Origin of the sequence: Caldalkalibacillus uzonensis (assembly GCF_030814135.1) — a bacterium.
GTDB lineage: Bacteria > Bacillota > Bacilli > Caldalkalibacillales > Caldalkalibacillaceae > Caldalkalibacillus > Caldalkalibacillus uzonensis.
Genome location: NZ_JAUSUQ010000010.1, coordinates 1 through 57,671 on the forward strand (window position 1 = coordinate 1; position 57,671 = coordinate 57,671).

Annotated in this window: 57 protein-coding genes and 1 riboswitch (1 of these 58 running past the window's edge); of the genes, 51 read left to right on the plus strand and 6 right to left on the minus strand. The window is 46.9% G+C overall.

The annotated features are described in order from the left end of the window. Positions 1 to 94: 94 nt before the first annotated feature. The gene (locus J2S00_RS13110; RefSeq protein WP_307340538.1) at positions 95 to 1,174 is read right to left on the minus strand and encodes a glycosyltransferase family 4 protein; all 1,080 of its coding nucleotides are present in this window, start codon (positions 1,172 to 1,174) and stop codon (positions 95 to 97) included. Positions 1,175 to 1,330: 156 nt separating this feature from the next. On the opposite strand from J2S00_RS13110, the gene J2S00_RS13115 reads away from it, so the two are divergent. The 8 genes from J2S00_RS13115 to J2S00_RS13150 all read left to right on the plus strand — a co-directional run bounded on the left by J2S00_RS13115 (position 1,331) and on the right by J2S00_RS13150 (position 12,217). Continuing rightward, a complete protein-coding gene (locus J2S00_RS13115) occupies positions 1,331 to 2,152 on the plus strand; it encodes a hypothetical protein (protein WP_307340541.1) in 822 nt (273 codons plus the stop codon). Between the two features lie 293 nt (positions 2,153 to 2,445). Continuing rightward, complete coding sequence (locus J2S00_RS13120; protein WP_307340543.1) at positions 2,446 to 3,678, plus strand: N-acetylmuramoyl-L-alanine amidase; 1,233 nt, start codon at positions 2,446 to 2,448, stop codon at positions 3,676 to 3,678. Positions 3,679 to 3,703: 25 nt separating this feature from the next. Next, on the plus strand, positions 3,704 to 5,479 hold the full coding sequence (locus tag J2S00_RS13125; RefSeq protein WP_307340545.1) for a S8 family peptidase: 1,776 nt from the start codon (positions 3,704 to 3,706) through the stop codon (positions 5,477 to 5,479). Between the two features lie 73 nt (positions 5,480 to 5,552). Continuing rightward, complete coding sequence (locus tag J2S00_RS13130) at positions 5,553 to 7,694, plus strand: SpoIID/LytB domain-containing protein (protein ID WP_307340547.1); 2,142 nt, start codon at positions 5,553 to 5,555, stop codon at positions 7,692 to 7,694. A 36-nt stretch (positions 7,695 to 7,730) separates the two neighbouring features. Continuing rightward, positions 7,731 to 8,711, plus strand: a complete 981-nt coding sequence (locus J2S00_RS13135; RefSeq protein ID WP_307340549.1) for an S-layer homology domain-containing protein — start codon at positions 7,731 to 7,733, stop codon at positions 8,709 to 8,711. Positions 8,712 to 8,833: 122 nt separating this feature from the next. Then, positions 8,834 to 9,844, plus strand: a complete 1,011-nt coding sequence (locus J2S00_RS13140) for an LCP family protein (protein WP_307340553.1) — start codon at positions 8,834 to 8,836, stop codon at positions 9,842 to 9,844. A gap of 236 nt (positions 9,845 to 10,080) precedes the next feature. Then, entirely contained in the window at positions 10,081 to 11,076 is a 996-nt protein-coding gene (locus J2S00_RS13145) for an LCP family protein (protein WP_307340556.1), read from the plus strand. Positions 11,077 to 11,197: 121 nt separating this feature from the next. Further along, complete coding sequence (locus J2S00_RS13150; RefSeq protein ID WP_307340559.1) at positions 11,198 to 12,217, plus strand: peptidoglycan recognition protein family protein; 1,020 nt, start codon at positions 11,198 to 11,200, stop codon at positions 12,215 to 12,217. On the opposite strand, the gene J2S00_RS13155 is transcribed toward J2S00_RS13150, so the two are convergent. Continuing rightward, positions 12,214 to 12,855: a YigZ family protein gene (locus J2S00_RS13155; protein WP_307340562.1), complete on the minus strand. Its 642-nt coding sequence runs from the start codon at positions 12,853 to 12,855 to the stop codon at positions 12,214 to 12,216. The two genes, J2S00_RS13150 and J2S00_RS13155, sit on opposite strands and share 4 nt — an antisense overlap. 138 nt (positions 12,856 to 12,993) lie before the next feature. Here J2S00_RS13155 and J2S00_RS13160 point away from each other — a divergent pair, with 138 nt between their 5' ends. Then, positions 12,994 to 15,051, plus strand: coding sequence for a S8 family peptidase (locus J2S00_RS13160; protein ID WP_307340564.1), 2,058 nt, complete (start codon positions 12,994 to 12,996; stop codon positions 15,049 to 15,051). 73 nt (positions 15,052 to 15,124) lie between these two features. Here the strand turns inward: J2S00_RS13160 and J2S00_RS13165 are convergent, their stop codons facing one another. Further along, a complete protein-coding gene (locus J2S00_RS13165) occupies positions 15,125 to 15,325 on the minus strand; it encodes an aspartyl-phosphate phosphatase Spo0E family protein (protein WP_307340927.1) in 201 nt (66 codons plus the stop codon). A 223-nt stretch (positions 15,326 to 15,548) separates the two neighbouring features. On the opposite strand from J2S00_RS13165, the gene J2S00_RS13170 reads away from it, so the two are divergent. The 18 genes from J2S00_RS13170 to csrA all read left to right on the plus strand — a co-directional run bounded on the left by J2S00_RS13170 (position 15,549) and on the right by csrA (position 30,194). Continuing rightward, a complete protein-coding gene (locus J2S00_RS13170; protein WP_307340568.1) occupies positions 15,549 to 15,992 on the plus strand; it encodes a hypothetical protein in 444 nt (147 codons plus the stop codon). Positions 15,993 to 16,195: 203 nt separating this feature from the next. Continuing rightward, positions 16,196 to 17,404: a methionine adenosyltransferase gene (gene metK / locus J2S00_RS13175; RefSeq protein ID WP_307340930.1), complete on the plus strand. Its 1,209-nt coding sequence runs from the start codon at positions 16,196 to 16,198 to the stop codon at positions 17,402 to 17,404. Between the two features lie 243 nt (positions 17,405 to 17,647). Next, positions 17,648 to 18,805, plus strand: a complete 1,158-nt coding sequence (locus J2S00_RS13180) for a sensor histidine kinase (protein WP_307340570.1) — start codon at positions 17,648 to 17,650, stop codon at positions 18,803 to 18,805. Between the two features lie 26 nt (positions 18,806 to 18,831). Beyond that, entirely contained in the window at positions 18,832 to 19,560 is a 729-nt protein-coding gene (locus J2S00_RS13185; protein WP_307340573.1) for a response regulator, read from the plus strand. An 80-nt stretch (positions 19,561 to 19,640) separates the two neighbouring features. Beyond that, the gene (locus tag J2S00_RS13190; protein WP_307340576.1) at positions 19,641 to 20,063 is read left to right on the plus strand and encodes a glycosyltransferase family A protein; all 423 of its coding nucleotides are present in this window, start codon (positions 19,641 to 19,643) and stop codon (positions 20,061 to 20,063) included. Then, positions 20,042 to 20,476 (plus strand): YaaR family protein, encoded by a 435-nt coding sequence (locus J2S00_RS13195; protein ID WP_307340579.1) that lies wholly within the window; start codon positions 20,042 to 20,044, stop codon positions 20,474 to 20,476. The genes J2S00_RS13190 and J2S00_RS13195 overlap by 22 nt, the downstream gene beginning before the upstream one ends. Positions 20,477 to 20,616: 140 nt before the next feature. After that, on the plus strand, positions 20,617 to 21,474 hold the full coding sequence (locus J2S00_RS13200; RefSeq protein ID WP_307340581.1) for a DegV family protein: 858 nt from the start codon (positions 20,617 to 20,619) through the stop codon (positions 21,472 to 21,474). Between the two features lie 89 nt (positions 21,475 to 21,563). Further along, positions 21,564 to 23,603: an ATP-dependent helicase ComFA gene (locus J2S00_RS13205; protein ID WP_307340584.1), complete on the plus strand. Its 2,040-nt coding sequence runs from the start codon at positions 21,564 to 21,566 to the stop codon at positions 23,601 to 23,603. 59 nt (positions 23,604 to 23,662) lie between these two features. After that, complete coding sequence (locus J2S00_RS13210; RefSeq protein ID WP_307340587.1) at positions 23,663 to 24,424, plus strand: ComF family protein; 762 nt, start codon at positions 23,663 to 23,665, stop codon at positions 24,422 to 24,424. Positions 24,425 to 24,453: 29 nt separating this feature from the next. Then, a complete protein-coding gene (locus J2S00_RS13215; RefSeq protein WP_307340591.1) occupies positions 24,454 to 24,897 on the plus strand; it encodes a TIGR03826 family flagellar region protein in 444 nt (147 codons plus the stop codon). 5 nt (positions 24,898 to 24,902) lie between these two features. After that, complete coding sequence (gene flgM, locus J2S00_RS13220; RefSeq protein ID WP_307340594.1) at positions 24,903 to 25,181, plus strand: flagellar biosynthesis anti-sigma factor FlgM; 279 nt, start codon at positions 24,903 to 24,905, stop codon at positions 25,179 to 25,181. 15 nt (positions 25,182 to 25,196) lie between these two features. Beyond that, the gene (locus J2S00_RS13225) at positions 25,197 to 25,700 is read left to right on the plus strand and encodes a flagellar protein FlgN (RefSeq protein ID WP_307340596.1); all 504 of its coding nucleotides are present in this window, start codon (positions 25,197 to 25,199) and stop codon (positions 25,698 to 25,700) included. Between the two features lie 70 nt (positions 25,701 to 25,770). Next, the gene (gene flgK / locus J2S00_RS13230; RefSeq protein WP_307340599.1) at positions 25,771 to 27,171 is read left to right on the plus strand and encodes a flagellar hook-associated protein FlgK; all 1,401 of its coding nucleotides are present in this window, start codon (positions 25,771 to 25,773) and stop codon (positions 27,169 to 27,171) included. Positions 27,172 to 27,199: 28 nt separating this feature from the next. Continuing rightward, positions 27,200 to 28,090, plus strand: a complete 891-nt coding sequence (flgL, locus tag J2S00_RS13235) for a flagellar hook-associated protein FlgL (RefSeq protein ID WP_307340602.1) — start codon at positions 27,200 to 27,202, stop codon at positions 28,088 to 28,090. 31 nt (positions 28,091 to 28,121) lie between these two features. Then, entirely contained in the window at positions 28,122 to 28,730 is a 609-nt protein-coding gene (locus tag J2S00_RS13240) for a DUF6470 family protein (protein ID WP_307340605.1), read from the plus strand. A gap of 41 nt (positions 28,731 to 28,771) precedes the next feature. Beyond that, entirely contained in the window at positions 28,772 to 29,302 is a 531-nt protein-coding gene (locus J2S00_RS13245) for a hypothetical protein (RefSeq protein ID WP_307340608.1), read from the plus strand. A 181-nt stretch (positions 29,303 to 29,483) separates the two neighbouring features. Continuing rightward, positions 29,484 to 29,951 (plus strand): flagellar assembly protein FliW, encoded by a 468-nt coding sequence (fliW, locus tag J2S00_RS13250; RefSeq protein WP_307340611.1) that lies wholly within the window; start codon positions 29,484 to 29,486, stop codon positions 29,949 to 29,951. Positions 29,952 to 29,957: 6 nt separating this feature from the next. Continuing rightward, complete coding sequence (gene csrA, locus J2S00_RS13255) at positions 29,958 to 30,194, plus strand: carbon storage regulator CsrA (RefSeq protein WP_307340613.1); 237 nt, start codon at positions 29,958 to 29,960, stop codon at positions 30,192 to 30,194. Positions 30,195 to 30,562: 368 nt separating this feature from the next. Here csrA and J2S00_RS13260 read toward each other — a convergent pair whose 3' ends face one another. Further along, positions 30,563 to 30,898, minus strand: coding sequence for a Uma2 family endonuclease (locus J2S00_RS13260; RefSeq protein ID WP_307340615.1), 336 nt, complete (start codon positions 30,896 to 30,898; stop codon positions 30,563 to 30,565). Between the two features lie 371 nt (positions 30,899 to 31,269). Between J2S00_RS13260 and J2S00_RS13265 the strand changes: the two genes are divergently transcribed. From J2S00_RS13265 to J2S00_RS13290, 6 genes are all read left to right on the plus strand, one after another. After that, on the plus strand, positions 31,270 to 31,746 hold the full coding sequence (locus J2S00_RS13265; RefSeq protein ID WP_307340617.1) for a hypothetical protein: 477 nt from the start codon (positions 31,270 to 31,272) through the stop codon (positions 31,744 to 31,746). A gap of 53 nt (positions 31,747 to 31,799) precedes the next feature. Continuing rightward, positions 31,800 to 32,705 carry a DUF5667 domain-containing protein gene (locus J2S00_RS13270; protein ID WP_307340620.1) on the plus strand — a complete coding sequence of 302 codons (906 nt, stop codon included), beginning with the start codon at positions 31,800 to 31,802 and terminating at the stop codon, positions 32,703 to 32,705. A 74-nt stretch (positions 32,706 to 32,779) separates the two neighbouring features. Then, on the plus strand, positions 32,780 to 33,556 hold the full coding sequence (sigI, locus tag J2S00_RS13275) for an RNA polymerase sigma-I factor (protein ID WP_307340623.1): 777 nt from the start codon (positions 32,780 to 32,782) through the stop codon (positions 33,554 to 33,556). Further along, the gene (locus J2S00_RS13280; RefSeq protein ID WP_307340626.1) at positions 33,553 to 34,776 is read left to right on the plus strand and encodes an anti-sigma-I factor RsgI family protein; all 1,224 of its coding nucleotides are present in this window, start codon (positions 33,553 to 33,555) and stop codon (positions 34,774 to 34,776) included. The genes sigI and J2S00_RS13280 overlap by 4 nt, the downstream gene beginning before the upstream one ends. A gap of 198 nt (positions 34,777 to 34,974) precedes the next feature. Beyond that, positions 34,975 to 35,805: a flagellin Hag gene (gene hag / locus J2S00_RS13285; RefSeq protein ID WP_307340629.1), complete on the plus strand. Its 831-nt coding sequence runs from the start codon at positions 34,975 to 34,977 to the stop codon at positions 35,803 to 35,805. 197 nt (positions 35,806 to 36,002) lie between these two features. Continuing rightward, complete coding sequence (locus tag J2S00_RS13290) at positions 36,003 to 36,731, plus strand: hypothetical protein (protein WP_307340631.1); 729 nt, start codon at positions 36,003 to 36,005, stop codon at positions 36,729 to 36,731. A 193-nt stretch (positions 36,732 to 36,924) separates the two neighbouring features. Here the strand turns inward: J2S00_RS13290 and J2S00_RS13295 are convergent, their stop codons facing one another. Then, positions 36,925 to 37,140, minus strand: coding sequence for a hypothetical protein (locus J2S00_RS13295; RefSeq protein WP_307340634.1), 216 nt, complete (start codon positions 37,138 to 37,140; stop codon positions 36,925 to 36,927). A 46-nt stretch (positions 37,141 to 37,186) separates the two neighbouring features. On the opposite strand from J2S00_RS13295, the gene J2S00_RS13300 reads away from it, so the two are divergent. The 8 genes from J2S00_RS13300 (at position 37,187) to hpf (ending at position 43,313) form a co-directional block, all read left to right on the plus strand. Continuing rightward, positions 37,187 to 37,576 carry a hypothetical protein gene (locus J2S00_RS13300; RefSeq protein ID WP_307340637.1) on the plus strand — a complete coding sequence of 130 codons (390 nt, stop codon included), beginning with the start codon at positions 37,187 to 37,189 and terminating at the stop codon, positions 37,574 to 37,576. 1,014 nt (positions 37,577 to 38,590) lie between these two features. Beyond that, positions 38,591 to 38,818, plus strand: coding sequence for a hypothetical protein (locus J2S00_RS13305; RefSeq protein WP_307340640.1), 228 nt, complete (start codon positions 38,591 to 38,593; stop codon positions 38,816 to 38,818). 138 nt (positions 38,819 to 38,956) lie between these two features. Then, the gene (flaG, locus tag J2S00_RS13310; protein ID WP_307340643.1) at positions 38,957 to 39,319 is read left to right on the plus strand and encodes a flagellar protein FlaG; all 363 of its coding nucleotides are present in this window, start codon (positions 38,957 to 38,959) and stop codon (positions 39,317 to 39,319) included. A 90-nt stretch (positions 39,320 to 39,409) separates the two neighbouring features. Next, entirely contained in the window at positions 39,410 to 40,993 is a 1,584-nt protein-coding gene (locus J2S00_RS13315) for a flagellar hook-associated protein 2 (protein WP_307340647.1), read from the plus strand. 13 nt (positions 40,994 to 41,006) lie between these two features. Then, positions 41,007 to 41,396, plus strand: a complete 390-nt coding sequence (locus tag J2S00_RS13320) for a hypothetical protein (RefSeq protein ID WP_307340651.1) — start codon at positions 41,007 to 41,009, stop codon at positions 41,394 to 41,396. Between the two features lie 24 nt (positions 41,397 to 41,420). Continuing rightward, positions 41,421 to 41,834: a flagellar export chaperone FliS gene (gene fliS / locus J2S00_RS13325; protein ID WP_307340653.1), complete on the plus strand. Its 414-nt coding sequence runs from the start codon at positions 41,421 to 41,423 to the stop codon at positions 41,832 to 41,834. Then, entirely contained in the window at positions 41,818 to 42,378 is a 561-nt protein-coding gene (locus tag J2S00_RS13330; RefSeq protein ID WP_307340656.1) for a chemotaxis protein CheW, read from the plus strand. The genes fliS and J2S00_RS13330 overlap by 17 nt, the downstream gene beginning before the upstream one ends. Positions 42,379 to 42,761: 383 nt before the next feature. Next, on the plus strand, positions 42,762 to 43,313 hold the full coding sequence (hpf, locus tag J2S00_RS13335; RefSeq protein ID WP_307340657.1) for a ribosome hibernation-promoting factor, HPF/YfiA family: 552 nt from the start codon (positions 42,762 to 42,764) through the stop codon (positions 43,311 to 43,313). Between the two features lie 97 nt (positions 43,314 to 43,410). On the opposite strand, the gene J2S00_RS13340 is transcribed toward hpf, so the two are convergent. Continuing rightward, the gene (locus J2S00_RS13340) at positions 43,411 to 44,676 is read right to left on the minus strand and encodes a sensor domain-containing protein (RefSeq protein WP_307340659.1); all 1,266 of its coding nucleotides are present in this window, start codon (positions 44,674 to 44,676) and stop codon (positions 43,411 to 43,413) included. A 79-nt stretch (positions 44,677 to 44,755) separates the two neighbouring features. Next, positions 44,756 to 44,842, minus strand: a riboswitch (cyclic di-GMP riboswitch). 331 nt (positions 44,843 to 45,173) lie between these two features. On the opposite strand from J2S00_RS13340, the gene secA reads away from it, so the two are divergent. From secA to J2S00_RS13390, 10 genes are all read left to right on the plus strand, one after another. Then, a complete protein-coding gene (gene secA, locus J2S00_RS13345; protein WP_307340661.1) occupies positions 45,174 to 47,723 on the plus strand; it encodes a preprotein translocase subunit SecA in 2,550 nt (849 codons plus the stop codon). A gap of 103 nt (positions 47,724 to 47,826) precedes the next feature. After that, positions 47,827 to 48,940 (plus strand): peptide chain release factor 2 gene (prfB, locus tag J2S00_RS13350; protein ID WP_307340664.1). Its coding sequence is split into 2 segments (ribosomal slippage): positions 47,827 to 47,898 and positions 47,900 to 48,940, totalling 1,113 coding nucleotides; the frame shifts between segments, so codons are not numbered across the junction. 123 nt (positions 48,941 to 49,063) lie between these two features. Continuing rightward, positions 49,064 to 49,933 (plus strand): YitT family protein, encoded by an 870-nt coding sequence (locus J2S00_RS13355; protein WP_307340932.1) that lies wholly within the window; start codon positions 49,064 to 49,066, stop codon positions 49,931 to 49,933. Positions 49,934 to 50,087: 154 nt separating this feature from the next. Further along, positions 50,088 to 50,855 carry an ABC transporter ATP-binding protein gene (locus J2S00_RS13360; protein ID WP_307340667.1) on the plus strand — a complete coding sequence of 256 codons (768 nt, stop codon included), beginning with the start codon at positions 50,088 to 50,090 and terminating at the stop codon, positions 50,853 to 50,855. 68 nt (positions 50,856 to 50,923) lie between these two features. Beyond that, positions 50,924 to 52,837, plus strand: a complete 1,914-nt coding sequence (locus tag J2S00_RS13365) for an AMP-binding protein (RefSeq protein ID WP_307340935.1) — start codon at positions 50,924 to 50,926, stop codon at positions 52,835 to 52,837. Further along, the gene (locus tag J2S00_RS13370) at positions 52,837 to 53,721 is read left to right on the plus strand and encodes a branched-chain amino acid ABC transporter permease (protein WP_307340671.1); all 885 of its coding nucleotides are present in this window, start codon (positions 52,837 to 52,839) and stop codon (positions 53,719 to 53,721) included. Before J2S00_RS13365 ends, J2S00_RS13370 begins: the two co-directional genes overlap by 1 nt. Positions 53,722 to 53,724: 3 nt before the next feature. After that, a complete protein-coding gene (locus J2S00_RS13375; RefSeq protein WP_307340674.1) occupies positions 53,725 to 54,795 on the plus strand; it encodes a branched-chain amino acid ABC transporter permease in 1,071 nt (356 codons plus the stop codon). 92 nt (positions 54,796 to 54,887) lie between these two features. After that, the gene (locus J2S00_RS13380) at positions 54,888 to 56,135 is read left to right on the plus strand and encodes an ABC transporter substrate-binding protein (protein WP_307340677.1); all 1,248 of its coding nucleotides are present in this window, start codon (positions 54,888 to 54,890) and stop codon (positions 56,133 to 56,135) included. A 4-nt stretch (positions 56,136 to 56,139) separates the two neighbouring features. Continuing rightward, on the plus strand, positions 56,140 to 56,931 hold the full coding sequence (locus tag J2S00_RS13385; protein WP_307340680.1) for an ABC transporter ATP-binding protein: 792 nt from the start codon (positions 56,140 to 56,142) through the stop codon (positions 56,929 to 56,931). Then, positions 56,931 to 57,671 carry the 5' portion of a phenylacetate--CoA ligase family protein gene (locus J2S00_RS13390; RefSeq protein ID WP_307340681.1) on the plus strand. The gene runs 420 nt beyond the window's last position, so 741 of the gene's 1,161 nt are visible here — the first part of the coding sequence; it begins with the start codon at positions 56,931 to 56,933; the stop codon falls past the right edge of the window. Before J2S00_RS13385 ends, J2S00_RS13390 begins: the two co-directional genes overlap by 1 nt.

Here is a 57,671-nt window from a genome sequence, read left to right on the forward strand (position 1 = left end):
TGGGCTTAGTTTCCTATTGCCTTTTTTCGCTACACCTCCGTTAAAGCAGCGATTTTGTTCAAATTAGTCTCTTGACATCATACCGCTGCTCTTTTCAACGGTGCTCCTTAAATTTAGCGGGAATTCGAAAGAGATAATGACTGAGAAAGTTTAAAAATGGCTTTTTTGTGCTGCCCATAACACCTGTCCATTCTGCTCCAATCATTACAAATACAACCAATGAAATGATCAAAAGATTTCCAATCCACATTGTCGTTTGAGTTAGAAATATGGCTGCTAAGCTAAATATTGAGCTAATCCCATAAATAATTAGCACTGCAGTGCGATGGGAATAGCCCATATTTATAAGACAGTGGTGCAAGTGTTTTTTATCTGGTGATGTAATAGGTTGTCTGGATCTAAAACGCCGAATAATAGCGAATATCGTATCAAAGATTGGCACACCTAAAATAAGAATGGGAATAATGAATGAAGTGACTGTTACATTTTTAAAACCTAGGACAGATAAAGCTCCTAAATAAAAGCCTAAATAAAGAGAACCAGAGTCCCCCATAAAAATTTTAGCCGGATAAAAATTATGGAAGAGGAAACCAAGTGTTGCTCCTAGCAATATAAGGGTAAATGTAAAAACTAACAGGTTACCCATCATAAGGGCCATAATACATATTGTTCCTAATGTAATGGAAGAGACTCCAGCAGCTAATCCATCAAGGCCATCTATAAAATTTAATGCATTCGTAACACCTACAATCCAAACAATGGTTATGATCCACGACCAGTTTCCAAAATAAACCGGATCCTCGATAAGCGGCAAATTGATAAATTCTATTCGTATACCTCCGTGGACGACAAGCATGGCAGCTAGTATCTGAGTTATTAGTTTGGTTTTAACTGAGAGGTCATATATGTCATCCAGAATACCCACCACACCAATAAAAAGACTGCCCATGATAATCCATTTTACCGGTTCTTGAGATAGGTCCGTAAAGAATAAGGTAGATAAAGTGACAGCGACAATAATTCCCAAGCCCCCTAACCTTGGCATGGTTTTACTATGGACCTTTCTCTCATTCGGGCGGTCTGTTGCACCAATAAAGATGGCTAATTTTTTGATTAAGGGAGTTATACATAAAGTGATCAAAAAAGGTAATATAAAGTAAAATAACCAATTCATTTTGCATCTTTCCCTTATTCATAGTAGTATATGATTAGCAAAATGTGTTTTTTAAAACAACTTTCGACATACAAACTATGTTTATTATAGCAGATTGTAAAGGTCAGGCAAATAAAGTTCTCAAATCGGGAAAAAATGTGCGAAAGGAATTAAACAATGAAAGTTCGAACATGGATTGCTATCTTTTTTGCAGTTATACTATCCGTTTATGTCGGAATGACTATTCAAAAAAAACATCCGATGGATCAACTGTTGACTGACACAATTCAACACATTAATCAAACTCGTGTTATTTCTTTTAAATCAGGTTTTTCAATTAACTATTACGATAAAGACTTTGACTTAATCGATCAGTGGCAGTTTAAACGCAGGGGTGTGTATGATGCTTGGAGCAAGTACATACATTATGAAAATTTAACTCGGTTTGAAGAGATCGTTTCTACTGTTGATGATGATGAAGATAAAGAAACTTCACTGACTCCGCAATTTGAAGGAAATACCGTTCTTTTGCCTATAAAGGAGGCATATTACAAAAACCGCATGTATTTTACAAAAAGCAGGGTAACAAATGAGTGGAATTATCAAGAAAAACAGTCCTTTGATTTACTGGAACTACTTCCTTTTAACTCGGAGCTTATCAACCGCTATGCACACCATTACCGCTCTGAAAACCGAGGTCCCTTTGTTGTTTTGTTCTTTTCGGTTGACCCTAACTATTTAACACGTACATTTCCTGATATTTTGATAGCGGACAACCATCACTTTCCACTGGAGTTTCTTCAAGGAACAATAAAACTATTGGTTTACCCTGACTCTCCTATCCCCAAAAGGGCATATTGTACTTACATGATTAAAAATATAGACACTGGCGATATATTTGAGTACAACATTGATGTATATTACAGTATAAATTCTAATTATACTGTTGATGAGGAACCTGCGATTCCGGAATATATTAAACAAATATCCAAGAAATAAATGGAGATATAATCTGCTTTGTTAACCCTAACTTGGCAGTGACAAAACTACTGAGATACATGCCACCTTTCAGGTGGCATTAACACTATATCAGACTGTTTGGATATTGGTATTATTTGTTCCCTGGCAGATGGAAAAATACGCATTTAGCAAAAAAAGGACAAAAGTACCAAAAAAAATCTTTTTCGTGGAAGGAAATTGAAAAGATATGTCGAAAAAGGGTACGTACTTTGATAATATCTGTCTAAGAAACTTGTCTCAAATTGCATTAAGTTTATAAGGAGTTGCAGGGGATGAGAATCAAAAAAAGTCACAATAGGTATCTGGTCATTATCCTGTTATTACTATTTTTATCGTCTTTATTTTGCGGACAAGCACAAGCTTATTATCCTGATATTGGAAACTCGACTGCAAAATATGCGATTATTGCTTTAAGCGATGTAGGGATTATAAAAGGGCATAAGGACGGTACATTCAAACCAAATAATCCAATAACACGAGCGGAATTTGCTGTGATACTGGCGGGTATTCTTAACCTTCCCGATCAGCCCGAAAAAGCAAAACATTTTAGAGATGTCCATAGTTGGGCCCGAGGTGCTGTTGGGGCTTTGGTCAATGCTAATATTGTCGCTGGCAAAGAAGCAACCTTCTTTGGAGCGGATGATTATCTCACCCGGGAAGATATGGCTGTCTTCTTTGTTCGTGCACTAGGTTATCAACAGCAAGCTGAGTCGTTAAATTTAAACTTACCATTAAAAGATGTTCGATACATATCTAATTATGCTGTACGTCACGTTGCTTTTGCGTATAATATTGGTCTTATTAATGGGTATACAAATGGACATTTTGGCCCGAGAGATCTCAGTAAACGGGAGCAAGTGGCCCATTTAGCCTATCAGGTTTATAAAAAAAGGGCGGATTATACTAATGCTGCCAACAACCTGATTAAAAATCATCAACCCGTTAAGATCTTTATTGATCCTGGTCATGGTGGCAGTGACGCAGGTGCTGTTAGTCCTATCAATAAAATCAAAGAAAAAGATATTGCTCTGGAGATCTCCCTAATTGCGGCAGAAATTTTGGAGAGAGAATATGCCGGGGTTGTTGTCAGACTGAGCAGAACTACAGATGTATATCCCACATTATCCGAAAGAGTGGCTATGGCAAATAATTGGTCTGCAGATTATTTTGTCAGCATTCATCATAATGCTGGTGGGGGAACAGGGTTTGAAAGTTATAGATATGGAAATAATCAACAAACTGTAGATTTGCAACGTCAAATACACACTCATATCGCCACTCATTTGCAAAATTCATACGGACTTAGAGACCGAGGTATGAAGACGGCAAACTTTTATGTTTTAAGATATACATCAATGCCAGCCATTTTACTAGAGCTGCTATTTTTGGATCATGCTTATGATGCGTCACTCTTACAGCAAAAAAGTTTTAGGCAGTATTTAGCACATTTAGTTGCAGAGGCCATTGCTAAGGCACACGGGTTGGAGAAAAAGCAATACTATTAAAAGACAAACTTGGATGTGATATATTATGATTAAGTTAAATAGGTTAACTATACTTTTATTATCGGTCATTTTTTTTGCCATATTTGTTGTCTTTAGTATTGATGTCCGTGCTAATGATGACCACGCTAAAGAACACCAAGAATATATTATTAAATTGGCTGATGAAAAATGTAATGAAGAATTAACCTCTATTCCCGGAGTTGGTAAGGTCAATGCTGAAAATCCTTATCGAAATGTGGTTACGGTACATGTGGAAGAAAATGAGTTTCAACTACAGCGTGCTTATCGACATCGATGTGTAGAAAAAATAGAAAAGAATCATAAGGTAGAATTACTATCCTCAAGTAAATATGTTCAATACCATATTGATCAGCTCAATGTCCCGGCGGCTTGGGAGTTTGAAGGGGAATATTCTCCTATTGTCGCTGTGGTAGACTCAGGGGTCAATCCGCATTTCCTATTTGCGGATAGGCTTCTAGAGGGTTTTAATGTAACAAATTGGACGACTGATACATTTGATAGAGAAGGTCATGGAACAGCAGTAGCAGGTCTTATTGCAGCAAATAGAGATAATGATGTAGGCATTGCAGGTATGAGCCGTAGTTACATTTTGCCGGTGAAGGTTGAAGATGATTGGGGCAACATATTTATATTTGATGTGGTTAATGCGATAGACTGGGCTGTTGCAAACGGAGCGGATATTATTAATTTAAGCTTAGGTACTGTGCTGCCCGATGATCCTTACAAGTCCACACTTTATGAAGCAGTGCGGGATGCTTATCAACAAGGAGTGATTATAGTTGCTGCTGCAGGAAATTACGGTAATCATCCCGAGATAGGTGGTAACGCTGAGGTATACCCGGCGGCATACCCTGAGACCATCTCAGTGGCTGCAGTAGACCAGAACAATCAGAAGGCTTCATTTTCTAGTTATGGCCCTACAGTAGATTTAAGTGCCCCTGGAGTAGATATTATTTCCACATCCCATGATGATCATTTTATTATTGTGGATGGAACGAGTTTTTCTGCACCTATTGTCACAGGCATTGTCTCCCAAATCCTTAGTTTCGACCGAAATTTCACTCCAGATCAAATTAAGACCATACTAAAGAACGGTACTCTTCCCATTCCAGATAAACGGGTAGGTGCAGGTGTGGCTGATGCTTATTATGCCAATCACATTGCTTTTCACAGGAAAAGCGATCTTACACCTGTATTGGCAGATATACACAAATCTTATGCCCGATTTGAGATTCTGTACTTATATGATCACGGCATCATTTCTGGCAAGACCCAAAGCTTATTTGCTCCAGATGAAGAGATAGACAGGGGACAAATGGCTAAGTTAATATCAGAGGCACTTGGATTGCAAGTCGATGCTAACGTCAAAGGTTGTGATTTTCCAGATGTTCCCGCTAACAGATGGGATGCCCCTTACATTACCGCTGTTTGCCAGGCAGGAATAATGTATGGAAAAGGTGATGGCAAATTTTACGCCCGGGCTAAAACCACTCGGGAAGAAATGGCAGTAATTTTTATGCGTGCACTTGGATTGGCCAATAAAGCAGATGAACTGTCTTTAAACTCAAACTTTACAGATGCCCATTTGTTTAATAATTGGTCGAAAAACGAGATCGCATTGGCTGCTGAAATCGGTTTGATTAGAGGTATACAAAACCAAGATGGCAGTTACCGGTTCGATCCCAAAGGCACTACCCAGCGTCAGGCAGCTGCTCGACTCACATATGAGTTGTACACAAGGGGAGATTATTACCGCCAAAAGGCTGAAGAACTTAATTAACCATAAACAATCGGATGTTATTAAAATTCTAATTTGGTGTGAAAAATCAACAAGCAGGAGGAGATTATTAATTATGAAGAGAGTCATCCACCCCTATCATTATTTTTCTATTGTTATCTTAGTCTGCCTCATAGGGTTAGGTGGACTAGGATATACTGTCAAGGCTGAACAACAGGATGAAACACCGGAATATGATTTTGTGGGAGAGGGCTTTACGATTATTGAACATGACTTCATTCTCCCTGAAGACAATGGAAAGTGGCAAGTGACAGGACGACAGGGCTACCTTATTATTCAGTTGGACAGTGGTAAAGATGCAGTGGAAATAGAAGTATTAACAAATGGACCAGCTGTATATACACAGGAAGGAAATAATCATCATCTTATTCACGGTAATGACAACAGGTTAAAACATCTCATCCAGCCGAAGTCTACTGAGCAAGAAATCCCCATCTACTTTTTTATTCCTGCTGAAGAAAATATCTCTAATCTCATAGAATCAATCAAAGGCGTCAGTAAGTCCAGTAAAATTGAAAAAATGTCAGCTAACAATTTACTTAATGTCTGGGGCGGGGGCAATGGACACCGCATTGGCATGTCCCAATGGGGAGCACAGGGTCTTACCATAAAAGGTGTCGGTTTTAGGAATATTTTAAATCACTATTATCCGGGGACAAAATATGAAAAAAAATATGATGACCAAAATCAAATGGTAACGGTGACGCTAGATTACGATTCTGAAATCGGTGATGGGAGTTCCAGAACGTCCTGGACTATTAATGTTCCTAATGGCGGGGTGCTTGTTGATCATAACAATAACCCAGTAAAGACGATCCCGGCCAATCAAGATTATCAAGTTACTACGAGTGACTTTCCGCAAGGGGTCAGTCAATTGACGTTGCAACCTAATAACAAAGGATATTCTATTGTTAAGAATCTGCTACATAGGGACGGCAAAACACCCCGCCAATATGAAGGAACTTTGATATTTATCCGGTCAGGGAATGGTATCAAACTCCAAAACAAGGTATCGTTACATGACTATTTGATTGGTGTGGTGCCTTATGAAGCAATGGCCTCTTGGGAAGTGGAGGCACTTAAAGCACAGGCCGTGGCGGCGAGATCATATGCAGCTTACAGATCTTTTAATATGGTTGATTCCATAGTACACCAGGCTTACTACGGAAGATATACTGATTCGACCTATGGTCCAAAGATCCAAAATGTGGTAAAAGAAACGGCAGGTTATGTGCTTACTTACAGTGGAAAAGTAGCTGATACGGTTTATAGTGCCGGTAATGGCGGCTGGATTGAACAGGCTTGGAGCCCGGCTGGTCATCCTTATTTAACAGCCAGGAAAGATGAATTTAAGTTGCCTTCTGGAAGTGTCATTATTCCCGAACAGCACTCCAATAATAATGGTGATGGCCCACATAGCTTATCATATTATCGCTGGGCACCTATTACTGTGGATCCAGGTGTCGGAAGTATTCAAGACATTACAGTTGAACGCACCCCGGGAATGGGAGCCAGAACAGTTACAGTGCAGGGTTCAAACGGAACAAGGAAAATCGATGATCCCAGAAATTACTTTAACCGTACATCCAACTTTATATATTTCTACCCTTTTTATGATATTGAGAACTCCTATGCCAAAGAAGAAATTGCCCGACTTTATGAGGGAGGTGTTATTACCGGTCATCAACCTGAAGCGGCTTTCAAGCCCAACGATAACATTACACGGGCCGAGTTTGCCAAACTACTTGCCGGTGCTTTCAGATTAGCAGAACAACCTAGTGCCAATTATAAATTTACTGATGTCCATGATTGGGCCAAAGGGGCAGTAGGAGCCCTTTATGTCAACAACATTACGAAAGGATATAATGAAACAACATTTGGTTCTAATGACAATTTAACAAGGAAGGATATGGCCACATTTTTTGTTCGGGCTTTAGGATACGAAGAAGAAGCACAGCATCTGAATCTAAACACATCTTTTAAAGACCTTTCTTATTTGGGTGCAAATGAGGAACAGGCAAAACGAAATATTATATTTGCCACAGAGATCGGCTTGATTAACGGCTATAATGCTGAGCGTTACGCCCCAAATGACTTGGCAAAAAGAGAACAAGTAGCTCGTCTTGCTTATGAAGTATATTTTAATGGTGATCAATATAGACAAAAGGCCGAAGAATTACTAAGGAAGCACAACTAAGTGCTTCCTTCAAAAGTTTGTAGGAGTGAAAGACTGATGTTCAAAAGAAACATTGTGGTGGCCTTACTATTTTTAATGATAATAATTCCACTCGTTATCACATTTTACAGTGGTAAAAAAAATCAAGAGACGCTGTTTAAGGATGTTTCCCCCAATGATGAAAATTATGATTTTATTCAGCAAGCAGTAAAACAAAAACTTTTAACAGGTTATGCTGACGGAACGTTTAAACCAGATAAGCCGGTAACAGAGGCCGAATTTCTGGCTATGCTTTATCGAGCCTATTATCCTGAACAAGAGGATAATGACAGGCTAGGTATTAAAAAATACTACAATTGGGCGGAATCACAAAGATGGAAAATCTTCGGAAAGGATTCGAGACAGAGAGAATTAACTTTGGTTGATGTGTCTGTTCTTTTGGCCAATGCACTAGGTTACCATTTGTCTGAAGATGGTTCAGTTCAGTTGCTATTAGATAAGGGCCTCTTAAATGAGGTTGCAGGACCTGACTTTGAAACATTTTATAATACAAAATTAACCAGGATACAAGCATTAAAACTTATTACTAATCTCAGAGAAAAAGTAGATCACTTACAAAAGCGCCCTTTACATCCATCCGAAGAGCCAGCCATCAAATCGGAGTTTGTTGACATATTTACTCCGGTAGAAAAATGGCTAATTGATCAGAATTATGATTACAGATTAACTGTATGGGCCCGTGAACTAGGTGTCATAGATAACGAAAAAGAAATTATTTATGCTAATTATTTTCATGAACATTCACCTTATAATTTTTTTGTTTTATATGAGGCTCAGCCAGAATATGTTAATTTAGCTCATAAAATATTTGAAAAAATGAATATTAAAATGGATGTTGGCAAGTTCTCAAAAGCGGTAAAAACGGTGATTGAAGAAAGAAAAAGCTCTTTCATTGAGGTCGATGATTGGACTGTAACTTTTTCAGCTGGCAATACAGATGAAATGATCCAAGTACACTTCTATAAATTAAGAAACTAGTTCCTGTTTAAATCACTTTTAAGTTCCATCTCCGTTAAGAAGCACTTATAATGTTAATGTATCATGAAGTATATATTGCCAAATAAGAAAAAAATATTAGGAATCTATGCAGGTGATTTTTAATGAGGCGCCAAGATAGGATAAGAAATCAAAGACAGCGAAGATATAAAGTAATTAGACGTATCTTGAAGGTTACTATTCTGATCATTCTTATTTCTTTTTTGGTCTATGCTGGATATATAGGCTCTAAAATATTTCTCTCTTGGTATAAAATACAAAGTTTAGATGACGACTTCAGTTATCATGATGATAAAATCACGAAACATAAAGATTATGAAGCTTTTACAATGCTAATCATGGGAGTTGATAACGAAGGTGGACAATTTGTGGGACGTTCTGATGTGTTAATGGTAGCTGTCTTTAACCCTAACACGCAGAAGATATCGTTATTGTCAATTCCCAGAGACACTTATACAGAAATTGCAGGCAAAGGCGTCTATGATAAAATAAATCATGCCTATGCATCTGGAATTAAAACTGCAATTAAAACTGTTGAAAAATTCCTTGACATCCACATCGATTACTGGGTAGTCGTTAACTTTGATGGATTTAGAGATTTTATAGATGTCCTTGGTGGATTAGAAATTGAGATTGAACGAGACATGTATTACCATATATGGGCTGAAAATTCAACGATAGATCTTAAGAAGGGTAAGAGAATGTTAAATGGTGAAGAAACGTTACATTATGTTCGTTTTAGAGCAGACGCTGAAGGTGACTTTGGCCGCAACCGACGACAACAACAAGTGATCCGTGCTGTCTTGGACCAGACGTTGGATATGCGCACTGTAACCAAAGTGGCTGATATTCTGGATGTTGTTGGAGAAAATGTACGTACAAACACTCCTGCGACTGAAATTTTAAGTATGGTTAAGCAATTTTCTTCTCTTTCCGGAGACGATGTAGAGACGATTTCATTTAAGGTAGATGTAGGAAGCATAGATGGCATCTCATATGTGTTCGTTGATGAAGAAGAGCAGTACCGTATCCAAAAGGAACTGAAGCAACGTCTCGAACCTAGTATGGTCACTGAAACAAAACAGTCCGAGCAGTCGCAAGGAGAGAATTATTAAGCTGGAAAAGATTAAACCATAATTTACAGTTCTTAAGCTGACCTTGCTGGCCCTGCCAGTGAAAAGGTCAGTTTTTTGTTGAAGATCAATACTGGGACATATTTTCGAGCCTAAACCACAAAACTAAAGATATAATCTCCGCCGCCATACGGTAAATAAACACAGCTTCGCTAACTATTTAGGAATCTTTAACGATCCTTGTTTGATTCATCATTTATCGAATGGAAGGGAATAACATGAAGCAACGAGCGTTGGTCAGCTTTGTTATCATCGCCCTTGTCTTAGCCGGTATAGTTTGGTTCACTTCCTCCCAATTGGATTTTCGCGAGGAACGCCCACAGGAACCACTGATAAGTCTAAGAGAAGAAACAGACAAGGAGACAGATAAGCATCAAGATAGCCTGGAAAAGCCAAATGTGAAGCCGGGTCAAACACTGAAAGTACCTAAAACAAGGCGTTCCAAAGCAAAGGATGGAATTCAGCCCCGTCCCTTCACTGTCCTATTGCTGGGCGTGGATGACCGTCAAGGCAATTTTGTGGGGCGTTCTGATGTGATTATGCTGGCTATTGTACGTCCCCAAGATCCATCCGTAACCCTTTTATCTATCCCCCGGGATACTTACGCCCCCATCGCTAACCGTGGAACGTACGAAAAGATCAACCATGCCTACGCTTATGGTAAGGAAACGGCACTGGCCACCATTGAAAACTTCCTGGATATTCCCATTGATTATTATGTGGCTGTCAATTTTAAGGGCTTTATCCAACTCATTGACTTACTGGGCGGCATCCGCCTTAATGTGGAGCGGGATGTGTCTTATCAGCACCGCTATGACGGCAATCAAGCCTTGTTTGTGCATAAAGGGGAGCAGGTCCTCTCCGGAGAGGAAGCGCTGCTTTATGTTCGCTTCCGCAGTGATGCGGAAGGGGATTTTGGCCGCAACAGGCGGCAGCAACAGGTGATTCGTGCGTTGGTGGATCAGGCTGTGGACATTAGAAACATCACTAAGCTGGCAGATATCATGGGGATTGTAGTCAAGCATGTACGTACCAACCTTCCCGTCTTGGACATGGTTCGTCTGGTTCATCAGTTGTCAACACTCACATCTGAACAGGTGGAGACCATTTCCGTTAAGGCAGATGTAGGCAACATCCGGGGCATTTCCTATGTGTTTATTGATGAAGAAGAACGTTTGCGGCTGCAGCAGGAGTTAAAGCGACGTTTGGAATAACGTGGACGTTCGTATATTTTTTTTCTCCTCTTGTCACCCTCTCCGAGCTGTTTTCGTAAATAAGGAGTAAAGCTTCGTTTCATTGGATCTGTTTTTGTGGGAAATCAGGAGGAGAGAACGGATGCGTTCATTCAAACGATATTCTATACAGGAATTTAAGCGTTATCTTCGCGGTGTTCAGGTGCGGCGCCGTATTGATCATATTCAAATTCATCACACTTGGCGTCCGCGCAAAAGCGATTATCAGGGGGAGCGGACCATTCAGGGCATGTATCACTATCATACTCAAACCAGGGGATGGCAGGATATTGCCCAGCATTTTACCGTTTCTCCAGACGGCTATATTTGGGATGGACGTTCGTTGGAGTTGAATCCGGCCGGTATTGCCGGCCATAACCAGGGCGGGCTCATGTTTGAAATGATTGGTAACTTTGACGAGGGAGAGGAGCGGCTGGAAGGGGACCAACTTCATGCAGTTGCCCATGCTGTGGCTGCCTGCCAGGAGCGGTTTGGCCTCAATGATGACAGAATCGTTTTTCACCGGGAGTATTCCGCAAAAACATGTCCGGGCACCAGCATTTCCAAGCGCTGGTTTATCGAACAGGTGCGACGTGTTCGGGGAGGCGGGCAGCTGTCGAGCCGTCAGACAAGAGTAAAGCCGGCTTCAGCTCAACCGTCATCTGGCGGGGAAGAAGTAAGATCCAGTACGAGTTCCTGGAACGGGCAAATTTTACGCCGGGGAGACAGGGGAGAGTTGGTGCGCGACCTGCAGCGTATGCTGGCTGAGCAGGGTTACCAGCCAGGTCCCATTGATGGCATTTATGGTCCCCAAACAGAAGCGGCGGTCAGACGGGCCCAGCGTGAGCTCAATATTGCAGTGGATGGGATTGCTGGTCCGCAAACTTACCGTGCGCTGACAGCAGCCAGCTGGAGAGGAGAAATATTAAGGAGGGGGGATTGGGGGAGGAAGGTACGTGACCTGCAGCGTATGCTGGCTGAACGGGGCTATCGGCCAGGTCCCATTGATGGTATTTATGGTCCTCAAACAGAGGCGGCGGTCAGACGGGCGCAGCAAGATCTGAACATTGCAGTGGATGGGATTGCTGGCCCGCAGACTTATCGGGCCTTAACTGCCCGTTAAGGGATTTCCACCGGTTGATCCACATAGACCAAGTCCCCCCACTCAAGTTGTGCTTGCCCATTGGTCAGGTTGGTCAGCCACTGGGCCTCTTTGTCTTCCTCGCCTGTTGGAATAAGCAGGGTTAAGGTGACAGTTTCAAGATATTGGGTGTTGCTGATCGTTAAGCCTCTGTTTTGGACTTCGTTTTGCACTTTGCCCAGCCAGGTGTAATCCACAGTGACATGCAGTTCCCGGTGCAACAGACGCCGAATGACTCCTGCGGCCTTAACCCCCTCTTTTGTGGCCTGGCCATAAGCCCGGATTAAGCCGCCTGCACCCAGCTTAATGCCGCCGAAATAACGGGTAACCACAACAACAGTGTCGTGCAGGCCGATTTTTTTAAGCACTTCCAGCATCGGTTTACCGGCGGTTCCGCTGGGTTCGCCGTCATCATTCGCTTTTTGATGTTCATGGTTTTCGCCGATGAGATAGGCGGAACAGTTATGGGTAGCTTGCCAGTGCATTTTTTTGATTTTATCGATAAATTGGACCGCTTCTGCTTCCGATTCGGCCCGGTTTGCATAAGCAATGAAACGGGATTTTTCAATGACGATTTCCCGTTCACCAAATCCTTTGACAGTGAGATAATTGTCCAGCATCAAGATACGCTCCTTCAAAAAAGATGAGATGGGTTGCCATCATGTTGGCCCTAAGGCTACAATAGTCTTAGACACCTTTAAGTATAGCGCGAGCAGGCAAATGTGCAAATGGGATAAAGACCGAGGAGCGGCTTGATGATGAATAGATGGCTAAAAAATGGAGGGGCATTGCTGTTTAGTGGACTGGCTTTTGTGGTCCTGATTATCTTGTTCTATTCTGTTTTCAGCCAGCCAGATCACCTGGTGGAAGAAAACGGGATGGAGCAGGGGTCTGAAGCTGGAGTTGAACAGATTGAGCTGGACAGCGATCAGCCTCTGACAGAGATGATACCGCCCGAGTTTCCATTTACAGAGGCGTTTGAGGAATATGAAGAATGGATGATTAAATGGAAACCAGGGTTCCCCAGACCGGAAGCAGATGGATTTGAAATTGTGGATGTGGACGACAAACTGCAAATTATGCTGGTCCGCCTTGAGAAGGGTGTGGACGCCAAGGACTGGTACAAGAGTTGGGCCCGGCGCACCGATATTGAGTATATCCGCCCTAATCAGCGGGTGGAGATTAAGAGCTGGCATGACCCACAAAACTTAAGTCCTGAACACGTGCGGGAAATGCAAGGCTATTTGCAGCAAATCAATGCCGAAGCGGGCTGGGAAGTGGCTGACCATAACGATGACATTACCATTGCCGTTGTGGATACGGGAGTTGATTTAACTCATCCGTTACTCAAAGATTTCTTAGTGGAAGGGGCCAACTTGGTTACTTACACGGAAGAGGAACAAGCAAAACAGGATATTGATCCTGCCCCGCAGGACTATAACGGGCACGGCACCCAAGTGGCCGGCATCATTGTTGCTGCGGAAAACGAGTGGGGCTATCGGGGGCTGCTCAGTTCGACGCAAATTATGCCGGTTAAAGTGATGCAGGATGATGGCAGCGGGTCGGAATTTGATGTGGCCCGGGGAATTTATCATGCGGTGGATCATGGGGCCGACATCATTGTGCTATCTGTAGGCTTCCCCTACGATTCAGAGTGGATGCGGGAAGCGGTAGATTATGCTTGGGAAAACGGGGTGCTGGTCATTGCTGCTACAGGCAATTCAAGTGAGCGGGACATTGCCATGCAGGTCAATTACCCAGCGGCTTACCCATCTGTCCTGGCTGTGGGTGCGGTTAATGATCAGGATGAACGGGAATCTTATTCCAATTTCGGTCCTGAAGTGGATGTGGTGGCACCCGGCACTGTTTACACCACCGATATCGGCGGGGGTTTTACCAAGATGGAGGGTACATCGATGGCTGCGCCCCAGGTGGCTGGTCTGGCAGCTTTAATCATGCATCAATATCCTGATTTAACCCCGATAGAAGTGCGCAATCATTTGCTTTATACAGCTGAAGATGTTGATCAGGAAGGATGGGACATCTTTACGGGTCATGGCCGGATCGATGTTGGCCTGGCCTTGACAACCCCTCCGGTCAAAGATATTTATGCCAATCACTCTCCGGACGATGCGGCTCCTTTCCCTATTGAAACGATGGTTTATTCTGAACTGAGGGACAAGGAAGATCTTGATTATTTTTACGTAGAAACGCCGTACCACGGGACACTTGAACTGGATATATATCTTCTGGTCGGCAAGTACGAAGGCATAGATCTCATCTTTTATCCCAACGGAGACGAAACCATGGCCCAAACCTTCACCATCCAGAAAGAGGAGAGACTCGTTCTGGAAGTTCCCCGGGGAACATCGCTGATCAAGCTGGCTTATAATGAAGGGGAGCGGCGCACAACGCCTGTGCCGTATCAAATCACCAATTCCTTTAACATATATGCCGATAGTCAACATCCCAACCACTCCCCGGATGAAGCGTATCCTTTACAGGGGAATGGCGAGGTCATTGTCGGCACTTTGCATGAGGAAAAATCTGAAGATTGGTTTTCCTTTGAGGCACCTGGTCCAGGTAAAATGGAAGTGATTGTAACGGTACACACGTCCCGTTTGGATCCTGTGTTAAGGATTTACTCCCCTGAAGGTGAGGAGCACATAGAGGATAGGGATGATCCTCCGTGGGAGGAGCGGTTTGTCACCAGGGTAAGGTCCGGCCGCTACTATATCGTGGTCACGGATTATTATGCTAATCAAGTCAATGAAGAGTATTATCTGATTGTGACATTTACCCCAAATGAAGGGTAAACAAAAGCCAGTTCCTGGCAGTACTGTTCAATCACGTTTGCTTATAGGACCTGGCTTCTCTATTTTTATTTTTTTATTTTTGATGTGAACGGAATTGGTCTCTTTTTACCCGGTCTAATTGGTTCAAGAGACGGTCAATGCTTTGACTGGCTTCGATCACCCGGGGATGCTGAAAGTCCTGGTAGCGGGCCATCAGCCTATACAATTCCGCTCTCTTTTGCTCAATTTGATGGGTAAGGTTGTTCAGATCTGTTTGACGGACGCCTCTGTTCAGCTGAGACCTCTCCTTGTTGAATTAGTCTTAAATGCCTTCATCTTACCATATCCTCCTAGTAAATCCCATACATTCGACAAAATATCCAAAAAATAGATTGGATCCGCCAATTTTCTCAGTGCCTATTTTCCTGTTCACCATCCTGTCAAAGGTTTGTCAATGTTTAGACACAGACATATCCGGTGTGGGATGATACAGTAGAAACTGAAGGGAGAGATAGTGTATGAACAAGCGGTTTTATCTGTTAGCAGTCACTTTGCTTGCCGTTGCTGTCCTGTTTGCCGGCTGCGGCCAAAGTGATGAGCCTGCAGCAGATGAATCATCAGAAGCGACTGAGCCTGCTGCTGAAGCGACAGAAGAAAATGGAGCTGATGAAGCTGTTGAAACGTCCGGGGATGTGGTGCAACTGACAGTGTCTGCCCATAATTTCGGATTTGACCAAGAACGGTACGAAGTGCCGTTGGGTGCTACCGTAGAAATTACCTTTGAAAATGAAGAAGGTTATCACGAAGCGATCATCGCTGGCTATGACGTTGAATTGACAGCCAAAGAACCGGTTACGTTCGTAGCCGATCAACCTGGTGAGTTTGACCTGTCTTGCAGCGTGGTGTGCGGTCCGATGGATGAGCATAACAATATGCGCGCCACGTTTGTGGTTACTGAGTAAAAGTGTGACCTGGCTCTCTGACTATGGTTAACATGTGATCCTCCCCCTTTAAGCATAAGTTTTAATGTTGAGGCCAACTTACTTAAGGTGAGTTGGTCTCTTTTTTCTTTCATTGACAGGTTTGTCGAAATAGGATAGGATATGTCTGATACCGTGCAGGTTGAGGTGCTTGACAATTTGTGCAAGGAGGGAGCCCATTGGCACTGAAGAAAGGACATCGTTTATTTACTTCTGAATCCGTGACGGAGGGTCATCCAGATAAAATTTGTGACCAGATTTCCGATGCCATATTAGATGAAATTTTAGCCAAAGATCCCAATGCCCGTGTGGCTTGTGAAACGTCTGTCACCACTGGTTTGGTGCTGGTAGCCGGGGAGATTACCACCAGCTGTTATGTGGATATCCCCAAAATTGTGAGAGAGACGGTGCAGAGTATCGGCTATACCCGTGCCAAATACGGTTTTGATGGGGAAACTTGTGCCGTTTTAACCGCCATTGACGAACAATCCCCTGATATTGCCCAAGGAGTGAACCAGGCCCTGGAAGCACGGGAAGGGCAGATGACCGATGCAGAGATTGAAGCGATTGGTGCGGGAGACCAGGGATTGATGTTCGGCTTTGCTTGTGATGAAACGCCCGAATTAATGCCTTTGCCCATTTCCTTGGCCCATAAGCTGGCCCGCCGCCTGAGCAAGGTGCGCAAGGAAGAGATCATTGATTATCTCCGTCCGGACGGGAAAACCCAGGTCACGGTCGAGTATGATGAGAACAACCAACCTGTCCGTATTGACGCCATTGTTGTCTCTACCCAGCATCATCCCGAGATCGGTCAGGACCGGATCAGGGAAGATATCATTGAGAAAGTGATCAAGCCGGTGGTTCCTGCCGAATGGTTGGATGAGAACACGAAATATTTCATTAATCCCACCGGCCGTTTTGTCATTGGTGGTCCGCAAGGGGATGCGGGATTAACCGGGCGCAAAATTATTGTGGACACTTATGGTGGTTATGCCCGTCACGGCGGAGGAGCCTTCTCCGGAAAAGATCCGACCAAGGTGGACCGTTCCGCTGCTTACGCTGCCCGTTACGTGGCGAAAAACATTGTGGCCGCCGGGCTGGCCAAAAAAGTGGAGGTTCAGCTGGCCTACGCCATTGGAGTGGCACAGCCTGTTTCCATTGCCGTTGATACGTTTGGCACAGGACAAGTGGATGAGGTGGATCTGGCTGAGCTGGTTCGCCAGCACTTTGACCTGCGTCCGGCAGGCATTATCAAAATGCTGGACCTGCGCCGTCCCATTTACCGTCAGACCGCAGCATACGGTCACTTCGGCCGTACTGATCTCAATTTGCCTTGGGAAAAAACAGATAAAGCAGAAGCGTTAAAGCAAGCTGCAGCCCGCTTGAACAGCTAAACAGACAAATGAGGAGGAAAGCGGCATCTTGACCGAATGGTGCCGCGCGAACAACATAGGCCTGATTCCCAAGGCCTATTTTTTTTTGGCAGTGAGCGGAAGATTCATGACGGGCAGGCCGCCATCCATTATAATGTAACTAACTTGGCCAGCAGCGTAGTGCTTAGGTATGAATTTTTAAAAGAATTAGGAGACGTTCTGAATTTAAAGTGTATAATCGAATTATGAAGGTGAGGACAAACCATGACGCTGGATAGCCGCCTACTGGATCAAATCTTATCCAAGACGGTCTCAACTGTGGAAGTGAGTCAGCGCCAAATTTACGACCTGACCGAGCAAGCCTTGTTAGAACGGGAGCGTCTGAAGTTAGAACTTGATAAGGTCAATCAGCGTATTGCTGAAGCCATTGCCAAGACGGACCGTTTGGATAGTGAGCTCCGCCAGGCCCGGGTTCGTTTGGCCGAAGTCAGCCGCCGCTTTGACCGCTTTAATGAGGGAGACCTGAAACGCATCTACGAGCAGGCCCATCATTTGCAGATGGAACTGCGTTTGTCTGAAGAAAAAGAAAGGCAGCTTCGGGAACGACGCGATGATCTGCAGCGGCGCTTAAAACAGATGGACGACATGCTTGGTAAAGCCCAAAATTTGGCTACCCAAATCAGTGTGGTTCTCCATTATCTGACCGGTGATTTGAGTCAGATGAGCAAAATAATTGAAGAGGCCAAAGCGTCTCAGGCTTTGGGATTAAAAGTGATTCAAGCCCAAGAAGAGGAGCGTAAGCGCGTCGCCCGGGAGATTCATGATGGTCCGGCGCAGTCACTGGCCAATGTGCTTTTGCAAACTGAAATTATTGATCGGGCTTATCAGCAGGGAACGGCAGAACAGGTCAAACAAGAAATCGCCACGTTAAAGCGCAATTTGCGAGAGACGTTAGGTGACATCCGGCGGATCATCTTTGATTTGCGGCCCATGGCACTGGATGATCTGGGTCTTGTGCCCACATTGCATAAATATGTGGAAAAAATTGAAGAATCTCATTCTCTCAAAGCGGAGTTTCATGTGTACGGCAAGGAGCCCCAACTCCCGTCAGCCATGGCTGTGGCCTTGTTCCGCCTGGCCCAGGAAGGGATCACCAATGTACTGAAGCATGCCCGGGCCAGTCATTTGCTGATTAGACTTGAGTTCCATCCTTCTACCCTGTTTCTGGTTGTGCAGGACAATGGCCGGGGCTTTGACCCTGATCAAGAGCACAAAGAGGGCTTTGGCCTCTTGGGCATGAAAGAACGGGTTAAACTCTTGGAAGGAGAGCTTCAGCTGTCGTCCAAAGTAGGGCGTGGGACCAAGATTGTCATCAAAATTCCGATTAAAGAGAAGGCAAGTGATGCCAATCATCCAAATTGAACATCACTCAGGGAGGGGTATATATAATGAGCAGCGAAAACAAAATTAGAATATTGATCATAGATGACCACACCATGTTCCGCGAAGGTGTTAAACGGGTGATTGACATGGAAGAGGACTTTGAAGTGGTTGGCCAGGCCGGAGATGGGGAAGCAGCAGTTCAGTTGGTACAGGAACTTGAGCCGGATGTCATTCTGATGGATATTAATCTGCCCGGCATGAACGGGGTGGAAGCAACCGAAGCGGTCTTGCGTTATTCTCCTGATTCCAAGATCATTATTTTATCCATTCATGATGACGAATCCTATGTTTTCCGCACCCTTCAATCCGGAGCCAAAGGTTATTTGTTGAAAGAGATGGATATTGAAGCACTGTCTGAGGCCATTCGTGCCGTCCACGAAGGAGGCGCCTATATTCATCCCAAAGTGACCGGCAAGCTGGTGGAAGAATTCCGCCGTTTGAAGCAGCAGGACACTGCTGAGAGGACCGGGGAGGAACCTTTAATCCGTGTCACCGACCCGTCAGAGCTCCGCGATGAATATGAGATTTACCAGCTTTTAACCAAGCGGGAATTTGAAGTGTTGCAGCTGATGGCCCAAGGAAAAAGCAACAAAGCGATCGGTGAGGCCCTGTTTATCAGTGAAAAAACAGTGAAGAATCATGTCAGCAGTATTTTGCAAAAAATGAAGGTGCAGGACCGTACCCAAGCGGTGATTGAAGCGATTAAGAACGGCTGGGTCAATATTGAACGATAGGGGCGAGCGTTAAGAGTTTCTTCCGGCCGTCACCCCAACCGTCCCCTGTGCATACTGTAAAGCAAAGGGGAGGGTTGGCGATGGAAACCATCTTGCTTTGGTTGCTGGCCGCCTACGGGGGAGCCACAGGTTGCCTCTCTGTGTTAAAATGGTGGTATGGGCGGTTTCGTCCGCCTCGGGTCGATTATTATATTTTAACTTACAATTCTGCTCAGCAGATTGAGTGGATGATTCGTTCATATACCCACTTGTCCCGCATAGAGGGGCGGGAGTTTCGCTTTGTTATCATTGATTTTGGTTCGCTTGATGATACGTTGGCTATTATAGACAAATTTAAACGTAAGGGAATCCAAATTGAGCTGTTAACACAAGTAGAGGAGCCCCTCGAGCAGGTGGTGGAATTCCATAGCCATTCTGTCTGCTGCCAGGAGCATCGGGGGAAAGAGATGAAAGTGGTTGATCTCAGGAGGAGGCACTGCCTGTGCGAATACAAAACAAGTTAAATGTTCCTGTTGATCACCCCAGGCAGGAGCATCGTGTGAAAGGGCAAACTTCGTTTAACCAGGTGATGCACAACATGCAAGTTCGCCTGCAGCGTGAAGCGCTGGCCGGTTTACTGCAAAAAATTGAAGCGGCCGGGGAGCAATTGGTTAAACGACGCACCTTGGCTCATCTGTTTCAATATAAACGGCTGGTCAAACAGTTTATAGAGGAAGCCACACAGAGAGGCCTGAAATGGACGGAGCGGGAAGGGTCTTATGCCCATGGCCGTTTTAAGGTGTACCACCTGATTGAGCAGGTCGATGAACATTTGCTGCAGTTAACCGATGAACTATTGGCCACAGAAGAGGGGCATTTGCAGCTGTTGGCGCTGGTGGGGGAGATCAAAGGGCTTTTGGTTGAATTGTACGGATAAAGATCAACATCATGACTTGGCTTTCAAAGTGATGATGTTTTTATTTTTGATCGGGCCGTTTTGTGGCATAATGGAAGCAACTCCCCCTCAGCTGGCGAGGGGACTTTTCCGTTGGTACATAAAGGAGGATAATACATATCATGAGCAAAATTGCCATTGTCACGGACAGTACGGCTTATCTTTCCCAAGACACCATTGACAAACATCGCATTACAGTGGTGCCGCTCAGTGTGATCTTTGGCCAGGAGGCCTACCGTGAAGGTGAGGATATCGGCTATGAGGAATTTTACCGTAAATTAAAGGAGACCGATGTACTGCCCACCACCTCCCAGCCTTCCGTGGGTGACTTTGTCAAAGCGTTTGAAAACCTGTCCAAGGAGTATGATCAAGCCATTTCCATCCACCTGTCCAGTGGTATTAGCGGCACTTATCAGGCTGCCCGGCAGGCGGCTGATCTCGTGGAAAATTTTCCTGTGCATCTGGTGGACTCTGAAATCTCTAGCGCTCCGCAAGCCCTTATGGCGCAAAAAGCAGCTCAGTTAGCAGAAGCAGGCAAAAGTGCCGAGGAGATTGTGGCCTTTCTGGAGGAGCTGAAACAGGCCAACCGGGCTTATTTTGTGGTTGATGATCTCTCCCACTTGCACCGTGGCGGACGGCTCAATGCCGCCCAACTTTTGATCGGCAGCATGTTACGTATAAAGCCAGTTTTGCACTTTGTGGATAAAAAAATTGTACCGTTTGAAAAAATCCGCACCAAGAACAAAGCAAAAGCACGCATCTTGGAACTGTTGGCAGAGGATGCCAAGAACGGACAAGCCTTCCCTGTCACTGTCGTCCACGCCAATGCAGAACAGGAAGCATTGGACTGGATGGAAGAAGTACAAGCGCAATTTCCTCATCTCCCCGTTCAAACTGCGAAGATGGGGCCTGTTTTGGGTACTCATGTGGGCGAAGGCACGCTGGGTTTGACCTGGAATGTGCACCCCTCACTGGATTAACCTCAGCCCTGCACCGCCAGGGCGGGCGTTTCATTTTCGTAATATTTTACATATTCTCATAGCGTGATGCCAGATCAGTAGTAAGAGAGGTGGCGGAAGTGGGTGGCTGTCTCTTGTACCAGGTGACAGGAACCATTGGGATTCAATCTGTTGACAGGTCAGGCCCGCAACCAATCCGGTGGCTGTTTGTCTCTCCCAGTGCCGTGTTTGAACAGACGGACAAGATGTTGTGGAACCGACTGCAGCGGGCCGGTTATTTTCAGGGTCAGCTGGAGTTGGCAGCCAGAGAATCTTCCTGGAGCCATTTGTTTGCCAGGCATGTGCAGGTTTATAGCCAAACCGTGCGGCTGGAAGCACAGGCGGGGTGTACTTTTCCTACGGCCCAGGAACGGCGCCGTTTGTGGCAGGCGTTCAGCCAGGTCAACCGAGCCGGAGTGGGGGAACGAAATGACGCTATGGGGTCAGGTGAGCGTCTGGTTGACAAGAGGCTGCTCCAGGCATTATACCCCATGTTGGCCGGCAGGCAGTTGCTGCTCTCTGAAGTGGAACAAGTGGCCAGAGAGCAGTTGGAACAAGAAGATGATTGGGAATGTCACCTCTTAGAGGCTCTGCAGCTGGGCTACCTGCAGGGTCTTTTTGAGTGGTTGCCCTCCATGGTCCTGTGCCGCAGGTCAGGGTGGTTTGGTCAGGGAAGGCGGTTTGGGAAGCGTCCCGCTCTCTTGGGGAAGAGACCTCTTCTCTGGCAGTGTCTCCGATGCGGCTCCTGTGAAGTAGTGGCGGTGGCTTGTGCCAGCTGCGGACGGGATGATTGTGCCTATTGCCCCCAGTGTCTGGTCATGGGCCGGGTCAAAGCCTGCCAGCCGTTGCTAAGATGGGAAGCTCATCAGCCAACCGCTCTTGATAGTGGTGATCCAGATGTTGAGTCTGCCAGGGATGCCGAGGGCCCGGTGGTGTGTACCTGGCAAGGCACATTGAGCCCGGGACAACAAACGGCCTCAAATGCCTTGCTGCGTTTTGTGCAGGATGCAGGGGATCAAGCGGAGGCAGAAGCTGAGCACAAACAACCGGAATTTTTAGTCTGGGCCGTGTGTGGCGCAGGAAAAACAGAAATGTTGTTTGACATGCTCACTTATGTGTTGAACAAAGACCAGAAAGTGCTGATCACCTCTCCGCGGCGGGACGTCATTCTTGAACTGGCTCCCCGGCTCAAAGAGGCCTATCCCATGGTGCCTATCCGTGTCTTGTACGGGGGCAGCGGGGAGAGGTTTAAACCGGGACAATTGTTTTTGGCCACCACGCATCAGACGCTTCGTTTTGCCCGCTATTTTGACCTGATCATCATCGATGAAGAAGATGCCTTTCCCTACCATCACGATCCCATGCTCCCCCTGGCTGTCTCCCGGGCCAGGCGGGAAACAGGTCAAACGGTCTATTTGACGGCCACCCCACGCACGGAGATGGTCAAGCGGGTCAAGCGCGGGGAACTGCCCTATGTACTGATTCCCCAGCGTTTCCATGGACAGCCCTTGGCCGTCCCCAAGCTCCGTCCTGTTGGCCGCTGGCGCCACAGGATCAAGCAAGGGGAAAAGTTGACCGCACTGATGGATTATCTTTTTCATTTGTTGGAAAACAACCGTTACGGTTTCCTGTTTGTGCCCCATGTGGGCGACATTGAGCAGGTTGGACGCTATATTACAGAGGAGTTACTGCCCTTTATGCGAGCGACATGGCCGGAACTTTTTCCCGCAGAGTCTCCGTTTACCATGGAAGGGGTTCATGCTGAACACCCGGAGCGGGCCGATATTGTCTTACGCTTCCGCCGGCATGAGATCCGTCTGCTCATCACCACCACCATTCTGGAACGGGGTGTCACCATCTCCTACAGTGATGTGGCTGTGCTGGGCAGTGATGATGATGTCTTTGACACGGCGGCTCTGATTCAAATTGCTGGCCGGGTGGGACGCAAAAAAGAAGACCCTGTGGGACAGGTGTGGTTTTTGCCCGAAATGCGGACCAAAACACAGCAGCAGGCCATCCGGCAGATCAGGGAGTGGAACCGCTTGGCCCGGCAGCTTGGCGGTGGCCCGCAAGGGAGTGGCAGGCCAGTGGGTGATGATGCCCATGGGTAAGAGAAAGAGAAAAAGAGCGGGTGTTTGCCATGTGTAAGCGATGTTTAATCTGTCACAGTATGCTGCCGGACTCATTTTCCTGGGTCTCCCTGTTAAGTTTTCTTCCCTTTCAGCGAGACACCTTGCCTCCCCTGGATCAATGGCTGTGTCCCGATTGTGAGCGGCAAGCAGCGTGGATCAACACAGGATGTGTGCGTTGCTTCCGGCCTCTGGAGACGGTTGAAAGGCGCTTGGCCAAGGAAACAGAGCAGGGCTTGTTATGCTATGACTGTCAGCGCTGGCTGGCCTGGGAAGAATCCCAGGGCAGGGGTCCCGTTTTGGCCTGGAACCGGAGCGTGCTGCGGTATGATGCGTGGACCCAGGACTTGGTCACTCAGTATAAATTCCGGGGGGATGAGCGCCTCAAATATTTTTTTGCTGCGCTCATCGTTCACCATGCCCGCCAACTGGGGGTTGACACAGAGGACATTGACGTGGTCACCGCCATCCCGTTGTCCAAGGGACGACTGATTGAACGGGGATTTAACCAGGCTGATCTCATCGCCCGCCTGGTGGCTGAAGCATGGCAGCGGCCGTACATTCCGGATCTTCTGCTGCGGCAGGAAACAGAAGGAAAGCAGAGTAAAAAAGGACGGCAGGACCGGTTGGAGAAAATCTTGTCCATGTTTCTTAACAATCCGGCTCATACGGCCGATATATTAAATAAGCGGATTATCGTGATTGATGACATCTATACCACGGGGGCAACCCTGCATGCCGCAGCCCTGGCCTTAAAAACTGGTGGAGCCAGAAAGGTTTGCAGCTATACGGTTGCCCGCTAAAAGCAGCTGTGCGAGAGAGAGGGATGTGCATGGCTCAACTGGAAAATTGTCCACGCTGCGGCACTTTATTTGTGAGGACGGTCCGCAAGGTGTGTCCCCAGTGCCACCAGGAGATTGAACAGCAATACCGGATCGTGTATGATTTTTTGAGACGAAAGGAGAACCGGGAAGCCACGATATATGAAACGAGTGAACAGACAGGGGTGTCCGTAGCTCAAATTAAAGAGTTTATCCGTCAGGGCCGGTTGCAGCTTAAGGATTTGCCCAATATGGGTTATCCCTGTGAGTCGTGCGGGACATTAATTCAGGAAGGCAGGCTGTGTAAAAGTTGCCGCGAAAGGTTAATCTCAGAGATGGGCAAGCTGAACGCCAGCGAAGGGGAAAACAGCACTCCTTCACATTCCCGGGATTATAAGCATGCTAAGGGATACCGTCAATTGAAAGCAGATGATAAACAGCGGCGAGGAAGGTGATCAGTATGAAAATAGATCAAACCCATGGTCTCTGGCGACCTAACCCTTACCAGCAGCAACAAGTGTCAAAGTCTGTTCAGAAAAAAGGAAAGATGGGTCAAGATCAGGTTCACATTTCGAAAGAAGCGAAAGTGATGCTGGAGAAACAAAACCAAACGAACGTTCATACGGATCGGCAAGCCAAACTAGAGCGAATCAAGGAACAGCTGGAAAAGGGAACTTATCAGGTAAACAGCAAGAAAGTGGCTGAGCGCGTCTTTGATTTTTGGTTCAGATCAAGCTAAAGGAGCGGAGCCCAGATGCAGATGCTAATTGCCACCCTGGAGGACCTTCTTCAGGCTCATGAAGCGATGCTGGAGATTGCCCGCAGTAAGCAGGATGTCCTGATTAAGGGGGATGTGCAGGGATTATCCGCCTTGTTGGAGAAAGAGGGGCAGTGGATTAAGCGGCTCAGTAAGCTTGAGCAGGAACGCCAGTTTCAAGTGGAGGATTATGTGCGGCGGCTTGGCTTGGAAGTAGATGAGGATGTCACTTTGTCCCGTTTGTTGGCCTTGCTCCCCGGCAGTGAGAACAAGCGTAAGGCAGAGCGGTTGGCAGAGCAGTTGACAGAGACGATTGTGAAGTTACGGGAACAGAACGAACTTAATCAGCGCTTAATCCAGGATGCCCTTAAGGCGGTCAATCACACCTTGGACGTGCTCACCCAGAATGAGTCGGAGATCACATACCAGAAGCCGGACAAACAAGGCAAAGGGCAGCCTGGCCCACCGCCCGGACGAGGTTTTTTTGACATCAAAGCATAAAAATAGGTCAAGCACAAGTCCATATCAGAGGCAAATTTCAGAGAGACTAATTTTAGTAAGGAGTGAGACGATGAGATCCACTTTTCATGGATTAGAAGTGGCCAAGCGAGGCTTGTACGCCCAGCAGACCGGCATTAACACCACTGCCCACAATATTGCCAACGCCAACACCCAAGGTTACACTCGTCAACGGGTCAACTTTACAGCTTCTTCCCCCATTGAAGTCCCGGCCATGAACCGCTCCGTGGCACCGGGCCAGTTGGGGACTGGGGTCAACTTTTCCTCTATTGTGCGCTTGAGAGAAAAATTTTTGGATGACCAGTTCCGCAACGAAGCCCATTCCTACGGCTATTGGCATATTCAAAAAGATACCCTGGAGAAAATAGAGATGATTTTTAATGAACCCAGTGATGACGGCCTGCGCTCCACCATCGACCAGTTTTGGAACGCCTGGAGTGATTTGAGCCGGGAGCCGGATAACCTGACCGCCCGGGCTGTGGTGCGCGAGCGGGCTTTTGCCTTGCTGGATGCTTTTAAACATGTGGATACCAAGCTGGGTGAACTGCAGAAAGATCTGGAAGTCAGCTTTGAGGCAAAGGTGTGGGAAGCAAACGGGTATATTGAACAAATCGCCCAGCTGAACAAGGAGATCCGCCGTATCGAAGGGATGGGCATGAACGCCAACGATTTACGTGACCAGCGTGATCTCTTGGTCGATGAGTTGGCCCGCCTGGTGCCGATTGAAGTGGTAGAGGAACAAGAAGAAGGCAAGAAGGGGATGTACAATATTAAGCTGCTCCATGGCGGGGATGAAGAGATTATGTTAGTAGAGGGGATTGAGTCTAACACGATAGGCCTGGAAGATCAAAATGTTGTTTATCAGGCTGTTACTGAGAATGGCATCAGCGGAGAGTTGCACAGTTTGTGGAAAGCTCGTACCGAGACAGTAGAGACGTATCGGGAGCAATTGGAAGCATTGTTTGCCAACATCATAGAGGCGGTGAACAGTCAACATGAAGATGGTTTTGATTTAAACGGTGACGAAGACATCAGCTTCTTCACGTTGATTGATGGCGCCAGTCAAATATCTATTCAAGAGGTAGAGGTCAACCCCGAAATTGTGGCTGACTTAAACCGGATTGCTGCCTCCAGCCGTTCGGATGCAGTTGGCAATGGTGAAAACGCCTTGGCCATCAGCCAGCTGCGTGATCAGTTTAATGAGGAGTACCGGGTGATGATGGGCCAGTTGGGGGTACAAACCCAGGAAGCCCAGCGGCAAGCCAGTAACTCGCAAATTATTTTGGAAGCGGTAGATTATCGACGCCAATCTGTGAGCGGGGTCTCCCTGGACGAAGAGATGGTCAACCTGGTTCAATTGCAGCATGCTTACAATGCTTCGGCCCGGATGGTCACTGCAATAGATCAGATGCTGGAAACGATTATCAACCGCATGGGTGTTGTCGGCCGTTAACGATGTTTGGAGAGGAAGGTGACAAGCGATGAGAGTGACGCCCAAAATGATCAGCGACCAGATGATGAGTAATTTGAACCGCAATTTGAACCGGCTGCAACATGTGCAATGGCAGCTTTCCACAGGCAAGAAAATTGGCAAGCCGTCGGATGATCCGGTCGGCATCAGTTCGGCCTTGCGCTACCGCAGTGAGCTGGCAGCCAACGAGCAATACCAGCGCAATCTGGATTCCGCCCTGTCCTGGTTGGAAAACGCCGATTCCATGGTAGGGCAAATTGTGCAGGTGGTGGAACGTGCCCGTGATTTGACTGTGCAAGGTTCGACAGGGAGCAATTCAGACGTCTCTTTGGAATCGATTGCTAAGGAAATTGACCAGTTGATTGAGCAGTTATACGAAATGGCCAATTCCCAATTCAATGGCAAGTATATTTTTAATGGGCAGCGTACTGATCAGAAGCCGTACCCCGAAAATGATTATGTTGGCGTCCAGTTTGATACGGGTGAGATTAAATTTGAAGTGGCCCGCGGAGTTACTATCCCGATCAACCAGCATGCCGGCGACATTTTTGGAGAGGAAAATGATCCTGACAATCTGTTTGCTGTTTTGCAAGAAATCAGAACGGCCTTGCAACAAAATGATCCTGAAGAGGTGGGGAACCAGCTGGGCAATCTGGACAGCCGGATGGATAAGATCTTGCTGACATGGGCTGAAATTGGCGCCCGCTACAACCGTCTGGAGCTGATGAACAACCGCATGCATGATGAGAATCTTAACCTTAAAACTGTACTGTCCAAAACAGAAGATGCTGACCTGGCTGAGGTGATTATCAATCTGAGGACTGAAGAAAACATCTACCGTTCCAGCCTGGCTGCTGGAGCGCGCATCATCCAGCCCAGTCTGATTGACTTCCTGCGTTAAGCGAACACCTGGCCAAGGGTGGTGTGTAAAAGTGAGTATTGCAGCCCTTTCTTCAGCAGGTGTTTTGTCCAGCATGCCCCAATTGAGAATCAAGCAGCAGCAGGGCGAAATCGGCATCAATCAGACACCAGGCCATGTGCAGATTGAGCAGCCCCCGCCCTTGGTGGAGATGAGCAGCGAACCGGTGCAGGTGCAAATTGAGCGCCAGCCCAGTGAACTGTACATTGACCAGTCACGGGCTTGGGCTGCCTATGCTTTGATGCCTCCTGTGACTTTGACCAAAACGGTTGTGTATAACATTAAGCGTATCTATCCGGAGATTGTTGCTAAAATCGCCAGAGACGGAGACCGGATGGCTGATTTCCATCTCTCCAATAACGTGATCGCTGAACTGGCCAAGGAACCGCCCCGCCTCCTGTCGGAGATGCACTTTGCCGGACCGGCCAGCAGGCTGAATGTGGATGTTGAGTATATTCCTGAACAAGTGAAGATTGATGTGCAGGGTGGGAACTGGCATTATCACGTGGAGCCTCAGAAGCCCAGAATGGTACACTTCCCTGCCAAGGTGGAGATTTATCTCCGCCAGCGTCCCTCATTGGAGATCGAGTGGGTGGGCCGTGAAGTGGATGTGCGGGGGTAGGTGCGGTATAATACGAAATGAACATGAAAGGAGGGCCAGGAATGAGCGAGAGATTGGAAAGTATGATCAGCGATCTGGGCAAACATATCATGGTCCTGGGAGATAAGATTGACCAATTGGGTCACGCTGTTCACCGCTTGGAACAACGAATAGATAAAGTCGAACACCGTCTGGACAAAGTAGAGCAGCGTTTAGACAAAGTAGAGCAACGATTAGACAAAGTAGAGCAACGATTAGACAAAGTAGAGCAACGATTAGACAAAGTAGAGCAACGATTAGACAGAGTGGAACAGCGCTTGGATGAACATGACAGACACTTTGAGCAAATTGAGCAACGTCTGGATAGACATGAGCAGATGATCGAGCAGTTACTCTCTATTGTGGCGTCAACCAACCAGCGCGTTGAAGAATTTAGGAAAGAGCAGCAACAATTCCGGGAAGAGGTGAATGAGCGTTTCGACCGTCTGGAGCAAAAGGTGCACTATATTGAAATTGACCTGGAGTATCAGCATCGCCGCACTGCTGACCTGGAGCGGGATATGCACCGTTTGAAAAAGGCGGCCAATGACTAAGTTAACATAGGGTCAACAATCGGAAAGGCGAATGAACTAAAATGATACTTGACAAGATCTTATCAAATCATTAGCTGTTGCGGATAGTGGTTACACATTGTAATGTAACCGCTCTTTTTGTTTGGATGGCTTGACTAACTCTGGTTTAACCAAGCGTATGTCTATGGAAAGGGTGAAACTCATGAAGGTGATACACTCCCCCCGTTTTGGCCAGTTGCACTATGAAGAGGAGCAAGTGATTACTTTTCCTCAAGGGTTACCAGGATTTGAAACATTTACCCGCTATGTGCTTCTGCCGCTGGATGAACAGGATGAGCAGCCGTTTTATTTTCTACAGTCTGTTGAGGAAGGGGATTTGAGCTTTTTGGTGCTTAATCCGCTCCGTTTTTTCCCGGACTATGAGGTCGAATTGAGTGACGCGGTGGTGGATAAGCTCCAGATAGAAAAGCCCGAGGATGTTTCTCTGTTTACTACGGTGACTGTGAGAGGTGCCCTTGAGGAGGCGACCACCAACCTGAAAGCGCCGCTGGTCATTAATGTACCCAAGCGACTGGGCAAGCAAGTGGTGGTGGAGAACAAGGATTATCTGATCAAGCAGCCCTTGTTCGTTTCGCACAATGAACAGGTCAGTGTGGGACAGAAGGGGTGATGACGGGTGCTTGTCTTGTCACGTAAAAAAGGAGAATCCATTATCATTGATGATCAAATTGAAGTCAAAGTGGTCGCTGTGGAAGGGGATGTGGTCAAGCTGGGCATTGAAGCGCCAAAATCGGTCTCTATTCACCGCCAGGAAGTATACCGGGCCATTCAGGAGGAGAATCAGGCCGCCCGTATGGCAGATTTTGATCCGGAGTGGTTGAGGGCAAAGTTATCCCGCAGCAGAGGAAAATAAATGGGTGACTTTCCTAGTTGAGGAATGAGATAATATATATCAGTTCAAGATGAATAATTTGATCTGATCTTCCTGCTTTTTGCTCGGATATAGAGGAAAACAGTAGACTCTGTGATGCACACCACCTTGACTTAAGTTGATAAGCGATTGCAGACAGGTTGTCAACTTAGTGTCCAGCATTGAAGCGCCACCTGTGGAGCATCAGTCCCAGATGGCTTTTTTTAATCCTCGATGAAAATGTCCTCTAGCTTTATGGTGAGATCAGGCAGAGCTTTAACAGGTACTTCATCTTCCTTGCTATAAAAAACGGGTCCTTCATATTGGCCTTGATCATTAAGCAGATAGACCATCACAATGTGGTCAATGGGCTACACGACCCAGTACTCTTTCACCCCATGTTGTTCATAAAGTTTCCGCTTGCGGATGTAATCGTTGGCAGCTGTGCTGGGTGAAGTAACTTCAATGATCAAGTCAGGAGCTCCTTTCACTCCCCTGTCGTCCAGTTTGGCCGGGCCATAAACGACCACGATATCAGGTTGAACGACATTGGTGATGTGCGCATCCTTCTCATCTTGATTGTTCGCCAGACGAACGTCAAGGGGTACGGTATAGACCCGGCAGGGATGTTTACGCAGGGCTTGATACAGTGTAGCAGATAACGCCATTACAACCTCTTGATGTTGACGGGAAGGTGAAGGGACCATCAGGTAAGGTACGCCGTTGATCAGCTCGAGGCGCTCATCATCCGCCCAGTTCAGGTAATCGCATAGGTATAGGTTTGGTCAAATTTCTTAAGATCAAATGAACCGCTCATGGCCAGCGCCTCCTACAACACGATAAAATATCACGAAAGCGTGATTTCTTTTATTATACCACTCTGGACCTCAATTATTTTCTTTATAAAAGTATCATCTTTTTTCTATTTTCCCCTCTCAAAATAAGATAGCTCCCCGTATAGATAAGTGAAGTCAACCTCCATTAATAAGTAGCGCCAGAGAAGTGTAAGTGAGGTGAGACAGGATTGAAAGATGGCGCCAAAATATTGGGGATACCCTTACTTTTGGTAATCCTCCTCTTGGTCAGTGGATGTGGCCAAACAGAACTAGCACAGCAACCGTTAAATCATCCTGATGAAGGGACTGCTGGCAGCTCAACTCAAACCCAAGACATCTTATATGAAAACTCAGAAGTTGGGATTAAAGTCTATCAACTTCCGGGATGGGAAGTGGGCAAGGAAGGGGAAGCGGATACTTTTAACGTCACCTTTCACCGGGACAATCTTAAAGCTATTATCACTTTAGTGTCTTCTGACCTGTCCTTGGAGGAAATAAAACAAACATTAGTCACAGGGGCCGGTCCTGTTGAAATCTTAGAGGAAACAGATACATATCTCGCTTTGCAGTCTAAGAGGAAAGAGCCGGTAAGAACAGATATTTATATTGAACAACAGGAAGAGCAGACCGTGATCTATACTTTTATGACTCCGGCAGAAGCCTATGCGGAGAATCAGCCTTATATGGAAAGCTTTAAGCAAAATGTAGCTGTCAACTAAGACCTTGAAAATACCACAAGATCATTTAAAAATTCACAGGAGGGAAACAGGGTATGAAAAAAATGTTTGTTGGCCTTGTAGCTGGAGCTTTTTTGGTGGCCGGAACAGCGTTTGCCGAAGAAGATCATCCGGAAATTGTCAGTCCTGAGTCTGAATTGTATGACACCGTAAGAATGATAGAAGATTATGAATATGAATTGACAGAGGATTATGGGGAAAGGGCCCTTATCCAAGATGAGTTTGCGGACAAACGTTTAGCTGAGGCTGAAGAGATGCTGGAAGAAGGAAATGAAGAAGCAGTAGAAGAACTCTTGGAAGATTATCATGAGCATCTCGAGGAAATAGAGAATAACTTGGAAGAAGGCAAAGAGAACGGGGAAGATCTGTCTGACATCGAAGCCCTGGTGGCTGAGAAGTCAGCTCAACGGAGTGAAAATCTGAAAGCTTTGTTAGAACGGGATGACCTTCCGGAAACTGCTAAAGCAGGCATTGCCAAAGCCTTAGAAAATCAGGAACAAGCAATGCAACGCTTTAAAGAGGCCATGCAAAAAGCAGCCCAAGCCAGGAACAAGGGTGACCAATCAGAGGACTTGGAAGATAGTGTCCAAGCCCCTGAAACAGCCCAAATAAATACAGAAAAACAGAATCAGGGTGAGCAACAGCGGACAGCAGGTCTTGAACAAGCTAAACAAGCAAGGGAACAAGCTAAACAGAAAGCTGCTCAGGCACAGCAAGAAGCACAGGAAAGAGCGAAACAAGCGCAAGAACGCAAAAATCAAGGGCCTTCTGGCAGAGGTAAAGGGAATGATGAACCTGTCCAGCAGGAAGAGCAGTCTGAAGCTCATGAACAGCCCGACTCTCCAAATGGGGAAACAGACCAAGCTGACAAGGAAAATGGTGACAACAAAAACAAAAAGCCAGACACCCCCGGCAAGCCAGACACTCCCGGACGTCCGTAATCAAGACACAGTTAGATACTGGAGTTATAAACTTGCTGGCAACTCCCATTGCACAATGGGAGTTGTCGCATGTCATGACAGAAATGAGGCCAGTTGTCGGGTGCCGGATACAGGAGAGACGCTCCATGAACGCTATTGACTTGCAAACATCTATCACAGCGGCACAACGAGGAGACGATACCGTCCGTGAAACATTGATCCGCCGTTACCAGCCGTTTATTTTAAATACAGTGGGTCATATTTGCCAGCGTTATGTGACCTGGAATGATGAAGAGGCCAGCATCGGACTGCTGGCTTTTAACCGTGCGATAGAGACGTATCAGCCCTCCGCTGGAAGAACATTTCTTAACTACGCCTATTTGTTGATCAAAAGGGATTTGATCGACTATTACCGCCGGGAAAACAAAAAGCAACACATCCCATTTGATAGAGATACAGAATATGACGCTGAGGAGCCGCTTTATCTAAAAGAACACGCTGTTCAATCCTACCATCAGGATTTACAGTCTGCAGAATTAGTGGAGGAGATTATAGAGTTTGAACATCAACTAGCCCGGTTTAACATCGCTTTTGAGGAATTGGAACGTGTTGCTCCCCAACACCGGGACACCCGGGAGCGCCTGTTTCAAATGGCCGACGATTTTGTGCGGGACGAAGAGCTGGTTCGGCACTTGTTTGAGAAAAAGCGCTTGCCTGTCTCCTTGTTTACCAAGCGAACTGGTTACCACCCTAGAACCATTGAACGGCATCGCAAGTATTTGATTACCTTAATTGTACTCAAATCAAATCCGCAGTGGGTGCATCTCTCCCAGTTTATCAACAGGCCCGCTGGAAATGGGGGATCATCATGAACCGAAAACAAATAAAAGGCATTGTAGTGAAGGTAACGGATACCCATACGGTGATCCTGTGTGAGGATGGGACGTTTAAAAATATCCACCGTGCAACCACAGATCCTGTTCCTTTATTGGGGCAGCCTTTCTCATATACGGAAAAACGGCGCTCATCTTTCAGATGGATCCCCCTCGCCGCTGTTGTTGCAGTGCTATTGTTGGCCGTTGTGGCCTATAGCCTGCTCCCCTTTGGTTTGCACCAACCGGCCTATATTGTCGCCGTTGATATTAACCCCAGTATGGAGATATATGCCACACAGGATTTAGAAGTGGTTGATGTTCATCCTTTGAACGACGATGCAGAACAGATCGTACATGAATTGGATTGGCAAGGGCAATCAGTCCTCCATATGATTCAGCAAGTAGTTGAGGTGTCGATTGAAAAAAGATATCTTCATGCCCAGGAAGAGGCACTGGTAACAGTGAGTGTTATAAACGAACAAGACGAGACCTTTTCAGCAGATGATCTTGATATCACCAGTGAAATAGAATCTATTGTGAAATTGCTGTTTGAAGAACATCACCTAACCGGAATGGTATCTGTCATGGAAGCAACTCCTGCTATTTACGAAGAAGCTAAACAGCTGAACTTGTCTGTTAATCAGTACAGAGTGTATGAACAGTTGTTAGCTAAAGGGCTGGTCCAACATCCTGACCAAATCAGAGACAAGTCGGTGGCTGAACTGATCTGGATGGAAAAAGAGCGCTATGAAAAAGATGTTCATAATAAAGATATACAGCATCAAAATCAAAAACGCAAAAATCAACAACCGCCTGATAAAAAATCTGGCCAGTTTCCAAGCAGGCCTGATCAAGATCAAATCAGACCAGATGTCCCTGCCCACGATATAAGAGATAAACAGGAAAGCTTGCCGTCTGGACCAAAGGACCGGCTCAAAGAACAAAGCCCGTCACCGGGACAGGATAATGGAAGCAGTCGTTCCCCTGCCCCAGTGCAGAATCAACCACCGAAAGCTGAACCGAAGAATGAAAGCAGCAATCAGGGAAAGCAGGAAAACAACAGATCTGATCAAAGGGAACAGCGGGTACAACATGTTCCAGAGAAACCTGATAAAAACGACCAATCCCCTCCGCCCAAGGAACCCAAAGAAGAGATGCCAGACGAAGGGCAAGATAACAACAGACCGTCAACTCCCGAACTAAATAAAACTGAATGATTGAGCGGTCCTAGAACGTTACATTTCTTTTATCTCCCATTAAGCGGGAATTTCAAGCCTAAAAAATCCTTAAAAACTATTAAACCTCCTTGAACTTGAGCCGATATAGTAAATAGAAAGCCCAAGTCACGCTGGCCAGCAACCGGGCTTTCTCCACAGGGACGTGGAGAAAATAACATTCAAGGAGGAAGATAGGATATGATTATCAACAACAATATTCCTGCGTTAAACACGCACCGCATGCTGACAAACAACAACTTGGCTGCTCAAAAGGCCATGGAAAAATTGTCGTCCGGTTTGCGTATTAACCGTGCCGGAGACGATGCAGCTGGTTTGGCCATCTCTGAAAAAATGCGCGCTCAAATCCGTGGTTTGAACCAAGCGACTCGTAATGCTCAAGATGGAATTTCTTTGATTCAAACGGCTGAGGGTGCACTTAACGAAACGCACAGTATTCTACAAAGAATGAGAGAATTAACTGTACAAGCAGCGAACGAAACTAATACAGAAGATGATCGAGCTGCTCTTCAAGCAGAGATGGATGAATTAATCAAAGAGATTGATAGAATTGCTCAACAAACTGAATTCAATACTGAAACATTACTTGATGGACAAGGTGGACATAGCGGAGACGGTTCCTTTGTATTCCAAATCGGAGCTAATGAGTCGCAAACAATAACATTGCAAATTAACGACATGCAAGCAGCAGCACTAGGTGTAGATATTGTTGACATTAGTTCTGGAGCTGCTGATTTCGATGCTGCACTTACAGCCATTGATGGAGCTATTAAATCCGTTTCCGATGAAAGAGCAAACCTAGGGGCAATTCAAAACCGCTTAGAACACACAATTAACAACCTTGGTACAGCTGCTGAAAACTTGCAAGCAGCTGAATCACGAATTAGGGATGCTGATATGGCCCGCGAAATCATGGAATTTACTCGTGCAAACATCCTGTCTCAAGCATCTCAAGCGATGTTGGCTCAATCAAATCAACTGCCCCAGTCTGTGTTGCAACTTTTGGGGTAGTGATTTGAAGGGCGTCTAACCTGGAAACGGGTTAGAGGATGACTGGGTGAATTGCTGGGACCCCCTTAGAGCCTTCGCTGCGACAACGTAGCCGGAAACGGCAAGCGTGACCGCTTAAAAAATGCGAAGGATTGGGCAACCAGCAGCCAAGCTCCTGTACCGCAAGGATGGAGAAGGTCCAACGACTAATAAGCTAATTGCCTATAGGAGGGAGAATTCCCATTCTAAAACTGAGTAAAAAAGAAATCAATTATGCACTATTTGGCTTAGTTTTGGGTGATGGGTCGTATAGAAAAGGGATTATCAAAGTCTCTTACAGTAATAAACAACGATTTTATGTCGAATGGCTAGAAGGTCTGTGTAAAGCATTAGGTTTAAAACACACAGCTTCATATGAATTTTACACTAAAACCACTTTTGGAAAGAGACTTTATTCCCACATTAATATTTGGGTGCCGGATAGGCGGCATTTTGAGAAATATAATCGTGTTTACAACAATAGCGGGAGAAAAATTCCGTCCAAATACGTTTTAAGGCGGATAAACCCATTAGGTTTATTGTTATGGTATTTGGATGATGGGCAATTGCACGTTTCCTTTAAGGGGACAAAAGCAAAACGCTTTGCCTATTTAAATACACAGTCTTTTACACTGGCAGAAAATAAGCGTATTCAGCAGATGTTTAAAGAAAGATTTGATATCGATCTTTCAATTCATACAGATAACTCCGGATTCTCAAATCACAAGGGAAAAATTTACTACAGGTTATATTTTAATGCGACAAACTTTAGAAAGTTTTATGATATCGTCAGACCCTATCTTCATTTGATTCCTGAGGAATTCTCTTATAAGTTTAATATGCAATATCGACCCAATCGCCTAAAAACAAGTGCTGAATATGCTGCTTCAAAATACAATGGCAATTAGCGTAGAGTAGAGCTGCTAAAGCTCGAAGCGCCCAGCCCCTAACAGGTCAAGCTGAGGGTGAAGATATAGTCTGCGCAATGGTCGAAAGACATTGAGGCACGGCAAGCCAATCAATTACCTCAATCGGTACTGCAATTGCTTGGTTAATCAACATAAGAGAAAGTGGTCATCGATCAGAGATGGCCACTTTTTCTTAGTTCCCGCAGTCAGTATGTACGCTTGAGCCGGCAGGCAATTTCCCTATCAGTGAGTCCACTTTTTTATACATGGTGATCTGTTCAATCTCCTCAGCAGAATAGACTTTTTGTCGTTCACTGGAAGAAGAGAGGACTTGATATCCCGGATACTTTGCTTGCAATTTTGTTTTTTCGTGTGCCAACCGCCACGCCCAGTTTGTTTTATAATACATAGTTGGGCAATGTATTGTAACGGGCTGTATGTTCTTAAGAGACCTGATGCTGTTTGGACTCCTGGAAAAAGAGTTTAAACCCTGCTTCGAGAAACTGCACCCCAAATTTTACTTTTATCCAGAGTTTTTTCATGATTTTATAAACTTGAACATGCCAGAACGGCTCAAAGTGGAAGCCAAAATAGCAGATATGTATAGGAATCCACAGGTATTGAGCAATACCCGCCCCTATCCAGTAGAGACACCAACAGATGCCGTGCGAGAATTTCCTTTTTCCAAGAAGGGGCGCATCTATTATATTCCAGGCGAGCCCCGGGGCTATCAATGCGGGATTATCCGCCTGAGCCGGACAGAACGGGAGCAGAAAAGGGTGATCGCTTGGCTGCAGCTGAATTTATGGTCTTTCAGGCACTGGGCATCGGTTTTGAATTTGTAACTGGCATGTTTGCTGAAGCGCTTATGCCCGACCCCTACAGGTATTTTCATAGTGGCTATTTTTCAAGATGAATGAGAATGTATGTTTGATTTATATAAACCCTTATGTTCATATCATTGGTGATGATCATGATACGGTTTCCTTTTTGATCCAGTGTTTCTATCAGAAGCATAGAATGATGCATTTGATAAGTCACCGCATTCTCTAAAGTACGATCGCTTCTCTGAAGATAGTTGAATCTGGATGCACAGTGACCACCTAATCAATTGAGGAAGTCATTGAACGTGAAAACAAAGGATCTGTTGGAACTGGTAGAACTGGGGTTGTTTAAAGAGATCAAACGAGCGAAAAGTATGTTTTTATATGAGGGAATGAAGGGATAATTGGATAAAGGTTAGGAAATCGACCCACTCCCCTGCTCCCCCTTGTGCATACCCTACCAATATAATCCTGACAAGGGAGGAATTCATGATGCCTGGCAAGAAACTTTCACCTGCTAAGCACCCGCCTAAACGACACTTTGCACCCGCCATCGGGATCAAGCATCCCCGACAGCTAACATTCAAACCTGCCTATCCCCAGCACGCAAATCCTGTGAGCTTCCCTCTTTTTCCCGGCTGGTGGCTGTCTAGCTTATTCAATCCCTTTTTCCCTATGGGCCCCTCGTTCATGTTCGGACCGTTTTTCCCACCTGGTCCGGCTGGTTTGTGGCCTGGGCCCCATATTCCCCCATATCCGACTAAGTCACCATGGTAAGGTGCTAAAAAACTAAAAGTGTTAAATACCTGCCTCCTCCGATATATATAAAGTAAGGAAACTATCGGTAAAGGAGGCTTTTTCAAAGGAGTTGAATCGGAGTTTGTGTTTTAAACTGTATGTAGAACTTTGACGATAAACGTTTTGAACCAAGTTAAGGGTGGAACTTTTTATCAATGGTGGAGATGGTCTTCAAAAAGAAGATCCAATCTTCTCATCCCAACCAAAATAAAAAAAATTAGAGGGAGAGGATTTTGTATGAAAAATGCAGGCCTTGCTTCGGTTCTATCATTTTTCTTTGCTGGATTAGGTCAATTCTACAATGGCCACTTTGGTAAGGGCGTGGCCTTTATTGTTGTCCAAGCTGTCAATATATTATTGATGTTTTTATTAATTGGATTTATTACCTATCCCATTGTATGGATTTGGGGTATATACGATGCTTATAAGTCCGCTGAACGAATTAATGCAGAACAAAGGGCGTAAAGTGTTCGTATTATGCTTATGAATCCGATCACTATGAGACCAACTGCTAAATCCTCGTATTCCAAAATTCCATTAAACACCTAACCGCCTCCTGCCGATATATTAAGTAAAGGACTATCGGTGAAGGAGGCTTTTTTCATGGGAATCGAACCTGTGGCATCGTCATCACTGCATCTGACCTCACAGCGTAAAGCTGAGAGTGATATCCGTTCCCAGCATCGGGAAGCATCCCAGCTACCAACTGAACAGCGGCTAAGTTCACCACAATTGGAACTGACCAAAGAGGACCTGGAAAAGAGGATCAAAGGCCTGAACGAGTTTATGCAACCGGCCTATAAATCCCTGCGTTTTGAACTGCATGAAGAATTGGACCGCTATTTCGTGCGCCTGATTGACCTGGAAACCCAAGAAGTGATTCGGGAAATTCCTCCGGAAAAATTGTTGGATATGTATGCTTCCATGCTGGAATATGTTGGGCTGATTGTGGATGAAAAAGTTTAACCTAAAAAGTAACTAACTGATAATTTAAAAGTTAAAAAATTAATTGAGCAAAAGGGTGTAAGAATCCAAAATGAACAGGAGGACAAAAAGATGCGCATTGCAGGTTTGGCCTCGGGTATGGATATTAATCAGATTGTCAATGATTTGATGCGGGCCGAGAGAATCCCGATGGACAAGCTATTCCAGCGGCGTGAATGGCTCAGTTGGCAGCGGGATGCCTATCGGGAAATGACTTTGGCCCTGCGTAACTTTAGGGACACTTATGCCAACATGCGTTTGCAATCCACGTTTATAGCCTTACAGGCCACCAGTTCAGATTCAAGCGGTTTAAAAGCGACGGCAACTGCTTCTGCTGTAGCCGGAACTTACACGGTTGACGTGTTACAGTTAGCCAAAGGGGCCGAAATACGTTCTGAGAATCGGGTAACAGACAATGAGGGCAATGTAGTTCAATCTTCAACCAAGATCTTTGAAGCTATGGGACGTGATTCCGAAGCGGACAGCTTTACCATCAAGGTGAGCGTAGAGAATGGCACAACGACTCGCACAGCTGAGATCATCATCACCAAAGATGACACCTTTGCCTCGTTGGCCCGTAAACTGTCACAGGCCTCGGTCACAGAGGACGGCAAAGAGGTCTCCTTGGGGCTGCAGGCATCCTTTGATAACACTCTGGGTCGTTTCTTCATCAGCACCCGTGATACAGGGGCAGATATGAAATTGACCATCGAAGATGGCGTGGATGGTGGTGGCAACTCTATTGAGTTTATCGATCGATACATCCTGGGTCGCACGGATGAGACTGCTTTTACGGGACAGGCAAGCGGTGAAGGGCAAAACGCACAGCTTAAATTTGATGACATTGATGACGTGATTGAAAGCTCAACCAACACCATCTCGGTGCGCGGCCTGACACTCACCTTGCATCAGACTGGGAATTATACCGTCTCGGTTCAGTCCAATCCGGATCAGGTCTTTGACCAGATTAAATCGTTTGTCGATGCCTATAATGAACTAATCGACATGATCAATGTAAGATTGAATGAACCCCGCTACCGGGATTATCCCCCGCTAACGGATGAACAGCGGGAAGCGTTATCAGAGACAGAAGCCAAGCGCTGGGATGAGCGGGCCCGAAGCGGATTGTTGCGCAACGATCCCATCTTGCGCCAGGTATTGGTTGATCTGCGTCAAGCGTGGACCAACCCGGTTGAGGGCATTCCTGCCGGACAACTGCGCCAACTGGCTGAAATCGGCATTACCACCACGTCCAACTGGCGGGATGGGGGCAAGCTGGAGATTAACGAAACCAAATTGCGCGAGGCGATCGCTGAGCGGCCTGATGAAGTGATGGCCTTATTCACCCAGGCCCCCCAAGAAGACGGTAATCGGGAACAAATGGGCATCGGGCGGCGCATTTATCAGGTGGTGGGTGACAGCATCAACCGCCTCAGAGACCGGGCTGGTTCTCCGGGCGTGACGGCAGCCGATCAAAGTGTGCTGGGCCGGCAACTGCGTGACGTGGAAGATCAGCTTGCCCGCTGGGAAGACCGTTTAGCACGCATAGAAGAGCGTTACTGGCGCCAGTTTACCGCCATGGAAAAAGCGATGCAGCAAATGAATGAACAAAGCATGTTCCTCTTAACCAACTTCTTTGGCATGCAAGGTTTTTAAAGGTGGCCTCTAAATGAAAAGACGCACAGAACTGCTGAAACAACTGTATGACCAAACCTGCCGCATCCGGGAGCAACTGCAGCAGATTAGTGGGGATATGAATGACAATGATCCGGCAACTATGGAACATTTGCTGTCCTGTATCGAGGAGCGGGGCAAAATCATAGCGGATTGTCAAAAACTCATCACAGAGGAGACACCTTCCTGGACAAATGAGGAGCGAGAACTGCTAACCCAATTGCAACATTGGGAACCGGAGCTCACCAGTCGGATGCAAGAGCTGTACCAGGCTTTTGGCCTCCAAATGAAAAAACTGCAACAAGGCAAACAGGCCTCACATAAATACCAGCAGCCCTATACGGCCTTATACTCAGACGGGACCTATATTGACAAGCGCAAGTAAGCAGCCTTGAAAGGAGGCGTTCTCTTGTCTGTCCGCAATCCTTACCAAACGTATAAACACAACGCTGTGCAAACGGCATCACCCGGCGAATTAACGCTCATGTTGTACAATGGTTGTCTCAACTTTATCAAGCAAGCCAGGCATGCCATGGCAGAGAACAATATCCAGGACAAAAACACCAACATTCAGAAGGCGCAGGATATTATCCGGGAGCTGATGGTTACCCTGAACACGGATTATGAGGTGGCCAAGTCGATGCTGCGCATGTATGATTACATGCTGCAGCGCCTGATTGAAGCCAATATCAAAAATGATCCTGCCGCCTTGGATGAAGTGGCTGAGTATGTCACTCAGTTTCGTGACACCTGGAAAGAGGTCCTGCAGCTGAACCGGCAAAAACAATATGGTGGAGGCGTACCCCATGATGGAAAACTCTAAAATTGTGGCCTTTCGCTTGGGAACAGAGGAATATGGTGTGCCCATTCACCAAGTGGTTTCCATCGAACGCATGCAAACCCCAACCAAAATACCCAAAGTACCTAAGCATGTACGAGGTGTGCTGGACATTCGCCAGCAGGTGATTCCCATTGCTGATTTGCGTACCTATCTGATGGAAACAGAAGGCAGTGATGGAGATGAGACACGTATTATTGTCATTGATGTAGAGGGCCGCTCCATGGGCCTGGTGGTGGACGAAGCCAAAGATGTGCTGGATATTGACCCGGATCATATTCAAGCGGTAGACTTAAATGGGGCAGCATCAGAAAGCATGCTCGGCATTGCCAGACATGAGGACCGTCTGATTATCCTCTTGAGTTTAGCCAAACTCCTGAATGAATTAGACCCGGCCGGTATCCTCCAGGAAATCCAGCAAGCGGCCGAAGCGGGTGAGCTCAACCTTGAAGATGAAGAGCCCCAGGAGGAAACAAGTCCAACCAGTGAAGAAGAACCACAAGCACACATTGAAGCCGAACAACATTAACAGCCCTGTTGGAAAAGAACAGTCTGTGTTGAGTACTCCGACTTCCATAACGGTAGTCGGAGTTTTATTTGCTTCTTTTAGACTTTTTTATAAAGGGCTCAATGAAAATAAACTGACTTCCTGTGGATAACCATGTCTATTGTGCATATGTTAATGTGGATGATGTGGATAACGTTGTGAATAACCTCTATACCAAGAGTTGGGGGATATGAAGTTTGGGGATAAGTGTGTGGATGACGGCGATTTTTGACAGGGAACCTGTTGAAATTGACAAGAAATTGTCATGCCAATTCGACAAAAATGTGAAAACAGGACATGTTTAGGCAGGATTTTTCAGAGGAATATGGAATATGTATAGCACAAAGAGAAAGGAGGCTGAGGCCATGAAGTTTAACATTCGTGGCGAAAACATTGAAGTCACTCCAGCTTTGCGTGATTATGTGGAAAAGAAGGTGGGACGCCTGGAGCGGTATTTCCAGGAAGACATTACCTCCGATGTGTATGTCACCTTGAAAGTTACCCGGGATCAGCATAGCGTTGAAGTGACGATTCCGATGCCGAAGCTGCTGCTTCGCGCGGAGGAAAAAAGCCTGGACATGTATGCCTCAATTGATTTGGTTGTAGAAAAATTGGAGCGTCAAATCCGTAAATATAAAACCAAAGTCAACCGCAAATTCCGGCAAGAAGGCAGTGTCAAGCAGCTTTTCCATGATGTGAATGGTCAGGCTGACCAGACGCAGAATGAAGTGGATGACAGCATTGAGATCGTGCGCACCAAGCGCTTTAATCTGAAGCCAATGGATGCTGAGGAAGCTGTTTTGCAAATGGATCTCTTGGGTCACAACTTTTTCGTCTTTTCCGATGCAGAAACGGAGAAAGTGAGCGTGGTCTACAAGCGTAAGGACGGCCGTTACGGTCTGATTCAACCGGAGTAAAAATGAAAAGGGCTGTCCCCATAGGGATGCAGTTCACTTCCCTTGGGGACAGCTTCTGTTATATACAGAGAGGCAGCCAGTACAGCTATGGTTCAATTCAGCGTGTGTGCAGCAATTGCCGTATCTGTTCAGGGGGAATGGGGCGGCTGAATAGGAAGCCTTGAGCCTCATCACAGCCGAGATTCTTAAGCAAATTGAATTGATCCTCGTCTTCCACACCTTCAGCACACACTTTGACACCCAAACGGTGGGCCAATTCGATAACGGCTCTGACAATTTCTTGGTCTTTGTAACGGTTCTGGATATCTTTGATAAAAGAGCGGTCGATTTTGATCATGTCCACGGGAAAGTCTTTTAAATATTGCAAAGAAGAATAACAGGTGCCAAAATCGTCAATCACGATCTGGATCCCCAAACTTCTTAATTGATTTAATATCTGCGCTGTGTGTTCCAAACTGGCCATCATCGCTGATTCGGTGATCTCCACTCTCAACTGGGAAGGCGCCAGTCTGGTGTGGTCCAGGATTTGCTGCACCATATCAGCCAAATGATCCTGTTGAAATTGGATGGCTGAGAAATTGACGGACACCTGGATTGGGCTGAAGCCCTGTTGCTGCCACACTTTTGCTTGCTGACAGGCAGTCTGTAATACCCACTCACCAATGGACCTGATTAATCCATTGGCTTCTGTCAGAGGCAAGAATTCATTGGGTGGCACTAGTCCCAGACTAGGGTGCTGCCAGCGGATCAGGGCTTCCATTCCACAAATGGATCTTGTGGTGGTATCGATTTGGGGCTGGTAATAGACACGGAATTGTTTTTTTGCCAGCGCATGATGCAACTCGTTTTCTAACAGTATGCCCCTCAACTGGTCAAAATTCATATCTTGCTTATGATATACGTGTGGATTACTCTTCTCTCCATAGGACACAACATCATGCTGTATAGATTGGGTACGCTGCTGTCCTGTCATGTCCCTGAAGTAGATAACCAAAATATCTTGGGAAGGGTAAACGGTTACTTCATACCGCCGGTTCAGAGCAGGATATAGTTCTGTGAAGCTCCTTACTGTCTGACTCCTGGAAGCATGGGTGGACTCTGTGTAAAACTTGCTGCCCTTCAGCTGAGGAAAGGTACGCCATATATTTTTGCCAAACAGGCTGAAGCGGTCAATATTAAACAGACGTTCTATTGATTGATTAAGATAGATGAATTCCCACTGCTGGTTAAGGGCGATAAACCCGTCTTGTGTATTTTCTAAGATGTTAAAGATTTGTTGCCCTGACTTAGCGAGGGCTTGTCCCAATTTAGGGCTGACTATATGAGCATCTGCTTGGACTGACTGGTTTCCCTTTCTTACCATGACAGTTAACCTGCCTTTCATCCCCGGTGATGTCAAAAAGCCACACCCGTTTATACAGGGTGTGGCTTTTTCCCCCATAAACGGCAACTGGCTGGCATAGTCCTAACGGACCTTAGCCCCTGTAGCTTTGCGTCACTGCGTTTCCGCAGTTTTGCCTTTATCCTGTTATTGTTTAAAATTGTCGGTATCGTAAAAAGTGCTATTATGTTATACTTCTTAGCTGCTAGATTAATATAATATAATAATAAACATAATATAATGATACAAAATTTGACATCTTTATTCAAGGGAGTTCGACAATTTTTTGAACGATTTTGACAAAATAATGTTTAATTACATCTCCATCATTCATGCCTTCCCTGACCTTTCTTGTCTCCCTCCACTTTGATTTGGTAAAATAGGCTTGATGTGATTCACCCCTGTCTGGATAGAAATGGCGCTCATAGAAGCTTATGGGTCAGCACGGAGAGACAGGCGGATGAAAGGAGCGATTAACGATGCTCGGATGGTTGAAGAAGTGGATTGGAGATCCCACAGAGAAAGAATTAAAGAAAATGTACACCATTGTTGAGCATATCAACAGTCTTGAACCGGACATAGAGCGCCTATCTGATAACGAACTGCAGCAAAAAACAGCACAATTTAAGGCGCGTCTGGCTGATGGAGAAACCCTCGATGACCTGTTACCCGAGGCCTATGCTGTTTGCCGGGAAGCAGCCAAACGGGTACTGAACATGCGCCACTTTGATGTGCAGCTGTTGGGCGGCATTGTCCTGCATAAAGGGGAAATAGCGGAGATGAAAACCGGGGAAGGGAAAACATTGGTGGCCACCCTCCCCATTTATTTAAATGCTTTGACAGGCAAAGGGGTTCATCTGGTCACGGTCAACGAGTACCTGGCCAAGAGGGACAGTGAGCAGATGGGCAAGCTGTATAACTTTTTGGGCTTAACCGTTGGGCTTAACATTAGCGGCCTGTCAGCTGAGCAAAAGAAGGAAGCGTACGTGGCCGATATCACTTATGGCACCAACAATGAGTTTGGCTTTGATTACTTAAGGGACAACATGGTGCTGTACAAGGAGCAGATGGTGCAGCGGCCGCTCAATTTCGCCATTGTAGACGAGGTGGACAGCATCCTCATTGATGAGGCACGCACACCTCTGATTATTTCGGGCCAGGCTCAGCGCTCTACCCAGTACTACACGGCGGCGGACCGTTTTGTGGCCGGCCTGGTCAAAGAGCGGGACTATACGGTGGATGAGAAGGCGCGCAACGTGATGCTGACCGATGAAGGGGTAGCCAAAGCGGAGCGTTACTTTGGCATTGACAACTTGTATGATCATGCCAATGTGCTGATTAACCACCATATTAATCAGGCCTTAAAAGCACGGGTGATTATGCGCCGTGATGTGGACTATGTGGTGGAAAATGGTGAAGTGGTGATTGTGGATGAGTTTACCGGCCGCTTGATGCACGGCCGCCGCTACAGTGACGGGCTGCATCAGGCCATCGAGGCCAAGGAAGGGCTGGAGATCCACAAGGAAAGCATGACGTTGGCCACGATCACCTTCCAAAACTACTTCCGTATGTATCAGAAGCTGGCTGGCATGACAGGGACCGCCAAAACAGAGGAAGAAGAGTTTCGCAAAATATATGGCCTGGATGTGTATGTGATTCCCACCAACAAACCGATGATCCGTAACGATATGCCCGATATGGTCTATAAAACGGAGGAAGCCAAGTACCGGGCCGTGGTCAGGGAGATCGTGGAGCGGCACCAAAAGGGACAACCTGTCCTGGTGGGCACGGTCTCTATTGAAAAATCAGAATTGCTGTCGGCCATGCTTAAGAAAGAAGGCATCCCTCACCAGGTGCTCAATGCCAAACACCATGAGCGTGAAGCGGAAATCATTGCTCAAGCCGGGCAACGGGGAGCAGTTACCATTGCCACCAATATGGCCGGCCGGGGAACCGATATTATGCTGGGTGAAGGTGTGGCTGAGCTGGGCGGGTTGCATATTATCGGGACGGAGCGGCATGAATCCCGACGCATTGATAACCAGTTGCGCGGTCGTGCCGGACGCCAGGGTGATCCCGGTTCCAGCCAGTTTTATTTGTCACTGGAAGACGAGCTGATGCGCCGTTTTGGCGGGGAAAACATTATGGGCATGATGAACCGGCTGGGCATGGATGAGGATCAGCCCATCGAGAGCCGCATGATTACCCGGGCCATTGAAAAAGCTCAGGAGCGGGTGGAAGGGCACAACTTTGACATCCGCAAATGGTTGCTGCAATACGATGATGTGATTAATCAGCAGCGGGAAATAATTTACAAGCAGCGCCGGGAAGTGCTGGAACGGGACAGCCTGCGCGAAGTGGTAGAGGGTATGCAGAGAAGCGTAGTGGAGCGCATCGTCACCTTGCATACCCCTGACAGTGAAGTGCCTGAAGAGTGGGATTATCAGGCGATTATTGACTATGCCAACGCCACTTTCTTCCATGAAGGCACGGTGACTGTCAATGATATTAAAATGAAATCCCGGGAAGAGATCATCAACCTGTTTATGGACCGGATCAAAGCGATCTATGACCAGCGGGAGCAGGAAGCAGGGGCCGAGCTGATGCGCGAATTTGAAAAAGTGGTTGTTTTGCGTGCGGTGGACACCAAATGGATGGACCACATTGATGCCATGGACCAGCTGCGGCAGGGCATTCACTTGCGGGCCTACGGCCAGACAGATCCGCTCAGGGCCTACCAGATGGAAGGCTTTGAAATGTTCCAGAACATGATTGAGTCCATCGAAGAGGAAGTGGCCACTTACATCCTCAAAGCCCATATTACGCCCAACGTAGAACGTCAGGCTGTGGCCCAGGGTGAATCGGTCCGGCCCACTGCCGTCCAGCCCGGAGGACGTACATCTACACAGGCCCCCGGCGGGAAGAAACCCAAACGAGAGCCGATCCGCGTTGGAGAGAAGACCGGCCGCAATGAGCCTTGTCCCTGTGGCAGCGGCAAAAAGTATAAACATTGTTGCGGAAGGGCTTAACGCTCCCCTCTATGTTGCACTATAATGGGAAACAGGACATTAACTCATAATAAGAAAATATGCCGGACAAGAAGTTATAAAGGAATAGAGGAGTGAGTTTACCATGTCAATTAGTGAACTGCGTCAAGAATTAACGGCGTTAAAACAGCGCCTGAGTGATATAAGGGGGTCTCTTTGACTTACCTCAAAAACAGGCCCGCATCCAAGAACTGGAACAAACAATGAGTGCGCCGGATTTCTGGGACGACCAGAATAAGGCCCAAACCATTATTAATGAAGCTAATGCCCTCAAACAGCAAGTTGAAAAAATGAGCAACATTGAAGGCCAGTTGGAGGATATTGAGGTGATGCTTGAGCTGGCCGCAGAAGAGGATGACGAGTCCCTCACCAAGGAGGCAGGCCAGGCCATTCATCAGCTGAAAGAAGAAGCAGGGCAGTTTGAGCTGGAATTATTGCTCAATGAGCCTTATGATAAAAACAATGCCATCCTGGAGCTTCATCCCGGTGCCGGTGGAACGGAATCCCAGGACTGGGCTTCCATGCTGCTTAGAATGTATACCCGCTGGGCAGAGGATAAAGGCTTTAAAGTAGAAACACTGGATTATCTGCCTGGTGATGAAGCCGGGGTCAAAAGTGTCACCTTGTTGATTAAAGGGCATAATGCCTATGGCTACTTGAAAGCGGAAAAAGGGATTCATCGTCTGGTGCGCATCAGTCCCTTTGATGCCTCTGGCCGCCGACATACCTCCTTTGTCTCCTGTGAGGTGATGCCGGAGATGGATGATCATGTGGACATTGAGGTCCGGCAAGAGGATTTGAAAATCGATACCTACCGCTCCAGCGGCGCGGGGGGGCAGCATGTGAATACCACCGACTCTGCCGTACGCATTACCCACCTGCCAACGGGGATTGTGGTCACGTGCCAGTCGGAGCGCTCTCAAATCAAAAACAGGGAAAAGGCGATGAAAATCTTGAAAGCACGCCTGTATGAAAAGCATATTGAAGAGCAGCAAAAAGAACTGGCTGCCCTTAAGGGTGAACAAAAGGAGATCGGCTGGGGCAACCAGATCCGCTCCTATGTCTTCCATCCTTACAGCATGGTCAAGGACCACCGTACCAATGTGGAGACTGGCAATGTGCAAGCGGTCATGGATGGAGAAATAGATCCGTTTATTGACGCTTACCTGAGGGCCAAATTGGCCAAGGGAGAATCTTGACGGATCCTGGGTGCATAAACAGGTACCCGTGGCTAGATGGGGCAAAAGTCTGATCAGGTTTGAACAAATAAGGGAAAACCTATTGGGTCGACCAATAGGTTTTTTCTCGGAATAGAGGTGAAAATGTTGGCCAAGCGCAGAAACCGCAAATCCCTTCCCTCCTGGTTGGTGATCATCAAGGACTATACCTATCTCCTCGTGGGTGCCACATTGGTGGCCATAGCTTTCAACTTATTTCTGTATCCCAATATGATCGCTTCCGGCGGGGTGGTCGGGATTAGTACGATTCTGGGGTATGTGACGGGTATTGAACCGGGCTACATCCAGTGGGCCATTAATATACCCCTTTTTGTTGCTGGTGTGGCTGTCTTGGGCAAACAATTTGGCCTGAAAACGTTAATTGGCACCGTCTATCTTCCTTTGGCTGTGCTGGTGACGGCCCATCTTGAGCCCGTGACGGAAAATCCGTTTTTAGCTGCACTGTTTGGCGGTGTGGGGGTTGGTGTTGGCCTGGGGCTGGTCTTCAGGGGCAGGGCTTCCACCGGCGGGGTTGACTTAGCGGCCCAGATTGTGCATAAATTTACAGGTTTGCGTTTGGGGCTGGGGATTTTGATCATTGACGGTCTTATTGTGATTTCATCTGCTTTTGTGTTTAACATTGAATTGGCTTTATATGCTTTGATTACCTTATATATCACCAGCAAGACCATTGATCTGGTCCAAATGGGCATGGGCTATGCCAAAGTGGCCTTTATTATCTCCAGCCAGCAGGAGGACATCCGCCAGGCCATTTTGCACGACCTGGACCGGGGAGTGACCCGCCTGACGGCAACCGGCGGTTACACCAATACGCCGCGGGAAATGCTGATGTGCGTGGTGAACCAGATGGAAGTGACCAAGCTGAAGGAATTGGTGCGGCACATTGACCCGGCCGCCTTTGTGGTGGTTACAGATGCCAATGAAGTATTGGGTGAAGGATTTAAAGTGGATTAACGTTGACAACAAGATCCATCCAGTTCCGGATCTTTGGCACACGTGCCTAAACAAAAGATTTGTATCATATTTGCCATATCCATATCATAAGGTCTTGTAGAAGCCAACACATCTTCTATAAGGCCTATTTTGTTGAACAGAAGGGAGGACAACGATGGGACTCTTGGATGTGAACCAAATATCGCTGCACTTTGGGGGGGTTAAAGCCTTAAGCGATGTCAGTTTCTCTATTGAAGAAAGCGAGATTTTTTCCTTGATCGGTCCCAATGGGGCGGGAAAAACCAGTATACTGAACTGCATCAGCGGCGTGTACAAACCGTCGGCGGGGTCGGTCTGCTTTGAGGGCAAAGAGATTACCAAACTAAAGCCCTACCAACGTACTGCACTGGGTATCGCCCGGTCGTTCCAAAACATCGAGCTTTTTAAGCATATGACCGTTTTGGACAATCTGATGCTGGGACGTCATGTGCTCATGAAAACCGGCATTTTGTCTGGCGGTCTCTATTGGGGCAAAGCACAGCGGGAAGAAGTGGAGCATAGGAAAGCGGTAGAGGAAGTGATCGATTTTTTGGAGATTGAGCATATCCGCAACCAACCAGTGGGCATGTTGTCCTACGGTTTGCAAAAACGGGTGGAGCTGGGCCGGGCGTTGGCCTCAGAACCAAAGCTGTTACTCTTGGATGAACCGATGGCAGGTATGAACAATGAAGAAAAAGAGGATATGGCCCGCTTTATTCTGGATATTAACGAAGAGCGGGGCGTCACCATCGTCCTAATTGAACATGACATGGGCGTGGTCATGGAGCTTTCCCACCGTATCGCCGTCCTTGATTTTGGCAAACGAATCGGCTACGGCAAGCCGGAAGAGATACAAAATGATCCGCGGGTGATTGAAGCCTACCTTGGCCAGGAAGCCATTTAGGGGACATGATCGTTGCTTACAGAGATAATCACAGACCGATCATGAACAAAGGAGGGGCTGAACACAGCATGACAGAAGTGACCTTGCCTAAGCTGCTCAAGCAGAAAGCAGAAACAATGGGTGAGGCTGTTGCCTTAAGGGAAAAAGAATTTGGGATTTGGCAAGAGTTCACCTGGTCCGATTATTACCAGAATGTGAAAGCGTTTTCTTATGGTTTGTTACACTTAGGCTTTAAACGGGGAGACCGTCTGGCTCTTATCGGGGATAACCGTCCTGAATGGCTGTTTGGCGCTTTGGCTGCCCAAAGTCTGGGGGGCATTTCGGTCGGCATTTATCAGGATTCACTGCCTAAGGAGCTGGTCTATTTCCTTAATCACAGTGAAGTGAACATCGTGATTGCCGAAGATCAGGAACAAGTGGACAAATTGCTGGAGATCAAAGCTGAGATTCCTGAGGTTGAATATATCATTTATTACGATCCCAAGGGTTTGGTGTATCAGAATGAGCGCTTACTCAGTGTTCAGGACGTGCAGTCCCTGGGGGAACAATACCGGCAGCGAGCCGATGCTTTGGTCTATGAGGAGGAAGTGGCCAAAGGCCGAAGCGATGATATCGCCATTTTTTGCTACACATCAGGGACCACCGCTAACCCTAAAGCAGCCATGCTGTCCCATCATAATCTGATCAACATGGGGGAAAGCTTGATGCAGTTGGATCCCATGGAGCCAGGGGATGAGTTTCTCTCCTTTTTGCCCCTGGCCTGGATCGGGGAGCAGATGATGAGTCTTTCCTCTGCCTTACACATCGGTTTTACAGTCAATTTTCCAGAAGAGACAACCACCGTACAGGAGAACCTGCGGGAGATCGGGCCGCATGCCATGTTTTCGCCACCGCGTATCTGGGAGGACATGGTCTCCAAGGTGCAGGTGCGGATACAGGATGCAGGGTGGTTGAAACGGAAGTTATACGATCTGGCCATTAGAACCGGTTACAAACGGGCCGATGCATTGATCAACAAAAAGCCTGTTGGTCTGGGGCTTAATCTCAGTTATCTGTTTTGGGACTGGCTTGTGTTCAGTGCCATACGCGACCATCTTGGCCTGTTGCGCCTGAAGCGGGCCTACACGGGAGGGGCAGCGCTGGGGCCGGATGTGACCCGTTTCTTCCATGCCATTGGGGTCAATTTGAAACAGATCTACGGTCAGACAGAGGTGGCTGGCATTGCCATTGTCCATCAGGATGGAGACATCAAGTACGAAACAGTGGGGGTGCCTATTCCTGGAACGGAAATTAAGATTTCTGAAAAAGGTGAAATTTTAATCAAGAGTCCCAGTGTGTTTAAAGGCTATTACAAAAATGAACAGTCCACGCGGGAAACGGTGACGGATGGCTGGTTGCATACAGGGGATGCAGGGGAGCTGGATGATGACGGCCATTTGATTGTCATTGACCGCCTGAAAGATGTCATTCGTCTGGAAAACGGTGATATGTACAGCCCCCAATTCATTGAGAACAAGTTGAAGTTCAGTCCCTACATTAAAGAGGCCATGGCGGTGGGCACTGACCGGTCGTTTGTCGCTGCCATCCTCAACATTGATATGGAAAATGTGGGGCAGTGGGCGGAAAATAACCAGATCGCCTACACCACATATACCGATTTGTCCCAAAAACCTGAGGTGCTGGAGCTCATCTGCACAGAAGTGAAGCGGATCAATCAGGACTTGCCTCAAACAGCCCGTGTGGAGCGCTTTGTGCTGCTGTATAAAGAGCTGGATGCCGATGATGAGGAGCTGACCCGGACACGCAAGATCAGACGTCAGTTCGTCACCGACAAGTATAGAGACGTGATTGAGGGACTTTACTCTGAGCAAGCAGCCATCGATGTGAAGGGCACCATTCGGTACCAGGACGGCAAGGAGGTAACCATCGAGACCCAGTTGAGAATAGTGCAAACCAGCCAGAGAGACGAGGAGGTGGCCTGATGGACTTTTTTCTGCAAATACTGGTCAGCGGTTTTGTAGTGGGAGGGATTTATGCGCTGGTGGCGCTGGGCTTTGTCCTGATTTACAAATCGTCGGATGCCATTAACTTTGCCCAAGGGGAGTTCTTGCTGGTTGGGGCATACGTCAGTTTAACCCTGATCGCCACCTATCAAATTCCGTTGATTCCCGCTTTAATCATAACTTTAATCTTTAGTGCTGTGCTCGGTTTTGTGATTGAGCGCTTAGTCTTGCGGCCCTTTATCGGAGAGCCGGTCATCTCCATGATTATGGCCACCATCGGCTTATCCAGTTTGTTGGCCGGGATTGTGCACATTATCTGGGGGACTCAATTGCGTGTCTTTCCGCCCCTGTTTAGTACCAATGCAGTTAACCTGGGAGCAGTGGTCATTTCGCCCATTTATATCTGGGCTCTTGTGGTGATTGTCATTCTGTTGATTATTTTCAGTCTGTTTTTCAAATATTCCAAAATGGGCATTGCCATGCGGACCACAGCCGATGATCAGCAGGCCGCCTTATCCATGGGTATCAGCGTTAAAAAAGTGTTTGCGGTCACCTGGGCTATTGCCGCAGTGGTGGCTGCCGTCGGAGGATTTCTGTTGGGCAATATTAACGGGGTGAACGCCTCACTGGCCATCATCGGTTTGAAGGTGCTGCCTGTGGCCCTCCTGGGGGGACTGGACAGTATCCCGGGGGCCATTATAGCCGGCTTCATGATCGGCATGATCGAAAGTTTAGCCGGCGGTTACATCGATCCGCTGGTGGGCGGCGGTGTCAAAGAAGTGGTTCCCTTCTTTATTCTCGTGCTGGTGTTGATGTTCAAACCGTACGGCTTGTTCGGCAAGAAAGAGATCGAGAGGGTGTAGCGCATGAGAAATCCTTTTGCCCTGGAATGCGGTGAATTTAAAGTCAGTTACAAGCAGGATATGGCCTTGTATAAAAATGTACGGGTGCGTCGGCGGGTGCTGTTGGTGATGGCCTTCTTCATCCTGTATCCCCTCTTGGCCAGCAACTATTACATCAGTTTGGCCACCTTGGCGGCTATGGCCGCCATTGGCGCCATTGGCCTGAACATATTAACGGGTTATACGGGGTTAATCTCCATCGGGGTGGGCGCTTTTCTGGGTGTGGGCGGCTATGCTACGGCACTCTTAACCACCAAAGTGGGCTTGTCCTTCTGGATTGCCGTTCCTTTGGCCGGACTGATTACGGCAGCGGTCGGGGCCATCTTCGGCATCCCCTCGCTCAGGCTGAAGGGACTGTATCTGGCCATGGCCACCCTGGCCGCCCAGGTGATTATCCTGTTCTTGATCGTCAACTGGGAAAGTTTGACCAACGGCACAGCTGGTTTGATTGTCCAGCGTCCGGAATTGTTCGGCTTTACTTTCTCTTCCGAAATCAGCTACTACTATTTGGTTTTGGCGGTACTGACCGGCACGGCGGTGTTTACCATGAATCTGTTCCGGACCCGGGTCGGCCGGGCTTTTGTGGCCATCCGGGACCGCGACTTGGCCGCCGAAGTGATGGGCATCAATCTGTTCCGTTACAAAATTTACGCCTTTGCCATCAGTTCATTCTTCATCGGTATTGCCGGTGCACTCATGGCCCACTACTCCCGCGTGATCGGACCGGAACATTATGACATTGGTGTCTCTATTGCCTATCTGGCCATGATCCTCATCGGCGGACTGGGCAGTGTGATTGGCTCCATTTTCGGTGCCGTGTTTATCACCTTGCTGCCGGTGGTACTGCGTGAAGGGATTGCCTTTCTCTCACCTTGGGTACCGGGTTTGGCCGACCATTATGCCGGCATCCGCGAACTGGTCTTCGGTTTGATTATTATCCTCTTTTTGATTTATGAGCCTGAGGGCTTAAATAAAATTTGGCGCAATATCAAAGATTACTTTAAACTGTGGCCCTTCTCTTATTCTAAAAAGTAGATGCAGGTGCCAGGGGCCGATCAACTGAGCCCACTGGATTCATTCAACTTGGTTATTATTAACACTTACCATATATAAGGGGGAAATTGTGCATGAATCAAAACATGAAGAAAAAAGGTTTTAAGCATTGGTGGACCATGGGCATGATGGTACTTGCTGCCGTATTGCTTTTGGCAGCTTGCGGTCAGGAGACCTCAGGAGGCACAGGCAATGGTGGCGGCAGCAGCGGTGATGACAGTGGGGAAGTGATCCGCATCGGGGGGATCTTTGATATTACCGGAGGCACCGGAGACGTGGGTGAACCTTATGCCCAGGGAGCCAAAGCATACTTTGAGTATGTGAACGAACAGGGAGGCCTGGATGGCAAGGAAGTGAAACTGTTTGATATAGACTATGCCTATGATGTCTCCCAGGCTTTGGAAGCTTATCGGCGCCTCACCCAACAAGATAAGGTGATCGGCATCCTGGGGTGGGGGACAGGTGATACGGAAGCGATGAAAGAACTGATTGCTGAGGATAAAATTCCGTACATTTCCGGTTCATATTCGGAAAACTTGACCAATGTGGAAGAACATCCCTATAACTTCCTGTCAGCGGCCACCTATTCTGACCAGGCCCGAACGGCCATTCACTGGTTTGTGGAAAACTGGACTGAAGACCGGCCACCGCGCATGGCCTTGTTGTATAACGATACACCGTTTGGCCGTTCCCCGGTGGCCGATGCCAAAGCGTATGCCGAATCACTGGGGGTGGAAGTGGTCGATGAGCAGGTGGTGGACATTACCGCCTTGGATGCTTCATCCCAATTGCTGAACATGCGCTCCAAAGAACCGGATTTTGCTCTCATTCAGCAAACCTGGGGGGCGACAGCCACAATCTTGAAAGATGCTCAGCGCCTGGGGATTGAAACCCAGTTTCTTGGCCTCAACTGGGCTGCTGGTGAAGGCGTTATTCCACTGGCCGGGGATGCGGCAGAAGGGTTTATCGGTGTGATTCCTCACGCCTTCCCCTTTGAAGGCCTGGATCAAGTTCCCGGATTGGCTGAAATTGAAGAGTATTTAGAAAACAAAGGAAAATCGCTGGATGATATTAATCAGAAGTTTGTCCAAGGCTGGCACAGTGCTAAAGTGATGTTGGAAGGGGCGCGTTTAGCTGATGAATTGACTGGCGAAGGCTTGCGCCGCGGTCTGGAGCAGTTGAACGAGTTTGACACCGGTGGCTTGGGGGCTCCTGTCACTTTTACTGAAGATAATCACCGGGGCACCACAGCTGTCCGTCTGGCCCAGGTGAAGGACGGCCAGTGGGAAATCATAACTGATTACATCAGCTATGAGGAGTAAAGCCATGTTAAATCTGAATAATGTGGAAGTGATGTATGATAAAGTGATCCTTGTTTTAAAAGGGATGTCGCTTGATGTTCAACAGGGTAAAATCGTCACGCTCCTGGGCAGTAACGGAGCTGGAAAGTCGACCACTTTAAAAGCAATCTCCGGTTTGTTGAAAAGTGAAAATGGTGAAGTGACCGATGGCTCCATCATTTTTGACGGGGAAACGATTTCAGGTCTGGATGCGGAAGAAATTGTTAGACGGGGCATCTTCCAGGTGATGGAGGGGCGGCGTGTGTTTGAACATTTGACGGTGGAGGAAAATTTGCTGGCTGGGGCTTATACTCGCCAAGACCGCGGCAATATTAAGCAAGATATTGAACTGGTGTACAGCTATTTTCCCAAGTTGAAGATGCTCAAATTGCGGGTGGCCGGTTATTTAAGCGGAGGTGAACAGCAAATGTTGGCCATTGGCCGGGCCATGATGGCCAAACCTCGCCTCATATTGCTGGATGAGCCCTCCCTTGGTTTGGCCCCCTTGCTGGTGAAAGAGATTTTCTCCATTATTAAACGCATTAACGAGGAAGAAGGAACGACGTTTCTTATTGTGGAGCAAAATGCTAACGTGGCCCTCTCTATTGCCGACTATGGTTATATTATGGAAAACGGGCGCATTGTGTTTGAAGGCGCAGTGGAACAGTTGAAAGCGAATGAGGATGTGCGCGAGTTTTATCTAGGCATGAGTGATCAAGGAAAGAAAAGTTATCGGCATGTGAAGCATTACAAACGTCGAAAGAGGTGGCTGTCCTGATGTGGCGTCATATCTTGGAGCAAGTGAGGAAGCATCCAGGTTGGCAAAGATACTACAGCAGTCAGGGTATTGATTTGTCCGGAATTGAAACAGAAGAGGAGTTCAAACGCTTGCCCATCCTGAAGAAAAGCGACTTGCCCCGCTTGCAAAAAGAACATCCTCCCTTTGCCGGTCTGGCTGATGAGGTGCAAGTGGCCCGCATTTTTGTCTCTCCCGGCCCCATTTATGATCCGCAGGGAACAGCAAAAGATTACTGGCACTTTGCCCCCCTGTTAAGAAAAATAGAGGTGGGAGAAGGAGATATTGTACAGAATACGTTTAGCTATCATCTGTCGCCAGCCGGCTTTATGTTTGATACGGCCGCCCGGGCTGCCGGTGCCAAAGTGGTGCCGGCCGGAACGGGGAACACAGCGCTGCAGGTGGATATCATGCGTGACTTGCAGGTGACCACCTATGTTGGCACTCCCGGCTTTTTGTTGCATCTGTTGCGCACGGCGGAAGAGAAAGGGCTCTCCCCCGGCCGGGAGCTGGCCCTTAACAAAGCCATTTTTACCGCGGAAAAAGTGACAGAGGAGATGGACCGCTTTTTCCAGGAGCGGGGGATTGTCTATATTGATGCCTATGGCACCGCCGATCTGGGCTGTGTGGCTTACCGTCTGCCAAGTGAAAAGGGCTTTACCTTGGTGGATGATGTTTACGTCCAAATCTGCGATCCTGGAAGCGGTCATGAACTGGATGGG

Coding starts and splice junctions, on each gene's coding strand:
- J2S00_RS13110 (WP_307340538.1), bottom strand. CDS start 1,174: ATGAATTGGTTATTTTACTTTATATTACCTTTTTTGATCACTTTATGT.
- J2S00_RS13115 (WP_307340541.1), top strand. CDS start 1,331: ATGAAAGTTCGAACATGGATTGCTATCTTTTTTGCAGTTATACTATCC.
- J2S00_RS13120 (WP_307340543.1), top strand. CDS start 2,446: ATGAGAATCAAAAAAAGTCACAATAGGTATCTGGTCATTATCCTGTTA.
- J2S00_RS13125 (WP_307340545.1), top strand. CDS start 3,704: ATGATTAAGTTAAATAGGTTAACTATACTTTTATTATCGGTCATTTTT.
- J2S00_RS13130 (WP_307340547.1), top strand. CDS start 5,553: ATGAAGAGAGTCATCCACCCCTATCATTATTTTTCTATTGTTATCTTA.
- J2S00_RS13135 (WP_307340549.1), top strand. CDS start 7,731: ATGTTCAAAAGAAACATTGTGGTGGCCTTACTATTTTTAATGATAATA.
- J2S00_RS13140 (WP_307340553.1), top strand. CDS start 8,834: ATGAGGCGCCAAGATAGGATAAGAAATCAAAGACAGCGAAGATATAAA.
- J2S00_RS13145 (WP_307340556.1), top strand. CDS start 10,081: ATGAAGCAACGAGCGTTGGTCAGCTTTGTTATCATCGCCCTTGTCTTA.
- J2S00_RS13150 (WP_307340559.1), top strand. CDS start 11,198: ATGCGTTCATTCAAACGATATTCTATACAGGAATTTAAGCGTTATCTT.
- J2S00_RS13155 (WP_307340562.1), bottom strand. CDS start 12,855: ATGCTGGACAATTATCTCACTGTCAAAGGATTTGGTGAACGGGAAATC.
- J2S00_RS13160 (WP_307340564.1), top strand. CDS start 12,994: ATGAATAGATGGCTAAAAAATGGAGGGGCATTGCTGTTTAGTGGACTG.
- J2S00_RS13170 (WP_307340568.1), top strand. CDS start 15,549: ATGAACAAGCGGTTTTATCTGTTAGCAGTCACTTTGCTTGCCGTTGCT.
- J2S00_RS13180 (WP_307340570.1), top strand. CDS start 17,648: ATGACGCTGGATAGCCGCCTACTGGATCAAATCTTATCCAAGACGGTC.
- J2S00_RS13185 (WP_307340573.1), top strand. CDS start 18,832: ATGAGCAGCGAAAACAAAATTAGAATATTGATCATAGATGACCACACC.
- J2S00_RS13190 (WP_307340576.1), top strand. CDS start 19,641: ATGGAAACCATCTTGCTTTGGTTGCTGGCCGCCTACGGGGGAGCCACA.
- J2S00_RS13200 (WP_307340581.1), top strand. CDS start 20,617: ATGAGCAAAATTGCCATTGTCACGGACAGTACGGCTTATCTTTCCCAA.
- J2S00_RS13210 (WP_307340587.1), top strand. CDS start 23,663: ATGCTGCCGGACTCATTTTCCTGGGTCTCCCTGTTAAGTTTTCTTCCC.
- J2S00_RS13215 (WP_307340591.1), top strand. CDS start 24,454: ATGGCTCAACTGGAAAATTGTCCACGCTGCGGCACTTTATTTGTGAGG.
- flgM (WP_307340594.1), top strand. CDS start 24,903: ATGAAAATAGATCAAACCCATGGTCTCTGGCGACCTAACCCTTACCAG.
- J2S00_RS13225 (WP_307340596.1), top strand. CDS start 25,197: ATGCAGATGCTAATTGCCACCCTGGAGGACCTTCTTCAGGCTCATGAA.
- flgK (WP_307340599.1), top strand. CDS start 25,771: ATGAGATCCACTTTTCATGGATTAGAAGTGGCCAAGCGAGGCTTGTAC.
- flgL (WP_307340602.1), top strand. CDS start 27,200: ATGAGAGTGACGCCCAAAATGATCAGCGACCAGATGATGAGTAATTTG.
- J2S00_RS13245 (WP_307340608.1), top strand. CDS start 28,772: ATGAGCGAGAGATTGGAAAGTATGATCAGCGATCTGGGCAAACATATC.
- fliW (WP_307340611.1), top strand. CDS start 29,484: ATGAAGGTGATACACTCCCCCCGTTTTGGCCAGTTGCACTATGAAGAG.
- J2S00_RS13260 (WP_307340615.1), bottom strand. CDS start 30,898: ATGGTCCCTTCACCTTCCCGTCAACATCAAGAGGTTGTAATGGCGTTA.
- J2S00_RS13270 (WP_307340620.1), top strand. CDS start 31,800: ATGAAAAAAATGTTTGTTGGCCTTGTAGCTGGAGCTTTTTTGGTGGCC.
- sigI (WP_307340623.1), top strand. CDS start 32,780: ATGACAGAAATGAGGCCAGTTGTCGGGTGCCGGATACAGGAGAGACGC.
- J2S00_RS13280 (WP_307340626.1), top strand. CDS start 33,553: ATGAACCGAAAACAAATAAAAGGCATTGTAGTGAAGGTAACGGATACC.
- hag (WP_307340629.1), top strand. CDS start 34,975: ATGATTATCAACAACAATATTCCTGCGTTAAACACGCACCGCATGCTG.
- J2S00_RS13295 (WP_307340634.1), bottom strand. CDS start 37,140: ATGTATTATAAAACAAACTGGGCGTGGCGGTTGGCACACGAAAAAACA.
- J2S00_RS13300 (WP_307340637.1), top strand. CDS start 37,187: ATGCTGTTTGGACTCCTGGAAAAAGAGTTTAAACCCTGCTTCGAGAAA.
- J2S00_RS13305 (WP_307340640.1), top strand. CDS start 38,591: ATGAAAAATGCAGGCCTTGCTTCGGTTCTATCATTTTTCTTTGCTGGA.
- flaG (WP_307340643.1), top strand. CDS start 38,957: ATGGGAATCGAACCTGTGGCATCGTCATCACTGCATCTGACCTCACAG.
- J2S00_RS13315 (WP_307340647.1), top strand. CDS start 39,410: ATGCGCATTGCAGGTTTGGCCTCGGGTATGGATATTAATCAGATTGTC.
- J2S00_RS13320 (WP_307340651.1), top strand. CDS start 41,007: ATGAAAAGACGCACAGAACTGCTGAAACAACTGTATGACCAAACCTGC.
- J2S00_RS13330 (WP_307340656.1), top strand. CDS start 41,818: ATGATGGAAAACTCTAAAATTGTGGCCTTTCGCTTGGGAACAGAGGAA.
- hpf (WP_307340657.1), top strand. CDS start 42,762: ATGAAGTTTAACATTCGTGGCGAAAACATTGAAGTCACTCCAGCTTTG.
- J2S00_RS13340 (WP_307340659.1), bottom strand. CDS start 44,676: ATGGTAAGAAAGGGAAACCAGTCAGTCCAAGCAGATGCTCATATAGTC.
- secA (WP_307340661.1), top strand. CDS start 45,174: ATGCTCGGATGGTTGAAGAAGTGGATTGGAGATCCCACAGAGAAAGAA.
- J2S00_RS13355 (WP_307340932.1), top strand. CDS start 49,064: ATGTTGGCCAAGCGCAGAAACCGCAAATCCCTTCCCTCCTGGTTGGTG.
- J2S00_RS13360 (WP_307340667.1), top strand. CDS start 50,088: ATGGGACTCTTGGATGTGAACCAAATATCGCTGCACTTTGGGGGGGTT.
- J2S00_RS13365 (WP_307340935.1), top strand. CDS start 50,924: ATGACAGAAGTGACCTTGCCTAAGCTGCTCAAGCAGAAAGCAGAAACA.
- J2S00_RS13370 (WP_307340671.1), top strand. CDS start 52,837: ATGGACTTTTTTCTGCAAATACTGGTCAGCGGTTTTGTAGTGGGAGGG.
- J2S00_RS13375 (WP_307340674.1), top strand. CDS start 53,725: ATGAGAAATCCTTTTGCCCTGGAATGCGGTGAATTTAAAGTCAGTTAC.
- J2S00_RS13380 (WP_307340677.1), top strand. CDS start 54,888: ATGAATCAAAACATGAAGAAAAAAGGTTTTAAGCATTGGTGGACCATG.
- J2S00_RS13385 (WP_307340680.1), top strand. CDS start 56,140: ATGTTAAATCTGAATAATGTGGAAGTGATGTATGATAAAGTGATCCTT.